The organism is Desulfobulbus elongatus DSM 2908 (assembly GCF_000621145.1).
GTDB classification, from domain to species: Bacteria; Desulfobacterota; Desulfobulbia; order Desulfobulbales; family Desulfobulbaceae; genus Desulfobulbus; species Desulfobulbus elongatus.
On sequence record NZ_JHZB01000031.1, the window covers coordinates 1 to 43,834 of the forward strand.

Genomic DNA, 43,834 nt, shown 5'->3' on the forward strand with positions numbered 1-43,834 from the left:
CAAGGCGTTCCAGATGATTCCTGTCCTCAGGACGTACACTATTGCGGAGAAAAAGAGTCGGTTCGAATACTTCGGCTTTCGGCCGCCGCCCGGCTTACGAGTATATTCTTTTCCGGCTTCTCGCAGATCTGTGGGGATCAACGGTTCAACGATCGCCCAGAATGCATCCGAAATTTCCCAGGTTTTGATGCGTGCCATTTCTCCCCCCGTTGCTTGGTTTCAACGGATATTAGCTGGTGGCAGGAAAATTGCGAGCAATTTATTTGTGGATAATCACTTATTCACAACGCACCAGCCGACTGTTGAACCTGAGCCTGTCCGGCGAATTCGTCGATCCCCTGCTGGGCGGCGGCATGAACGCCTTCAACCTGACCCGCTCCTGGGGCCGGCTGCGTTTCAAGGATGCCGGGGAACAGGCGCTCGACGAGGCCACCACCCGAAAAGGCGGCGGTTTCTGCAAAACGGTGCTCAGTTATCAGCGGCAACAGTTTGTGACGAAAAACCTCATCTGCAACTTCAACTTCATCGGCCAACTGGCCGATAAAAACCTCGATGCGTCGGAAAAACTCTCCCTCGGCGGCGCCGACGGCGTGCGGGCCTTCCCGCAAGGGGAGCCTCCGGCGACGAAGGCTACAAGCTGACCGCCGAACTCAGCTGGCGGCTGCCGGGATTGTCGGACGACAGCAACGAGCGTGCCCTGAGCGTCTTTTACGATAACGGCAGCGTCCTCTTGTCCAAACGACCGTCCGACGGCCCGGATTCCAACCGGCGCAGCCTGAGCGGGGCGGGCTTCGGGGTGTCGTGGAGCAGAACGAAATCGTTCGTCGTCCGTCTGGACCATGCCGTGAAGGTCGGTTCGGGGCCGGAGGGCGTGGACAACGGCTTCACCTGGCTCCGGATGATCAAGTATTTTAAAAACCGTATCGCAGCAAAACGAGAAAGGAGAAGAGATCATGAACAAACCGTGTCTGGCGGCCGTCGGCCTGCTGGCGCTGTCGGCCGTCGCCGCATCCGCCGCCGAAGATGCCGCCGTCGCCGCCACCAGGGCTGTCGCCCGCACCCAGATATGGAAGGCCATGACCGCCGGCCGGGCCGGCAGCGCCGCGGTGGCCGTCATGGAGAACGGCGCCATCGTCTACGCCGAGGGTTTCGGCATGGCCGACCGGGAAAAAGGTGAGCCGGTCGGCCAGGACACCGTTTTCAACATCGCCTCGATCAGCAAGCTCTACGCCGCCACCGCCATCATGCTGCTGGTCGACGACGGCAAGGTCAAACTCGACGATCCGGTCACGACCCACCTGCCCGAGTTCACCATGTCGGACGAACGCTTCAAGGCCATCACCATCCGCATGCTCCTCAACCACGCCTCCGGCCTGCCCGGCACCGTCGGCTTCGACACCAGCGGCTTCAAGCACAATGCCGGCTACAACCGAGATACGCTGGACATCCTCGCCCGGTCCCGCCTCAAGCACCGGCCGGGCGAAGCAAACCTCTACTGCAACGACGGCTTCACCCTCGCCGAGATGATCGTGGCCAAGGTCTCGAAAATGAGCTACATGGACTTCCTCGGGCAGCGGATTTTTACGCCGCTGGCCCTGAAGCACACCGGCATGAGCGTGGGCGCGCAGCCGGAAAAGGATGCGGATGTCGCCCGGGTCTACACCCCTGAAGGCAGGGTCCTGCCGTTTGAGGCGGTATCGCCGCTCGGCGCGGGCGGCCTGTCGGCCACCGCCGCGGACCTCTGCCGCTTCGCCGACAGCTTCACGTCCGGCGGCCGCCACATCCTCTCGGACGCTTCGCTGGCCGAAATGAGAAAGGTGCAGCCCGCCGACATCAGCGGCAGGTTGAAAAACCCGCTGTTCCCGTACGGCTTGGGTTCGGATTTCGCCGAAATCCACGAGTTGAAAGCCCAGGGCATCGATGTTATCGGCAAAAGCGGCGGCAGCAGCGGCTACAACTCGATGCTGTTCGTCGCCCCCGACCAGAGGATTGCGGTGGCTGTCGTCCAGACCGGCGGCACCGGCAACTCGATGGAAATCGCCTACAAACTGCTCAAGATCCACCTGGCCGCGAAGGGCCTGATAACGGATGTCCCGGCCCCTGTCGCCGCGCCGCCCAAACCCGAACCGATCCCCGCCGGACTGGCGCCTCACGAAGGGTACTACACCGACGGCCAAAAGCTGCTGCGCCTCAGCATCGACCTGCCGGCGGAGAAACTGACCGTTTACGGCGTCGTCGCCGGCCGGGAAACCAAGGCCTTCGAGGCCACATACAGCGGCGGTTATTTTTACGGCACCGGCGGCCAGTACTCCTTCACCGCCGTCAACGGCAAAAGCTACTTCGTCCGGTATCTCCCCTTCTTCAATATCGATTCGATCCTCTACGGGAAGATCGAGCCGGACCCGGCGCCGCACAAGCTCGCCCCCGACATCGACGGCCGCCGGTGGCTGCGCCGCAACTTCAGCGCATACACCATGCCGGGCAAGGAGGTCAATCCCGACTCCGGCCTGCTCCCGTCCCTGCTTGACTCCCGCCAGATTCCCGGCCTGCCCGGTTCCATCTTTTTCGGCGGCGTCCTGAAAATCATCGGACCGACCACCGCCGGCTATCCCGCCGCCTTCCTGCGCGATCTTTCGGAACTCAGCCTCAGCGAGCGGGACGGCGTTGCCAGGGCCTGGTATTCCGGCCTGCTGTTCAGCGACGCCGCCGCGGTCAACGTGCTCGCCGGCGACGCGGCCAGCCTGCATATCGGCAAGGAGGCTTACAACGAATGGCTGAAAATCGGCCGGGACGCCGTCCTCGGCTTCACCAGGCCCGCCCAAGGACGCATCCTCGTCTTCGACCCGGCCGGCGAAGTCACGTATGACAGCGTCCTCGACAGCGGCGAGGTCTTCGTGCCCGCCGGCGGCCTCGTGGCCGTGGCCGGCGACCCGGGCGACGACTTTACCGTGCGGGCGCGCTGATCTTTTCGGCCATCGCCGTACCCGTTCATTCAAGAGCAATGCTCCATCAAGAACAGGGAGGAGACATTATGAGTAAACTGCATCTGGCGACAGCCATCGGCCTGGTGCTGGGGCTGATGGCATTTTCACCCCAAACGGCCTGCGGCGCCGCTGCACGCGCGGACCTCGGCGTGACCAGGGCCTTTGCCCGCACCGAGGCGTGGAAGGCCGTCACCTCGGGCCACACCGGCAGCGCCACCGTGGCCATCATGGACAATGGCACCACGGTCTACGCCGAAGGCTTCGGCATGGCCGACCGGGAAAAGGGCCTGCCGGTGGACAAGGACACCCTCTTCAACATGGGCTCGATCAGCAAGGTTTATGTCGCCACCGCCATCATGCTGCTGGTCGACGACGGCAAGGTGAGGCTCGATGCCCCGGCGGTCGAGTACCTGCCCGATTTCACCATGGCGGACGAACGCTACAAGGCCATCACCGTCCGCATGCTCCTCAACCACGCCTCCGGCCTGCCCGGCACGATCGGCCCCAGCAGTTTCGGCTTCAAGTACAACAAGGATTTCTACCGGGACGTTCTCGCCATTCTCGCCCGGTCCCACTTGAAACACCGGCCGGGCGAGTTCAACCCGTACTGTAATGATGGCTTCACCCTCGCCGAGATGATCGTCGTCAAGGTCTCGGGCATGAGCTACCTCGACTTTCTCCGGCAACGGATCTTCGTGCCGCTGGACCTGAAATACACCGGCACCGGCGTGGGCGAACGGCCGGAGAAGGATCTGGTCGTTGCCAGAGACTACACCCCGGCCGGCAAGGCCCTGCCGCTCGAAGTGCTGTCGCTGCTCGGTTCGGGCGGGCTGTCGGCCACCGCCGAGGACATCTGCCGCTTCGCCGACAGCTTCGCCCCCGCTGGCCGCCACATCCTTTCGCCGGCTTCCCTGGCCGAAATGGGCAAGGTCCAGCCGGCCGAGATCAACGGCAAACTCAGCGGCGACCTCTTCAGTTACGGCCTGGGGTGGGACTTCGCCGAACTTCCCGACTTCAAAGCCCAAGGCATGCATGTTCTTGGCAAGAGCGGCGGCACCGGCGAATACAACTCGATGCTGTTCACCGTCCCCGACAAGAGGATCTCGGTGGCCGTCATCCAGACCGGCAGCTCAGGCAACGCCATGACCTTCGCCCTGGACCTGCTCAAAACCTACCTGACGGAAAAAGGTCTTCTGGCCAACGCCCCGGCGACGGTGACCGCGCCGCCCAAAGGCGAACCCATCCCGCCCGAACTGGCAGCCTATACAGGATACTACGCCAGGAACACCGGCCCGATCCGCGTCGGTTTCGATGCCGCCGCGAACGCCCTTGTCGTCTCCAGCCTGAGCGACGGCCAGGAGAGCAGGGTTTTCTCCGCCGTGTTCAGCAAAGGCCGTTTTCACGAGCCCCACAGCACCTACTCCTTTGCCACCGTCGATGGCCATCGCTCTCTGCTGGGGCATCATCCCACCCTCAACGTGGATTCGGTTTACGCCGAAAAGATCGAGCCGCTGGCGGCTCCGCAAGAACTGGCCGTCACCGTCGACGGTCGTCACTGGCTGCGCCGCAACGCCAAGGCCTTCGAAGGGCCGGCCATCGACACCTTCCTCCTCGCTTCCCGCACGAACGCCAGCCTGCCCGGCTACGTCGATTTCAGCGGCATGATCATGAAGGTCACCGGTCCGACCACCGCCGGCTATCCCGTAAGCAACACCCGCGACCTCATCGAACTCAGCCTCGACGAGCAAGACGGCGTCACCTGGGCCTGGCTTTCCGGCATGCTGTTCACGCCCGCCGACGCGGCCCGGACGCTGTCCGGCGGCACGGCCAGCCTGAGCATCGGGAGCGCGGGATACAACGAATGGCTGAAGGTCGGCACGGATGCCATCCTCAGCTTCACCGCGCCGGCCTCCGGCCGGATCGTCGTCATCAATCCGGACTCCGGCCCCATGTACGACAGCGTCACCGACAGCGGCGAAGTTTTTGTGCCGGCCGGCTGCTTTGTCGCCGTGGCCGGCGAACCGGGCGACACCTTCGGCGTGCACGCCCGCTGACCGGTACCGGGCCGGGTTCTCCCGGTATTTTTTCACGAACGGAACGGCCGAACATCGGCCCCTCGGCCGTTCCGTCCGACGAGTGGCCCTCCCCCCTCTGTTCATAGGAAGAAACCGATGCGCGCCTGATGCGCATCTGGCCTCCCGCGCCCCTGTATTTTTCAGTTTCACCGGACGATGCGGGCTAACGAATCCAGGAAAGTAGACAGGAAATGGTCCAACAAATTGGATTTCCTCCCTCCCCTGGTTTCCCTGTTGTTCCCCAACCATTCCGCCTCGACGGCAACTCCGTGAAAAATCCCTGCATTTGGCGCAGGTCGTGATCCGGGCTGCTTCTGGCATGTTTCGTGCTCTGGAATCCTTCGGGCACCATGGCCGAAAATTGTCAACAAAGACGGATGGTTCGTGAAAAAACTGTTTCTGTACGCGGCCCGCGATTCCGCCGCGTTTCGTCATCTCGAATCCTTTCTGCATCGGCTGTCCTTTGGTTTCCGGCTGGTCACCCTGCCGCCGGGGACCCGGTTCACCTCGCCTCTCAGCCTGGAGCTGCGAAGCAGCGATCCCCTCGTTCTCTATGCCGGCAACGACGAAGACCTGGACGACCTGCTCCGGCTGCGCGACGAATACGACAGTTTCAGGGTTCTGCTGGTCATGCGCAGTTGCGACCAGGCCAACGATACCAGGCACCGGCTCCTGACGCCGCGCATGGTCTTTTTTCTCGATACCAATCTGCGCAGTCTTCCCCACTATCTGCGCAACCTGTTCAGGCAGGCGGCGTGCGAAGGGACGGCGCCTGCGGAGGGACAACCGGGGACCGCTGCGGCCGCATCGCCACGGTTCGACTTTTCCTGCCATCCACACTTCCATCCAGACCACAAGGAGTAACGATATGTTGAACAATCTCAAGATCGGAATGCGGTTAAGCCTCGGATTCGGCGTCCTCCTGGCGCTCATGCTGGCGGTGGGTGTCTACGGGCTCACCGCCATCAAATCGCTGCATCGCGACATCAACCTGCTGGTTGAGGACCGGATGGTCAAGGTCGACCAGGCCAACACGATCATGCACAATGTCAATATCGTGGCCCGCGCCCTGCGCAACCTCATCATCGACGAGGACCAGCGGCACCAGGCCGACGAACTCCGGCGGATCGACGAGGCCCGCGCGAAGATCACCGAACTGTTCGACAAACTGGCCGGCACCATCAAAAGCGACAAGGGCGTGGCGCTGATCAAGAAATGCACGGAGTACAGATCGGCCTATGTCCGTTCGATCGAGACCTACATGAGCCTGATCGCCGCCGGCCAGATCGACCAGGCGAAAAAGACACTGCTCGCCGAGGTCAGGCAAACGCAGCGCGATTACCTGCAGGGCATTGGCGAAATCATCGATTTTCAGACGGAACAGGCCAAGCTGTCGGGGCAAAAGGCCGAAACCGCCGCGCAGAACGCCACCGTCTCCATTGCGGGCCTGCTGACGGCCGCCCTGGTCCTGAGCGTGATCCTGGCCTTTGTCATCGTCCGCTCGATCACCGCGCCGGTGCACAAGGCCTCGGCCCTGGCCGACACCATGGCCAAGGGCGATTTCACCGCGCATCTGAACATCCGCCAGAAGGATGAAATCGGCCACATGGCCCGGTCACTCAACCTCATGGTCGACCAACTGGGCACCACGATCCGGGAAATCGTGGCCGGCATCGGCAGCCTGACCGCGTCTTCCAACGACCTGGCCGCCGTTTCCAGGCAGCTGTCCTCGGCGGCCAAGGACACGGCCGACAAATCGGGGTCCGTCGCCGTGGCGGCCGAGGAGATGAGCACCAACTTCCAGTCGGTCTCCGCCGCCATGGAACAGTCGACCAGCAACGTCAACATGATCGCCTCCTCCACCGAGGAGATGACGGCAACGGTCAAAGAAATAGCGGAAAGCGCCGAAAAGGCCCGCACCATCACCGACGCCGCGGTCAAGCAGTCCCGGGCCACCACGGCCAAGATGACCGAACTGGGCGAATCGGCCCAGAAAATCGGGCGGGTCACCGAAACGATCACCGAAATCTCGGAACAGACCAACCTGTTGGCGCTCAACGCCACCATCGAGGCGGCCCGGGCCGGCGAGGCCGGCAAGGGGTTTGCGGTGGTCGCCAACGAAATCAAGGAGCTGGCCCGGCAGACCGCGGAGGCCACCGTTGACATCAAGAACCAGATCGATGAAATGCAGACGACCACCAATGCCACCGTCGGCGACATCGCGCAGATCTCCGAGGTGATCATCGAGATCAACGGCGTGATCAACGCCATCGCCACGGCGGTGGAGGAACAGTCGGCGGCGACCGGGGAGATTGCCGGCAACATCGCCCAGGCGTCCATGGGCATTGCCGAGGTCAATGAAAACGTTGCCCAGAGTTCGGTGGTGGTGACCGATATCACCCGCGATGTCAGCGAGATCAGCCGCCAGTCGAACCAGGTGGGCGACGGTTCCCATCAGGTACAGACCAGCGCGAACAGTCTTGCCGCGCTGGCCAATCAACTGGAAACGCTCGTCAAACAATTCAAGATCGCGCCGGTCTGACAACCGCTCGACCGCACTGCCGGGTTCGAGCCGCCGCGAACGTTGTTCCGACTGCCCGCACCCGGCGGCAACCGCCCGACAAAAACGCCATGCCCATCGCCCCCCATCTTCTGCCCGCCGCTGACACGCCACCCCGGCGAACGTTCTTTGCCCGTACCATCCCGGTCGTGCTCTGCCTGGTCCTGATCGCGCTCGTTGCATGCGGATATGGCCTGTACCGGCAGCAGGAGCGGACGATCCTGCGGGAACACGGCGAAACCCTGCATTCCATCGCCCAATTGAAAATCAACCAGATCCAGACCTGGCGCCAGGAGCGGCTGGCCGATGCGCGGATGAATTCCTCGGGCATGGTCCGGATGCTCGCCCAGGAGTGGCGGCATTCCCCAAGCCCCGTCCTGATGGAGGAAATCCGGCAGCGCTTGCAGTTTTTCCAGGAAAACGAAGGCTACGACAACATGGTGCTGACCGATACCAGCGGGCGCATCCTTCTCTCCCTCGTTCCCCGGATCACTGAACTGGAGCCGCCGGAGCAGGGCCTGGTCAGCCAGGTCGCTGCGTCAAAACAGGCCGTGCTCGGCGATTTTTTCCATTGCCGCAGTTGCGACCGGCCCCATCTGGAAGTGGCGGCCCCGGTTTTCGACGGGGAACGGGTGATCATGGTGCTCCTTCTGGTGGCCGATCCGCACCGCGACTTCTATCCCATGATCCAGTCGTGGCCGACGGCGAACAGCAAGGCCGAAACGCTGCTCATCCGCAAGGACGGGAGCGACGTGCTCGTGCTCAACCCGCTCCGCCATCGGGACCATCCCCCCCTGTCTTTCCGGCAGCCCCTGTCCATGGTGGATACGCCCGTTGTTCAGGCCGTCCAGGGCGCGACCGGAATGGTGCGGGGGATCGATTACCGGGGCGTCGAGGTGCTGGCCGATCTGAACAGGGTGCCGGAAACCGGGTGGTTCCTGATCACCAAAACCGATACCCGTGACATCCTGGCGGAAGCACGCTACCGGGCCGGGGCGATTCTGCTCCTGGTGGCCATGGCCACGGTCCTTGCCGGCATTCTGGTGCAGTTGGCGAACCTGGCCCGAAGCAAGGCGCTGTTCGAGGCACTTCTCCGGGAGGAACGGGAGCACCGGCACACCAGGGGCGAGATCCGCGCCACCCTGTACAGCATCGGCGAGGGGGTCATCGCCACCGACGCCGAGGGGCGCGTCACCCGCATGAATCCCCCGGCCGAGGCGCTCACTGGCTGGAAGGAGGAAGATGCGCTCGGCAGCCCCCTGGCCCTCGTGTACCAAGGGGTGAACGAGGACAGCGACCAGCCGGTGGAACTGCCGGTCGACCGGGTGCTGCGCGACGGCATGACGGCCGGCATGAGCAACCATACCCTGCTGATCGCCAGGGACGGCAGCCGCCGTCCCATCGCCGACAGCGCGGCCCCCATCCGCAACGAATCGGGCCGGATCACCGGGGTGGTCCTGGTGTTCCGCGATCAGTCCAGGCGGCGGGCCATGGAAAAGGCTCGGGCCGAAAGCGCCCGGCGTTACACCGATCTGGTCGAAAGCGTCAGCGATTTCATCTGGGAAACCGGACCGGGCCACCGCTATTCCTTTGCCAACGGGCGATCGCTGGACCTGCTGGGATATTGTCCGGAAGAGTTTGTCGGCAAATCCTGGCTCGATATTCTGAACAGGGAAATCGAATCCCCTGAAAGCATCGAACGCTTTCAAAAGGTGCTCGCCGACCATCAGCCCTACACCCAGCTCTGCCGCGCCTTTGTACGCAAGGACGGCGAGACGGTGATCCTGGAATCGAGCGCCACTCCGGTTTTTGACCAGCAGGGCGCCTTTCTCGGCTATCGGGGGGTGAGCCGCGACATCACCGAGCGGAAACGGGCCGAGGAGGAGCAAAGGAAACTGGAGGCGCAACTGCTCCAGTCGCAGAAAATGGAGGTGATGGGACGGCTGGCCGGCGGAGTGGCCCATGATTTCAACAACATGCTGACCATCATCAGCAGCTATGTCGAGATGGCCCTCAACGAGTTGAGCGAGGATCACCGGCTCCACAAACGGTTGCGGGAGGTGCACCACGCCGCCATGCATTCGGCGGATCTGACCCGGCAGCTGCTGGCGTTCGCCCGCAAGCAGGAGGTTTCCCCGCGCCTGCTCGACATCAACGAAACCATCGCCGGAACCCTGAAAATGCTGCACCGGCTGATCGGCGAAAACATCGAACTGGCCTGGAAGCCCTCGCCGGAGCCGGAACAGGTGATGATCGACCCGACCCAGCTGGGCCAGATTCTGGCGAATCTGGCGGTCAACGCCCGCGACGCCATCACCGGCGCCGGCCGCCTGGTGATCGCGACCAGCACGGTCCGGATCGCGCGCGACAGCCGTCTGGGGCTGGACCTGGCTCCGGGCATGTACGTGCGGATCACCGTCAGCGACGACGGCTGCGGCATGGACGAAACCACCATGGCGCGGATTTTCGAGCCGTTCTTCACCACCAAGGAGGAAGGCCGGGGCACCGGCCTCGGGCTGGCCACGGTGTACGGCATTGTCAAGCAGAACATGGGCACGGTCACGGTCGCCAGTCAGCCGGGCCGGGGGACGACCTTCAGCCTCTACCTGCCCCAGGCGCCTTCCCCCGGTCGGGACACCGGGAAAAACGGGACTGCCCTCCAGGCCCTCGGGACCGAAACCATCCTGCTGGTCGAGGACGAGACCGCCATTCTCGAACTCGGCGTCTATATCCTCGAACAACGGGGCTACACCGTGCTGGCGGCCTCCACGCCGACCAAGGCCCTGTCACTGGCCAGGGAATACCCGCAGGCCATCGATTTGCTGGTGACCGACGTGGTCATGCCGGAAATGAACGGCCAGGAACTGGCGCAGGCGATCCAACTGATCCGTCCCGCCATCGCGGTGCTGTTCATATCGGGGTATACCGACGACATCATCTCCCGGCACGGTGTCCTTCGGGACGGGCTGCATTTTCTCGAGAAACCCTTTTCCGCCCGCACCCTGAGCAAGAAGATCCGGGAGGTGATCGAGCGGGGATGAGCGGTCTTTGCCGAATCGTCCCGTTGAGTCCGCGCAAAAATATACCACGTTATATTTTTTGCTTTTATTCGTCATGGCAATGACGAGGTCCACTGCCTGTGCCTTTCAGCCGGACGACCGGTGAACACCGGGCAGCGAGGGTCGGCCCGTGGTCCGTTCCGACTCCCGGGTTTTATCTGCAAATAAATCCTGGCCAACACCATAACATGGTGATATTTTTTACCAAAAAAGTTAACGAGAAGGTCCCGTGGCACGAATGAAAACCTGGGGGATTTCCGACGAGTTTTGGGCACTGGTTGAGCCCTTGATCCCAACGTCGACACGCATGGAAGGAAAAAACTACCAGCGCAAACCAGGAGGAGGAAGAAAACCCAGGTATTCGAACAGGGTCTATTTTGCCGCCATCGTGTATGTGCTGCGCACCGGTATCATCTGGAACGCCTTGCCACGGGAGAAGTTTGAAGGCCTGGGGTCAGCGGCCGCCCATCGCAAGTTCAAGCAATGGACACGAGCGGGTTTTTTGGGTCATCTGTGGCTGCGGGGCTTGGCCGAGCACGATGAAATGGCAGGGATCGCCTGGATCTGGGAACCCGTCGATGGTTCGAAGAGTCGGGACACCCTGCTCCACGAATCCGTTGACCTCGATCCGGCACGATGGCACCGGCGGGTAAAAACCGGTGGTCGACGAGGGTGGCGTCCTTTCGTCGCCTGTCGCCAGCGGGGCCGATCGGCATGACGGCGTTGCCCTGGAGTTGCTGGCGGGAAAGAACGCGGCCGTCGGGCGTGTCCATGCCCGGTTCAATCGTTTCCGCAACCCGGTACCGCGACGCGAGCGAGCAGATGTAGTGGCATGGTGGCAGCGGCGATGAGCATTCCGCACACCATGATGACGAGTAGAGATCATTCATGATTGAACCGCGATGGCGTACGGCTCGGGGGTGACCGCTGCATGGGCTTTCAGGATACCCGGGGGAACATGCTCCCCCCGCCTTCCGGCCGTGCTCGCGGCCCGCGTGCGCTCCTCCGCCGACACACCGTGCTGGTTCTCGTCCTTGCCCTGTCCGGCCTGCCTGCGGCCGGTGCGCCACCGGTCCTCGTGGTCCAGAACGAAGCCCACCTGCAGCATGCCCGCGCCCTGGTCGGGGCGGCCCTGGAAATCGGCGGCATGTCGGCGGTCTTCGTCGATGCCCCCAAGGGCAACGAGCGCCGCAACCTGCACATGATCAGCGCGGGGCATACCCACATCGACATGATGCCCGCGACCCCGGCGCGGCTCCGACTGGTGCGCGCAGGCCGGCTGCGCATGATTCCGGTGCCGCTGGACCGAGGCCTGCTCGGCTACCGCGTCAACCTGCTGCTGGCGAGCCAGCGCGACAAGCTCGCCCGCGTCAGGACCGCCAGCGACCTCAGGGGCTTCAACATGGGACAGAACATCGGCTGGATGGATGTGGAAATATACCGCCATGCCGGCATCCCGACCAAGGAAATCAAGGACTGGGCCGACGGCGAATTCGCCCTGCAAATGGAGGCCGGCCTGCTCGATCTGTTTCCCCTGGGCCTGGAGGAGACGCTGACCCATTTCCTGCCGCACTTCCGCAAGACGTACCCCCAATTGACGGTGGATCCGCACCTGATCGTGCGCTACCCCTGGTTCCGTTTCGTCTGGGTCTCGCCCAAGGCCGATGCCGACGAGGTCCATGCGGCCCTGCGGCGCGGCTTCGACAGGCTGATCGCCAGCGGCGAATTTTTGCGCATCTGGAGTCGGTATCGCCGCCCGCCGGCTGCGGACGTGCTGCGCGACCGCGTCATCATCGACATCGACAACCCCTTTTACGGCCCCGGATTGGTGCCGTCGGCCTGGCGCCACCTGCTGTTTCGCCCGGAGGTCCGATGACTGTCGTTGCCGACAGGCCGCCGTTGCCGCGCCGGTCGCTTTACCAGCAGTTCGTGCGGCAATTGCTGGTTCCGTTGCTGCTCGCCTTTGCGCTCGCCACGACCGGCACGGTGCTGATCGGCTACCACGCCGAACAGAGCAAGGGGGCCACTGAACGCCGGAAGACCGTCGACACCTTTGCCCAGTCCCTCGTCAAGCCGCTCTGGGATTGCGACAATGCCACCGCCCAGGGCATTGTCGACGCCCTGGCGCATCTGCCCGCCGTGGCCGCCGCGCGGCTGACAGAACGCTGTCAGGAACAACGGCTTGCCAGCGGCACGCAGATGCTCGAAAGCGGGGATGCGCCCCGCTACCGCACGGCCATCGTCTATCGCGACGAACGATCCCGCCAATTCGACGTCGGCGAACTCGAGGTCCAGTTCCATCCGACCTCCATCATCACCGCCGCCCTGGAAGTCCTCTGGCGTTACCTGGTTCTGTTCTTCGCGCTGCTCGGCGTCATGTTGGCCGGCACCTTGATCGTCTTCAGGCGTACCATCAGCGAGCCGCTCGACCGTTTCCGGGCGGCGATCCGCACCGGCATCGAACCCGACCGTAGCGGCACGTCCCCACTTGAACAGGAAATCCGTCGCCACAACGACGAACTGGGTGATGTCATGCAGGCCTACGACGAGTTGATGCTCGAACTGACCAAGGTGATCGGCCAATTGCGCGAGAACGAACAGGCGCTGATGCAAACCGTCCGTCGCGATCCGCTGACCGGCCTGGGCAACCGGCTGGTGCTGGAAGAGGAGTTGGAACGTGCCCTCAGGCGCGCTCAGCGCCATCGGAAGCCGGGGTGCGTGCTGCTGATCGACCTCAACGGCTTCAAGCCCATCAACGACACGCACGGCCACGCGGCCGGCGACCGCATCTTGCAAGAAACCGCCCGCCGCCTGCAGGCCGGCGTGCGGCACAGCGATACCGTGGTGCGCCTGGGCGGAGACGAGTTCGTCGTCATCGTCGAAAACCTGCACGGCGACAACACCCTGCAGGCACTGATCGACAAACTCGGCGAGGCCATCGCCCAGCCGCAGGAGTACGCCGGCCATATCCTGAGCGTCGGCGCCAGCATAGGCGCGGCCCGCTTCCCGGACGACGGCACCACCAGCGCCGCCCTGCTGGTGCATGCCGACCGAGCCATGTACGCCCGCAAGAGCCGCCGCTGATCTTGGCGTTCCGGCGCCGGATGCCTGTTCCTTGACGGACTCCTGCCTCGGGTTCTCGTTCGACGGCCGACGGACTCTGTCGCCAACCACCTGGACGCCGAGATCCAAAAAGAGCGGTCGGCCGCGGTTCGGGCGGAATGGCAACACCCTCTCAGGCTTCCGTGCCGTACCGTTCCCCGCCCCGCTCCTGCATGGCCACGATGAACCGGCGCAGGGTGTGCTTCTCGGCCAGCCAGGCGGGGTAATCCCAGGCCCGCAACAGGGTGCCGTAGAAGGCCAGGCAGTTGTCCAGCCCCACCACCTCGCCGACGATGTCGGCCGGGAACCGCCCGTCCAGTTCGGCGGGACGCGGCTCCTGCTGATAGAAGGCCAACCGGCCGAAGTACAGCGCCAGTTCCTCCAGCAGGTCCCAGTAGCCCTCCCGCCAGGCAGCCAGGGTCGCGGCCCGCTGCGCCGCCGCCAGGGCAGCCCTGATGCCCTCGTCCGGAAAACTGGTCTGGGCGAACCGATAGCGGCCGTCGGCGGGCGCCTCCTCGCCGTTGACCTCATGCCAGGACACGAGGGCGTGGACACGGGTGGCGATCTTCATCGCCAGGAACTTGGACCAGAGAAGAAATTCGTAGTAGTGGTCGGCAATGGCCTGCCCGGGTTCCAGGCGGTACACGTTGCCATGGTCGGCGTTGTAGCGGCTGAGGTTGCCCAGGTGCACCAGCTCGGTCGCCAGGCTGTGGATGTAGGAGAGACCGGCAATCCCCTCCCTGTTCACCAGGATTGTGTGGTCGCCCTCCCTGGCGGTGTTGAACACCAGGCGGGCACCGGCGCTTTCCAGGCCGAGATGGGGATAGTAACGGGCCAGTTGCCGGCATTCGTCTTCGAAATTCCCGGTTTTGACCACCACGGTCCGACCGGACAGACGGTCGAGGTCGACCTCCCGCGTGTTGATGAAGGTCAGGGCCCGGTTGATCCGCCCGATCTCGGCGGCGGAAAAATTGAAGAACTCCATGCAACTCCTCGTCCGATAAAAAAGGCAGTCGTGCGACTGCCCCGTCCTTCGGCACCGCGGCAGGCCGCCGGCGCTTGGTTGTTATTTGTCCTGTTTCTGCTCGGTCTGCTTGGCGGCCAGCCAATCGGCCTCCTGTTCCAGCAGCTCCCCCAGGGTCCTGGCGGTCTCGCCGACCACGGTGATGCAGTGCTGGCGCCGGCTGTCGGGATTGCCGTAAAAATCCTTGACCTGGTCGCGGTCCATCCAGTCGACCCGGGCGATCTGGCCGCAGTCGATGCCGCCGTACTGCGCGGTCAGTTCCTCGAACCGGCGCATCACCGTCTTGGTGGCGGCCCATATCCGTGGATTTTCCTTTTCCTCCAGGCTGGAGCGGCTGTAGAGGGTGCCGATCACCGAGGCCGCGCCCACCAGGGCGCCGCAGATATGCCCGGTGCCGCCGATACCGCCGCCAAAGGAGCCCAGGGCCTTGATCACCGAGGGATCGTTCACTCCCAGCTTTTCCAACCCGACCATGGCCAGGACCTGGCTACAGTGCATCCGTTGCTTGAACAGCTCAATCGCTCTCTCCCGCATTTCATCCGGCCGCATCATTTCCTCCATGCATTGAGTGGGAAGGTGGATTAGAGTAACAGCGGTTGACTGTACCCGATTCGCCCCTGATGCGCACACCGATTTTTGTGACAGAGTGGTACCTGGAATCGATCCGAATTCTTCAGCCGAGCCCTGTGGCCATGCCAGAATCCGCCGTCATCGTCCTTGATTTCGAAACCACCGGCCACTCCCCCGCCTTCGGCGACCGACCGATCGAGGTGGGCGCGGTGCGGATCGAGGACGGCATGATGGTCGACCGCTTCCAGGCGCTGATGAACCCCGGTTTCGCCATCAGCTGGTTCATCGAATCCCTCACCGGGATCAGCAACGAACTGGTGGCCGCGGCGCCGGACTGCGAGGAGGTCATGACCCGGTTCGCCGATTGGATCGGCGACACCCCGCTGGCGGCGCACAACGCCCGGTTCGACGGCACCTTTCTCGACGCCGAGCTGGCCCGCATCGGCAGGGAGCGGATCAATCCCATGGCCTGCACCGTGCTGGCCTCGCGGCGGTTGTTCCCCGGCTCGCCCAACCACAAGCTCGCCACCCTGGTCCGCCACCTGGGCATCCGCACCGACGGCACCTTTCACCGCGCCCTGGCCGACGCCGAGATGACCGGCCAGCTGTGGATCGCCATGACCGACCTGCTGCGCGGCCGCTACCACCTGGAAGAGGTGCCCTTTGCCCTGATCCAGGCCCTCACCCGGATCGCCCGGTCCAAGGTGGATCGCTTCATCCGCGCCCACATCGACGCGCAGCGGGTGCTGCAACCGGTCGCGACCGGGGCATGGACCGCCTGAACGACACCGGCGGGGCTTCCATCCGCCGCCGGATCATTCAATTGCTGAACACCGGCCCCCTGGGCGCGCGCGAACTCTCCCGGGAACTGCGCCAATCGGAAAAGGAGATCCACGCCCATCTCGCGCACGTCGGCCGCAGCCTCAAGGCCGGGGGCCGACGGCTCGTCATCGAGCCGCCGGTCTGCCTGAACTGCGGCTTTATTTTCCGGGATCGCAGCCGGCCGCAGCCGCCGGGGCAGTGTCCCCGCTGCCGGAAAACCCGCATCCGCCGGCCCCGCTATGCGATCGGTTGAAACGGCCGTGCGCGGGGCGCGGCACCGGCAGGGAGATCCGTTGCGCCCGGCGCGTCTCCTGCCGCCCTGCCGGCAAGCCCGCATGGGGAATATCCCCGTAGCCCCGGAAAGGCTGGCCGACCGTCGCCCCGGCCCACCATTTTCCGCCTTCATCCCAGGGACGATGCCGTCATGATCCTGCTCGACGCCCTTTTCCCGGTCCTGGCGCTGATCCTGTTCGGGGCGGCGGCCAAGCACCGGCGACTCATCGACGGGGCTTTTCTCCGGACCTCGGATCGACTGGTCTACTTCGTCTTCTTTCCCCTGATGCTCTTCTGGAAGATCGGCTCGGCCCCGCTGCATGTCGACGACGGCTGGCGCTCTCTTTCGGCCTCGATCCTGGCGGTGGCGGCGATCTGCGGCCTCAGCCTGCTCTATATCCGCTGGCGGCCGGTGGCCCCGTTCCAGGCCGGCTCCTTCAACCAGGGCTGCTACCGTTTCAACACCTACATCGGCATGGCGGTGCTGATCAACGCCTTCGGCGAGGCCGGGGTACAGTTGTACGGCATCCTCATCGGCCTGATCATCCCGGTCGTCAACGTGCTCTGCGTCGCGGTGCTGATCTGGTACGACACCGGCGACGGCACCGGCAACCGCCTTTCGACCACCGTCAAAAACCTGGTGGCCAATCCGCTGATCCTGGCCTGCGTCGGCGGCATCGTCTACGCCCGGACGGTCGGCTCCTTTCCCACGCCGGTGGACAACACCCTCAAGCTGATGTCCCAGGTCACCCTGCCCCTGGCCCTGTTCTCCGTCGGCGGCAGCCTCACCTTCGCCAGTCTCCGGAACAACATGGGCCTGGCTCTCGCCGCGGCCGGCTTCAAGCTGGCGGTGCTGCCGCTGCTGGGCCTGATCTGCCTCTGGCTGTTCGGGGTCACCGGCCTGGCCTGGAAGGTGAGCATGCTCTTCTTTGCCCTGCCCACCTCCACCGCCATCTACATCCTCTCCTCCCAGTTGCACTCCGACACCGAGCTGGCCTCGGCGGTGATCGTCGTGTCGACCCTGTTCTCCTTCGGTTCCATGGCCCTGGTGCTCCTGATGGCGGCATGATGGCGGCCGGCGACCCGGCGGAGGTTCAGCGTTCCAGAACCTCGACCAGGGTCACGGCGGTGAACAGCCACTGGCCGTCGATCCTGGCCATTTCGACCCGGACTTCCTGGACATCGGCCACGGGGTCTCCCGTGCCCTGCCCGCTCAGGCGGAGGGTGCCGTGCAGCGCGGCGGTCCCGTTGTCGATGCGGTCGATGACGATGTCGTGCAGCGACACCCGCACCCGGGCGAACGAGGTGCGCACCAGGACGATGCGATCCTGGATCTGTTTGCGGGAAAAGGAACCGGCGTGGCGTGTCGATTCCACCGTCAGTTGGCAGGGATCGTCAAACAGGGCGGCAAGCTGTGCTGCCCTGACCAGGCCGTCCATCGGCTGTTCGGCCTCGTCCTTCGACCCCATCTCCTCGACCAGGGCCAGTTGCCCGCGGATCGCGCGCTCATCACCCGGCCAGAAGCGGTAGGCCGCCACGGCCGCGACGAACGCAACCACGACAGCGACGACGATCGTTCTGCCATTCACCACAGCACCCCTCCCGCGATCCGCGCGCGCTCCACCTGCCCCATCTGATGCCGTTCCAGCGGAACGGCACGGTTGTCGCCCACCACGTAGACCTTGCCCGGCTCCACCCGGCGCGGGGCCAGGTTCCAGTCCGAGGGCGACCGGATATACGGCTCCCGCACCATGGCGTTGTTGACGAACAGGGCGCCGTTGCGGAATTCGACCGTATCGCCGGCCAGCCCGACGATCCGCTTGAGCAGCATCACCCGCTGGCCGGCAAAACGGATCGCCACCACATCGCCCCGGCCTGGTTCGGCAAACAGGTAGCGGCCGCGCCAGCAGAACGCGAACCCGCCGTCCCGGTAGGTCGGCTCCATGCTTTTCCCCTCGATGCGGAGGGGAATCAGGACCTGGGTGAACACCGCCGTGGCCGCCAGGGCCACCAGGAGCAGGCGCAGCAGAAAGCGCCGGTTCAGCTCCGGGAACAGAAAACGGCGCAACGGTGCCACTGTCATGGGATGGTACGCCTGTCCCGGACGGCGACCTGAACCGAACGGTTCCCGGCCGCCACGGCCGTGGCGGCCCTGCCGGTTCCGGGAAAAAACGCGGGTGAAGGCGGCATGCCGCCCTGGATGTACATCAGCCTTCTCCTTTGGTCAACGGGCAGCGCCCTTGTATCCGCGGCCAGGCCGCCTGCTCCTGCCGCCCGATGGTGCCGCATGGTAGCACACCTTCCCCCGGAAATCCGCAAAAAGGCGCACAGGGGACGGCCGCGCCAGGCCGGCAGCACGCACCCGCAACACGATCGGCGGGCTGCCGGCCATGAGCCGGACCCCGATGGAATCGTCATAAAAAAACGCCACGGGAATCTCCTCGCCATTTCCTCCGCCTCTGGTATATTCCATCGAAACCATTTCCCGCCCATTACCCGGGCACATCCTTGTACTTTTTTGTTTTTTCCCGAGCCGGCGCCATGGGCATCACCACCGACATCATTCTTCTGGTCCTCACCGCTTTTTTCTGCGGCCTCCTCATGCAGCGGCTGCACCAGCCGCTTATTCTCGGCTACATTCTCGCCGGGGTGATTCTCGGCCCGCACACCGGCGGCATGACCATCCAGGAGGTCCATGAGATCGAACTGCTGGCCGAAATCGGCGTCGGTCTGCTGCTCTTTGCCCTGGGGCTGGAATTCTCGCACAACGACCTGAAACCGGTCAAATGGATCGCCCTGTTCGGCACCACGCTCCAACTGGCGTGCACCATGGGGCTCGGCATCGGCATCGGCCGGCTGATGGGGTGGGACGGCAAGACCTGCGTCTGGTTCGGCGCCCTCATCTCCCTGTCGTCGACCATGGTGATCCTCAAGACGCTGATGAACCAGGGCTGGCTCGGCACCCTGTCCAGCAAGGTGATGATCGGCATGCTGATCGTGCAGGACCTGGCGGTGGTGCCGATGATGATCATCCTGCCGCTGATGAACGATCCGGCCGCGGGCCTGGTTTCGCTCGGCCAAGCCGCGGTCAAGGCCACCCTGTTTCTGACCTGCATGTTCGTGCTCGGCATCAAGCTGCTGCCCTGGCTGATGCGGCAGATCGCCAAACTCGGCTCCCGTGAGCTGTTTCTCCTGGCCATCATCACCATCGGCCTGGGCATCGGCTACGCCACCTACCTGGTCGGCCTGTCCTTTGCCTTCGGCGCCTTCATCGCCGGCATGGTGCTCAACGAGTCCGACTACGGCCACCAGGCCCTAAGCGACATCATTCCCCTGCGCGACGTCTTCGGCCTGCTCTTCTTCGCCTCGGTGGGCATGCTGCTCGACCCCAGGTTCCTTTTCCACCATTTCGGCACCATCCTGCTGCTGGTCATCCTGGTCAGCCTGGGCAAGGGATGCATTTTCGCCGCGGTCTCATGGCTGTTCCGCTATGGCAACGTCATCCCCATCGCCGTGGGCCTGGGCCTGTTCCAGATCGGCGAATTTTCCTTTGTCCTGGCCCGGATCGGGTTGGCGACCGGCTCCATCAGCACGGACCTGTACAACATGGTCCTGACCACCGCCGTGCTCACCATGATCCTGACCCCGGTGGTCTCGGGGCAGACTTCCAGGTTGTATGCCCTGAAAAAGAAGTGGTTCCAGAAGGAGCCGCTGGAATCGATCAATTTTCCCGAACAGGGCTTCGAAAAACACGTGGTGATCGCCGGCGGCGGCCGGGTGGGGCTGCAGATCGCGACGACCCTGCATCGCCTGAGCATCCCCTTCGTGATCATTGAACTGGATCAGCGGCGGATCGAGCAGGCCAAACAGGCCGGATACGCCGTGGTCTACGGCGACGCCAGCCACGAGATCGTCCTCAATGCGGCGTCGCTGGCCACGGCCTCCCTGCTGGTGGTCACCATTCCCGGCATGGTCGAATCGCAGGGAATTGTCGCCCATGCCCGTGAGTTCAACAGCGCGATCCCCATGGTGGCCCGGCTCTCCGACCCCGATTTCCTCGATGTTTTCAACGAACTCAAGGTGACCGACCTGGTCTACCCCGAGCTGGAGGCCGGCCTGGAAATGACCCGGCAGGCCCTGCTCGCCCTGCATGTGCCGGTGACCGAAATCCACCGTCAGACGGAAACGCTGCGGCGCGAGTATTATTCCACCAAGGTGCGCCAGGACAACCCCTACCAGACCCTCACCCAATTCCGCGCGGCCGAGCAGCAGTTCGACCTTGAATGGCTGACGGTTCCGCCGGGCAGTTCCCTGCACGACAAAACCATCGGCGAATCCGAGATCCGCAAGAAGACCGGGGCCTCGGTGGTCGGCGTGCTCCGCGACGGCCACCTGGAGCCCAATCCCGGCCCGCAGTACCGCTTCCAGGAAAAGGATCAGGTGGCTCTCATCGGCTCCGGCAAGGCCAGGGACGCCTTTCGCGCCAACTTCCTCGTCCCGGAAGTCGCCTTCGCTCCCCAGCCCGCGGAAGAAGCGGGGCATATCGCGTTCGATACCGCCGCGTGAGGCGGGGAGAGCCCCGCCGCATCCCGTGTCCGCCGCCGAACACCACCGCGCGAAGTATTTGCAGGGATCGCTGCGGTGTGGTACGAAAGAATTCCTTGTTGCGTTTCCCATGCCAATCTCTTCGACGTCTCTGCAGCGCTTTTTTCCCGACAGCGGCCACCAATCCGGCGATTTTCCCGTCAGCCCCGACCCCGCTGACCGCGGTCCTGCCGCCGTCTTCGGGCATCCGTATCCGTTCCCATCAGGCAAACCCGTATGCATTCCATCAACTATCGCGAAATTCCGTATAATTTCACCTCGGCCGACGACCGGCTGATCATCAACCACCTCTTCGGCCCCGCGGTCTGGGACGACCTGGAGGAGCTGCGCAGCCAACGGGTCACCGGCCGTTCGGCCCGGCTGGTCATGCGCTGCATCGGCGATCTCTTCATCCTCCGGCGCAACCCCTTTCTCCACCAGGAACTGATCGATTCGCCGCGCCGCCGCCGGTCGTTCTTCCGCACCATGAAGCAGGACCTCGATCTCATCGAGGAAACGGCGAAAAAAGTCAAGGTGGACGAGCGCCGGACCGGCCAGGTGGTCAACCTGGTCCATCTCTGCCGCGAACGGATGCGGCACCTGCACCGGGAGATCGGCGGCGCGCCGCGGACCAGGGCAACGATCCGCAAACGGCTCGGCGCCATCATCGGGGCCGATAACGTCTGCTTCGACCCCTTCAGCCTGATCAGCCACGCCACCGACGCCACCGACTGGCGGCTGCATCTGCCGGTGGCGGTGGCGCGGCCCGACCGGGAGGAACAGGTTCCCGCCCTGCTGGCCGCCATCGCCGAGCTGGGCCTGCACGTCATCCCGCGGGGCGGCGGCACCGGCCTCACCGGTGGGGCCGTGCCGGTCAGCACCGGCTGCGTCATGATCAACACCGAGAAGCTCAACCGCATCCACGGGATCAACCGTCGCCCTTTCCAGCGCGATGACGGCACCAGCGCAGAGATGGCGGTGCTCCGCCTCGAGGCCGGAGTCATCACCCAGGACGCGATGCAGTACGCCGAGCAGCGCGGGCTCGTCTTCGCCACCGATCCGACCAGCGCCTGGGCCTCGACCATCGGCGGCAACATCTCGGAGAATGCCGGCGGCAAGACCGCGGTCCTCTGGGGCACGGCCATCGACAATCTCCTGGCCTACACCATCGCCATGCCCGGCGCCGGCCTGGTGACCGTGCGGCGCGCCCATCATCCCATGCGGAAGATCATGCCCGCCGACCGAGTGGTGTTCGAGGTCTTCGACGCCGGCAATACGCTTCTGCGGCGCGTGGAGTTGCGCGGCGACGAGATCCGCAAGAAAGGGCTGTGGAAGGACATCACCAACAAGGCCCTGGGCGGGCTGCCCGGCGTGCAGAAGGAGGGCACCGACGGGGTGATCACCTCCGCCGAGTTCATCCTCTACCCCGCCTACGAAAAGAAGCTGACCTTCTGCCTCGAATTTTTCGGCCCGGACATGGACGAGGCCAGCAGGGTCATCGTCGAGATCTCGGAGCAGTTCGTCAACCGGGGCGAGGAGGCCCTGATGGCGCTCGAGCATTTCGACGAGGAGTACATCCGGGCGATCAACTACAAGGTCAAGGCGGCGCGGAGCGAAGCGCCCAAGGCGGTGCTGCTCGTCGATATGGTCGGCCACACCACCGAGCAGGTCCTGCGGGGCAAGGCCGCCCTGCTCCGGCTTTTGGAGCGCTACGCCAACACGGAAATCTTCGTGGCCAGCGACGCCGACGAGGCCGGCCGCTTCTGGCGCGACCGCAAGCGGCTCGGCGCCATCGCCGCCCGCACCAACGCCTTCAAGCTGAACGAGGACATTGTCCTGCCGCTGCCCACCCTGGCCGAATTCGCCCGTTTCGTCGACGCCACCAATGTCGAGGAGGACCGCTACAACCAGGAAACCGTGGTGCGCGACCTCCTGGCCTACCTGCAGATCGCCGAGCCGGTCGAGGATCCCGACTGGCTGGAGGCCAAGATCCCCAAGGCGGCGGAACTGTGCGGCGCCGCCCTGACCGGCCTGGCCACCGGCACCGTCGAGGCGCTGCGCGGCGAGACCCACCTCAAGGCGCTGACCGCCGGCCTTCTGGAACTGTTCCGCGGCTACCCCCGGATCAGCGCCAACATCCGCCGCATCGCCGAGGAGGTCCGGCAGCGGCGGATCATCATCGCCACCCACATGCACGCCGGCGACGGCAACGTCCATGTCAACATCCCGGTCTTTTCCAACGACCGGGCCATGATGCGGCGCGCGGCCGAAACCGCCGACGCGGTCATGGCCAAGGCCGTGGCCCTGGGCGGCGTGGTCAGCGGCGAGCACGGCATCGGCATCACCAAGATGAAATTCCTCGACCAACACCTGGTCGACCGCCTCGCCGCCTACCGCAGCCAGGTCGATCCGGCCGGGGTGATGAATCCCGGCAAGCTGGTCGACGCCGACATCATCGACCGGGTCTTCACCCCGTCCTTCAACCTGCTGGAACTGGAGGCGCGCATTCTCCAGCACGGCTCCCTCGAAACCCTGGCCAGCCGGATCTCGCAGTGCATCCGTTGCGGCAAGTGCAAAGCCGACTGCTGCGTGTTCTATCCGGGCAGCACCATATTCTTCCATCCCCGCAACAAGAACCTGGCCATCGGCTCGCTGATCGAGGCCCTGCTCTACGACATGCAGCGCTCGCACTTTCCGCGCTTCGACCAGTTGAAAAATCTCGAAGAGATCGCCGACCACTGTACCCTGTGCGGCAAATGCCTCAAGCCCTGCCCGGTGGACATCGACACGGCCCGGGTCTCCATCCTCGAACGCGAAATTTTAAGCGAGCGCGGCTACAAGCACACGCCCCTGCCCACCCGGCTGTCGCTGCACTACCTCAAGACCAGGAACCGGGTGTACAACCTGGTGTTCCGCAAGACCGTGGTCGAATGGGGCGCGAGCCTGCAACGGCTCGGCGCCGAGCTACTGCACCAGGCGCCCGCGGCGATGCGGGCCAAGCCCTGGCGGCTGGTCAGCCTGCTCAAGGCGCCGATGATGCCACCTTCGAAGAAAACGCTGCGCGACCTGCTGCCCCCGACCTCGCTTAACCAGGCCCTGGTGCTCGCCCCGCGGGAGCCGGTCGGCAAGACCGTCTTTTATTTCCCCGGCTGCGGGTCGGAACGGTTGTACGGCACCATCGCCGAAGCGGCCATCTACAGCCTGCTCGCCACCGGCGTCCGGGTGGTCCTGCCGCCGGCCCATCTGTGCTGCGGTTTTCCGGCCAGGGCCAATGCCAAGGCCAGAATGTACAGCGACGTGACCCTGCGCGACACCATCGTGCTCAGCCAGATCCGGGAGATGCTCGGCTATATCAGTTTCGACGGAGTGGTCGTCAGCTGCGGCACCTGCCGGGAGGCCCTGCACGACCTGGGCGCCGAGGCGATATTCGGCGGTGCCCTGGCCGACGTCTCGTACTTCGTGCTCGAACTGGCGCCGGAACGGTTCGCCGCAACCGGTGCGCCATCGTATCTCTACCATGCCCCCTGCCACGATTCCCTTCAGGGCGAAGGGACGCTGATGCTCCGGCGGCTCGGGGCCAAGGCGGTTGCCGTCGCCGGCTGCTGTTCCGAGGCCGGCACCCTGGCCCTGTCCCGGCCGGACATCGCCGGGGCCATGCTCAGGCGCAAACGCGACCATCTCCGGGCAGCGACCGAAGGCCATCCGGGCCCGCACACCATTGTCACCAATTGTCCGTCGTGCATTTCCGGGTTGGGCCGCAACCGCGACCTCGCCGTCGAACCGCAGCATCTGGCCGTGCTGCTGGCCGAATCGCTCGGCGGCGCCACCTGGCGGCAGGAGTTGATCGGGCTGGTGCGGAACGCCGAGGTGATCACGTTCTGACCGTCCGTCCCGTGCCGCGGGCACTTCCCCGGCACGGGACGGACGCATGCCCGGTTTCAATAGAGGATCGTGTCGAGAACCGACGGGCTGGGAGGCAGCACCGGATTGATGGGATCATCGCCGGTGCCGTGCTTGAACTTGAGGCCGAGCAGGCGCAGGTTGTTGTCGTCCAGATAGAGCTTGTCTTCATAGACCGCCCTGATCGCCTGATTGCGGGGCGAAACCAGGCGGACGGAAAGATACATGACCCTGTTGGCCAGGGTATAGGTGCCGACCACCACGGCCTGGGCCCGCTGGGTGGCGGCCGCCAGTTCCTGGATATCCCTGGTCAGCATGAGTTCCCCTTTGTACATCTGCACCAGCAGTTCGCGCCGCAGCTTGATCTCCCGGACGGCATACCCCCGCTTGACGAAGCCGGCGGTGATGTTGTTCTGAAAACTGCGGCCGAAATTCGAGGTGTCGTTGAGGTCGTCGTTGTTGACCAGGGTGGCGACCAGGATCGGCTGGTCGGGCTGCTGCGGGATCAACGGCGGCACCGGCCGACTGACGAGCGTCTCCGCCACCCGGTCACCCAGGGCGACGAGATCGATGTCGCCACCGAGGACCGGCTCCAGCCGGGTACCGTTGAACCGGCTGCATCCGCAGAGAACGAGCAGCGCCGCCAGCAGGAAACCGGGGAGCAGAACATGTCGGCCCATGCGCGTCATAGGGAGGTCTTCGTGGTTGGAACGGGACGAGGCGCCGCGTTCGTGCCGGTCAGCCGGATCTCCGCCGCCGGCCCGTCCTGATGATAGTGCCAGTAATCGGCGCCGTTGATGCAATAGATGTCCGAAGAACGCATCACATACCGTTTCCCGTCGAGGATCGAGGTGGTGATGATCACTTCGTACTGTCCGCTGGGCTGGTCGTTGGCGCGAACGACATCCACCGCCGCGGCGCCGGCGATCAATTCCCAGGGGGCATCCTCGATGACGACGATGCCGGCGGCCAGGACGGTCAGCACCCCCGGTTCGGGCCAGTCCCACCGGCGGCGGTCCGGGGGATGATACACGGCCTGCACCTTGTACTCCACGGTCAGGTCGGCGTTTTCAGGCGAGGTCACGATGTTGACGCCGAAATTGACCAACTGCGTGGTCAACAGGTCGTTGAAGCCCTCGTCAAAGGGAAAGGTCCCGTCGGCACCGCACCTGCCCGGCGTGCCGCAACTGTGGCGGACATGCACCGAGGCGTGGACATACTGCTGCCGCATCAGTTCCTTGTTGATTCGGTCGGCGACGTGGTTGGCCAGCACGTTCCATTGCGCGACCGATTCGATTTCCTCCTGGCCGGAAAAGAAGGCGCCGTGCCCGCGCGTGCATCCTCCGGCCGCACATCCGACGGCGATCAGGAACAGCCACACCCATCCGTTTCGCATCATTCCCCCGCATGGTGAACAGTTGTACGATCCGCTGGTCTTCTCTTCGGATGCATCTTGCCGGAACAATAGAAAAATGATCCCCGGCGCGGCGAAATCATGGCATGCGGTTGCCGGTGCCGGCCAATCGGTGGCGAGCGGGTCAACGCCTGCCGACATTGCAGGAGAGCACCTGCGCCATGATCGCCTCCAGGTTCCGGAAAAAGGCCTCGGCAGCCGGATCGTCCGGACAGTGCTGCCGGCGCTGCTCGAAACGACTGAACAGATGGGCCAGCACCTGGGTGGCCTGATCGTCATCGAGCGAACCGAGCGCATCCCAGAGGTCGCCGGTACGCATGTCAGTCCCCTTCCTCCGGCGCGTTCGCGGCCGGGCCGGGCCCGGTCTCCGGTTCCTCGTCGGGGACAGAGCCCACGCCGCAGCAGGCGGGGCATTCCTCCCGGGTGATGAAGAAGCGGCTTTCCCCTTGGAAATAGCCGATCTCGCCGCTGCCGCCGCAGGTGTCGCAGACCTTCTTCTTCGGTTCGCTCATGGCGTGCCGGAAAATCAGAGCAGTCCCGCCGCCTGCTTGGCGGCCTGGAGGGTGTTCTGCATCAGCATGGTGATGGTCATCGGACCGACGCCGCCGGGCACCGGCGTGATAGCCCCGGCCTTGGCGAGCACATCGTCGAAATCGACGTCGCCGGCCAGGATGGCCTTGCCGCTTGCGGTCTGACCGATGCGGTTGACCCCGACATCGATGACGACCGCGCCTTCCTTGATCTGATCCGCCCTGATCATTTTGGCCACGCCGGCAGCCACGATCAGGATGTCGGCGCGGCGCGTATGGGCGACCATGTCGCGGGTGCGGGTGTGGCAGACGGTCACCGTGGCATCGCCGCCCGGCCGTTTCTGCAGCAACAGGTTGGCGATGGGCTTGCCGACGATATTAGACCGTCCGACCACCACCACCTCGGCTCCCGCGGTCTCGATCCCCGCCCGCAGCAACAGCTCGACAATGCCGTTCGGCGTGCAGGGGAGAAAACAGCGCTGACCGAGCATCATCTTGCCGGCGTTGACCGGATGGAATCCGTCGACGTCCTTGGCCGGATCGATGGCGAACAGCACCTTGGCCTCGTCGATGTGCCTCGGCAGGGGCAGCTGCACCAGGATGCCGTGGATGGCCGGGTTGCCGTTGCATTGCCCGACAAGCCGCAGCAACTCCTCCTCGCTGGTCGCCGCCGGCAGGGTGATCTGTTCGGAATGGATGCCGAGGGCATGGGCGGTCCTGTTTTTCGCCGCCACGTAGGACTGGGAGGCCGGATCTTCGCCGACCAGGATGGTGGCCAGGCCGGGAACGAGGCCGTGTCGCTCCTTGAGCGCGGCCACTTCGGCGGCGATTTCCTGGCGGATGGCTGTGGCGACGGCAACGCCGCTGATGATGGTTGCTGGCATGGGGCTGCGTTCACATAAAAAGGGGGACAAAAAAGTCTGATCGATCAGGAGGGGGGTAGCCTAGCATACCGGCTGTTTTTTTCAAGCCGAGACTGCGGCGTCGCCCCGGCGCGCCGCATTTTGCCGCGCCGGTGGGCATCGCCGTTTCGTTTCGCCGGGCCGCCCCCTTTGCCCCTCTGCCGCCTGCGCGCCTAGTTGGCGATATACCGCTGCCCGTCTTTCTTGATGTAGTCGAGCAGGTACTGCACGCTTTCCGACGGCGCGCCCTTGGTGACCAGGGTGATGGGGCGGCTGATCTCCGGGGTCGCCGGACTGTGCACCAGATAGTCGACCTGGGAGAGGGTGCCCAGGCCGATGGCCCCGGGATTCCTGATGACGCGGCTTTTGACATCCTCGGCGGTGGTGCCCATCATGGCATCCTTGGTGAAGGCGGCGGTGCCCAGGACCTGTTTTTGAAACACCGAGAGCGTGCCGGGAATCTGGCTGCCCAGGACGACCACGATCGGCTTGTCGGGTCCGCCCACCTGCGACCAGTTCTTGGTCCTGCCGCTGAAGATGGCAAGCAACTGTTCCTTGGACAGCGCCGCCACCGGCACATCGGTGTTGGCCAGCACCTTGATCTTGTCCTCGCCGATGACCCAACTGCGGTACACGGACTGGTCGGCAATGGCATACCCGTCCTTTTTCATTATCTCCATCCAGTCGGCAAAGGCGACCCCGCCGACGGCGCAGTCGATTATGCCCGCATCGAGATCCTTCAGGGCCTGAACGGGGCCGCTGTCCGTGATGTTCAGCTTGATGCCCCGCGCCCGCTGCAGGGGATATTCGATCTTTTTGAAAATATTCTCCACCGCCGCAGCCCCGGACCCGATGGTCACTTCGGTCGCCCAGGAGGAGGCAACGCCCCCCATGAGCCAGGTGATCGCGAGCAGCACGCTTAGAAAATGCCTTGGTGTCATCATGTGTAACGCTCCACTGTTAGGGTTCAACGATGCAAGCCTCGGGCAAATTATACGACAGTGTGCGGGAAGACGGAAAAGATTTATTGATCCGAAAAGGACGGCGTGGCGCTGTCCGCATGAACGGGGCGGTCGATTGACCGCACAAGGGCGGGAAAAATCGGGCCCTGTCCAGGGGCGAGCGGCCGCCCGCCCCTGGACAGGGGAACTGAAAAATGATCAGAGCTTGCTGAGCACGCTCTGGGTTTCGGCGATTTCCTCGGCGGAAACGCTCCTTCGCAGTATCTCCATCCGCTGCATGGTCTCGGCGAAGCGGATGCCCTCGGCGGCGCTGATCCACTCCAGTTGCAGCCGTTCGGGCCGCAGGCCGATCTTCTCCATCTTTTTGCGGATGCGGTCGACCCGTTTCTGGGTCCAGTGGTTGGCGTCGATATAGTGGCAGTCGCCAATATGGCAGCCGCTCACCAGGATCACCGGCGCACCCTGGCGGAAGCCCTCCCAGATGAACTTTTCGTCCACCCGGCCCGAGCACATCACCCGGATGAGGTGCACGTTGGCCGGGTATTGCAACCGTGACACTCCGGCGTAGTCGGCGCCGGCATAGGAGCACCAGTTGCAGGCGAACGCCAGGATCTTCGTTTCCGGCGCAACGGCGAGCATGGTATCCACCTGGCCCAGAATCTGGGTGTCGGTGAAGTGGTTCATGCTGATGGCGTCGAAGTGGCATTCGGCCGAGCAGGTGCCGCAGCCGGCACAGGCGGCCGAGTTGACCACCGCCGGTTTCTTGGCCTTGACGTCCACCGTGATCGCGTTGTACGGGCACACCTCGGCGCACCTGCCGCAGGCCTTGCACTTCTCGGCGATGATGGTGGAGGTGATCGGCTCGGTGGTGATCTCGCCCTTGTGCATCAGGCGGATGGCGCGCATGGCCGCGGCCGAGGCCTGGGTCACCGATTCCTTAATGTCCTTGGGGCCCTCGGCGCAGCCGGCGTAGAAAATGCCGCGGGTGGCGGCATCCACCGGCTGGAGCTTGGGATGGGCCTCCAGGAAAAATCCGTCCGGAGTGAGCTGCAGTCCCATGATCTCCTGCAACCGCTGAGTGGACGGGGCCGGTTTCATGCCCTGGGCCAGGACCAGCATGTCGAGTTCGTGGAATTCGAGGGTGCCGGTGGCGCCGTTCTCCACGGCCACGCGCAGGCTGCCGTTGTCCATCTCCTCGACCGAGCCGGGCAGGCCCCGGATGTACTGGGCGCCCATGCGGCGGCTGCGGGCGTACAAATCCTCGAACCCCTTGCCGAAGGCGCGGATGTCGATATAGAACACCTTGACCTCGACATCGGGATAGTGCTCCTTGATGATGAAGGTCGACTTGACGGTGTTCATGCAGCAGATGTTGGAGCAGTAATGGCCGCCCCTGGTGGCCGAGCGCGAGCCCACGCACTGGATGAAGCCCACCGATTTCGGATGAGCGCGGTCCGAGGGCCGGATCAGCGTCCCCTTGGTCGGACCGCTGGCGTTGACCAGCCGCTCGAATTCCAGGCTGGTGAGCACGTTGTCGAACCGGGTGTAGCCGTACTCGTCCATTTCGGTCGGGTCGTAGGGCTGCAGGCCGGTGGCCACGATGATGGTGCCCACCTCCTCGATAATTTCCTCGTCCGACATGTGGAAATTGATGCACCCCTTGGCGCAGACCTCGACGCACTTGGAGCAGACCGCCGGGTTGTGCCCCAGGCATTCCTTGGCGTTGATCAGGTACGACGACGGCACCGCTTGGGGAAAGGGGCTGTAGATCGCCTTGCGCGAGCCCAGGCCCATGTTGAATTCGTCGGGCCGCACCACCGGGCAGACCTTGGCGCAGTCACCGCAGGCCGTGCAGCTCGTCTCGTCGACATAGCGGGCCTTCTTGATGATTTTCACTTTGAAGTTGCCGACATACCCCTTCACATCGACCACTTCGCTTAAACACAACAGCTTTATCCGTGGATGTCGACCGACATCCGTCATCTTAGGACCTAAGATTCAAATCGAACAGTCCATGGTCGGAAAGGTCTTGTCGATCTGGGCCATGACGCCGCCGATGGAAGGGTTCTTTTCCACCAGGGTGACGTCATAGCCGCTGTCGGCCAGGTCGAGCGCCGCCTGGATGCCGGCCACGCCGCCGCCGATGACCAGCGTTCTCGGGGTGAGCGGCAGAGTCTCCTCGGTAAGCGGTTCGAGATGGCGCACCCGGCTGATGGCCATGTTGACCAGGGTTTCCGCCTTGGCGGTGGCGTTTTCCCGGTCGTTCATGTGCACCCAGGAGCACTGCTCGCGCAGGTTGGCCATGTCGAGCATGTAGGGGTTGAGCCCCACCGAGTCGATCATCTTCTTGAAGGTCGATTCGTGCAGGCGGGGCGAACAGGAGGCGATCACCACCCGGTCGAGGCCGTTGTCGACGATATCCTGCTTGATCTGCTGCTGGCCGGGTTCGGAGCAGGCGTAGACGATGTCCTTCGCCACGACCACGCCGTCGGCATCGGCCACTTCAGTGGCCACCTTGGCGCAGTCGACGGACTGGGCGATGTTGAGCCCGCAATGACAGACATAGACCCCGATGCGGGGCTCCTGCTCAACTGGTTTGACAGAGGGAGTTTTTGACATGCTCATTCTCCGCTGAAGCTGATTCGCTGTTGTACGTACGTGCGTACGTTTTGGTGTTTTTTTATTTTGTATCCGTGCTGGCCGCTCAGGCCGCCCCCTACCCTTCCCAGTGGATGGTCTGGGCGATCACGCTGGTCAGGTCCATCAGTTCGATCTGCAACTGCTCGCGCCGGAACGGGTCTTCCATGGCGCATTTGAGATGGATCTGGCATTTGGGGCAGGCGGTGACCAGCAGATCGCTGCCGGTGGCGTGGGCCTGTTCGAGCCGCTTGACCTGCAGGGCCTTGCTGTAGCTGTCGCAACCGGTCCAGGCGCAGTTGCCGCAGCAGATCGAGGCCCCGGCCGCCTCCTTCATCTCCACAAACCTGACCGGTTTGAGCCGCCTGAGCAGCTTGCGCGGCAACTCGGCCCGGCCTTCCAGCCGGCCCAGCCGGCAGGAATCCTGGAAGGTGATGGCGCGGTTCAGCGGCTTGAAACCCACCGCCCCCTTGTCGATCTGTTCCTCCAGAAAATCGTAGAGATGCACCACGCGGAACCGGGGCGTCAGCCCCTGCTCGCCGTAAGTGGTGTGCAGGGTCATGTAGCATTCGGGACAGGTGGTGATCACCGTCTCGATGCCGAGATCGTTCAACTGCTCGACGTTGAGCCGCGCAATCCTGAGAAAATTTTCCCTGTCGCCGGACCAGAGCAGGTCGTGGCCGCAGCAGCGCTCGTCGGGCAGCAGCCGGGGCGCCACATCGAAGAAGTTGAGCAGGCGCAGGCTGTCGAGCAGGATGCGGTTGGTCTGGCTGTCGTTATGCTTGCCGAAAAAGATGTCGTAGTACGGGGCGCAGCCGCCGAAGAATAACGTGGTGCTCGCCGGATCGACGCGGATCTCCTCGGGCAGCGCGGCCCACCGCTTCGGGGTCACGGCCGGCGAACTCATGGAGCGCATCAGCGAGTGGAAAAACCCGCCGTGCACCTCCCGTCCGGGCAGGTCGGTCTGGCGGTAGAGATGGCGCAGCTCCTTGATAAAGGCCGGGAAATTGACCGCCGACGGGCACCGGTCGTAGCACAGGCCGCAGGTGAGGCAGGACCAGGCATTCTCCCGCACACCGGGGGCGTGGATGCCGCCGGTGATCACCGCCGAGGCGATGGCCCTGGGCGAAAACGGTTTGCCGATCAGGGCCAGAGGGCAGGCCGACGAGCACTTGCCGCAGTCCTGGCAGGCATGGATATCGTAGTCGGCGACCAACTGACGCAGGGCCTGTTTGTGCTCGGCCATGTCCGTGGGCGGGATCACCGGGACAGCCTCGATGCCGGCCGGGCCGAGCGCCCGGATATCGGCGGTGAATGCCTGCAGAAAGGCGAGCAGTTCCTCGGACTGTTCCGGCAGAAAAGCGGCGAAACGCAGCCGCTCGCCGCCCAGGCCCATGATGTCGAGCACCTGCTGGACGTCCTGGGTGTTGCGCTGGGAGGTGGCGGTGCCGGAGCCGTAGCGGCAGGTCCCCGGTTCGCAGCCCACCAGGGCCACGCCGTCGGCTCCCTTGGCAAAGGCCTTGAGCATCATGGCCCGGTCGATGCGGCCGGTGCAGGGGGTCCGCACCATGCGCACCTCGTCCGGGATCGGCCGCCGCTGATCCTGGAGGGTGAGGAAGGCGGTATGCGCCCCCCAGTTGCACAGAAACAAAAGAATATTCAATGGGTTGTTGGTGTGATCATTCATGGACGGTGTCCTTGCACAGCAATTCCTCGAGGGCCTGTTCGAGATAGGCGCGGTTGCGGTAGGGGCTGTCGGCGGCGCCGGTGGGGCAGACCGACAGGCAGTTGCCGCAGCCCTTGCACAGGGCCTCGTCGACATACGCGTGCCAACCGCCGACGCTGTTGGCCTGGAGGGTGACCGCATGGTAGAGGCAGACCGTGGCGCAGCGGCCGCAGCCCCGGCAGAGGGTCCGGTCGATGGTGGCGGTGAATCCCTTCGATTGCCGCGGCCCGCGCGGCATGGCCGCGGCCACCATCACCGCCGCCGCCGTCCCCTTCTTCAGCTTGGAGACATTGATGCCCGGCGGCTCGGCCAGGTAGAGGCCGGGCACCGAGGTGGCGCAGGGATAGGCAAAAGGGATGTTCGTGACCCCGCGCTGCTGCACCAGGGGTTCCACCGTGCAGCTCGGCAGCCCTTCCTGATGGGTATAGGCGATCCGCCGCCGCGCCTTTTCCCCAAGGATGACCGTGCCGGCCCGGAGGGTCTGGCTGCGGCCCTCGGATTCGATCAGGATCTGGAAATCGCCCAGGGTGCCGCTGATGCCCTTGACGTTCCAGTCCGGGAAGTTGTGGATGTTGGGGTGTTCGACCGGGTCCTTGAGCGGTTGCTCGGCGGTGCCGAAGCGGAACACCTCGTGGTCGCTGCCGGCCAGGGTCAGGGCGCTGGTGATGGTGGCCTGGGAATTGCCGATCACCGCGGCGGCGAAATTGTAGTTCCGGTCCACCGCCGGCAGTGGCTTCAGGGTCCGGGTCCGCTTGATCGACCGGCCGAGCAAGCCCTTGAACCGCTCCAAGGCCAGCTCCGGCTTGGCTTCGACCAGCCGCAGGATCTCGCCGCGCAGGTTGCAGGTCTCGACCATGGAGCGGCTGATGCCGGTGCCGTGGAACAGGTTGTTCTTCAGGCGGCTGCGCTGGTCGGTGCAGGCGCTGCACACGAAGTTGAGCGGGCAGCAGACGCAGGAGCCGAGCACGAGCCGGGTGATGCCCTTCTCCCGCACCGCCCGGATGATCGCCTGCGATCCTGCCGGCACGCAGGCCGCGGTCAGCATCTCGGTATGGACGATATCCGGGATGGCGGCGGCCAGATGGGCGAGGTGCTCGCTCATGCCGTCCAGCCAGCCGAAGGAATCGTTGCAGCGGCAGACGAAGACGCCGATGCGCACCTCCGGCGACAGGCCCGCGTCCGGAACGGAGAGCGACAGACCGTGACCCTTGGTCGTTTTCGCGGCCCCGCCCAAGAGCTGCATAGCCCTGGCGGCGGCGTCGAAGCCGCGCACGATCATGTCGTTGACATCGGGCCGGGCCGCCTTGGGACCGTAGGCGCGAATGATGTCGTCGCCCTTGATGTTGGGGGCGACGGCCGGGTCGGCGACGATCACCGCGCCACACTGCTCGACGACCTCTTCCCTGGCCTGGCTATGGTCGATGGCCTTGAGCGCGCCGCAGGCGGCCACGCATTGCAAACACTCGGAACAGACCCCGCACTGGAGGCAGCGGCTCGCCTCGGCGATCAACTGGATGGTATTGAACCCCAGAGCCACCTCTTTGAAATCGCTTTTGCGCAGGTTCGCCTGCCGCTCGGGCATGGCCGTCCGCTGCCGCTTGGGCAAATCCTCGGGGATGCAGGAAAAATCCCCGGTACCGGGACAGGTCTGCGGACCTTCCTCCCCGATGCCGGTCAGATCGAAATGGATCGCGCGGGCGGCCAGGCGGCCCGAGGCCATGGCCCGGACCACCGAGGAGGGCCCGGAAACCGTGTCGCCGGCGGCATAGACACCGGGGCATGAGGTGCGGGTTTCCCCGTCGGTTTCGATGAAGCCCCGGTCGTTGACCGCGACCCTGCCGCCGAAACTGCCGGCGTCGAACCCGCCCATCTGGCCGACGGCGACAAAGGCCCGGTCAAAGGCCAGGATGAAAGGCTGCTCCCCGGCAACCACCTCGGGCCAGGCGATGCCGCGGGCGTCCGGCTGGCCGGGCCGGGTGCGCATACACTCCAGATGGGTGAATTTCGGGGCGCCATCGTCGTTTCCTTTCTTGTTTTCGCCCCGGAAGGCCGCCACTTGGGTGGCGTCGACGATGGTGACGCCCTCCTCCATCGCCTCGCGCACCTCGTCCGGGTCGGCCGGGATAGAGTCGGCGCCGAACCAGGAGACGATGCTCACCTGGGCGCCCATGCGGGCCAGGGTGCGGGCCAGGTCAAAGGCCGAGTTGCCGTCGCCGATCACCGCCACCCGTTCCGGCAGGCGGGCGAGGTCGTCCCGCTGTCGCCGGACGAGAAAGGCGAGGCAGCCCTCGACGCCATCCAGATCCTCGCCCTCGACGCCGAGCCGCCGATCGCGCCAGGTGCCGGTGCCGAGGATCACGGCCTGATATTCCTTGGCGAACCGGTCGAGATCGCCGGCAAGGTCGACGGCCTGGCCGGTGGCGAAGACAACGCCCATCCGCTCGATCAACCGGATCTCCCGGTCGAGGATGGGCCGCGGCAGGCGGTGGGCACCGATGCCGTAGCGGAGCAGGCCGCCCACCTCTTTCTCCTTTTCGAAGACCGTCACCCCGTAGCCCTTGCGCGCCAAGTCGGCGGCAGCGGCAATCCCGGCCGGGCCGGACCCGATGACGGCAATCTTCTCGGGCCGCGTCGGCTCCACCCTGGCCGCCTCCGTCGTACCGGCCGCCTCTTGCCCGGCCTCGTCTGTTCCTTCGTAATCGGCCAGAAACCGCTTGATCGCCCGGATGGCCACCGGATCGTCCACGCCGCCCCGCCGGCAGGCATCCTCGCAGGGATGGGCGCAGATCCGGCCGCAGATGCCGGGCAGGACGTTGTCGCGGCGGATCAGGGCCAGGGCCTCCTCGTACTTGCCCTGGGCCGCCAGGGCGATATAGCCCTGGGCATTGACCCCCAGGGGGCAATTTTCCCGGCACAGGGGTTGCCGGCGCTTGTCGATGGTGGGCCGGCCCGGCAGGCTGGAACGCGCGTGGTAGCGCAGGGCCCGGCCGGTATCCGGATGCTCCACCGGGCAGACGGCGACGCACTTGCCGCACAGGGTGCACCGGTCGGGATCGATGAAGGTCTGTTCCTGATCGATGCGGACGCTGAACCCCTGGGCGGTGTGCTTGATCGACGTGATCCTGGCCGGCAGCAGGCTCCGGATCGAGTTGTTGCGCATGATCCGGATCAGGCCGGGCCGGTGGGCGTGGTTGAAGGTCAGGCCCGAGGGCAGCCGGTATTCCTCGGCGGCCAGCTTCCGGTCGAGATCGGCATCGGCCTCGACCAGGGTGACCGGAATGCCGAGTTCGCCCAGCTTGTTGGCGGCGGCAATGCCCTCCGGCGTGGCGCCGGCGACGATGACCCGATAGAGTCGCTCTTTCTGTCGTTTCATTGCAGCACGGCCCCTGCCTGGCCGGCGGCCCGTTTTTCCCGCCCCTTGAGGGTGGACAGGCCGTAATCAAATCCCTTGGTGAAGGCCTCGATGTTGCGTTCCTCGGTCCCCTTGGGCACCGAGCGGGCGATGGTCGCCTGGGCCGCCTCGCTGGACACCGCCCTGGTGATGGCGGTGCAGAAGCCGAGCATGATGATGTTGGCCATCATCTTGTTGCCCAGATTCTCGGCCATGCGGGTGGCGGGAATGGCGTAATGGTCGCAGGCCGCGTTCTCCGGATCGACCAGGTCCTGATCGACCAGGAGGACCGAGTCCGGCGCCAGGGCCGGGCCGAACTTGTCGTAGCCGGCCTGGGACATGGCCACCAGGATTTTGGGCGTGTTGACGTACGGATAGTGGATGGGGCGATCCGAGATGATCACCTGGGCGTTGCAGGCGCCGCCCCGTGATTCCGGACCGTAGGCCTGCACCAGGGTGGACTCCTTCTTGTCGCCGAGCGAGGCCGACATGCCGAGGATGCGGCCGGCGAGGATGATGCCCTGGCCGCCGAAACCGGTGACGATGATCTCGGTCTGGCTGGATTGCGCTTTTTTGCTCATGGTCGTAGTTGCTGCCGGTGATGGGGAGGTGCGGAATCAGTCGTCGCTGCAGGGGCGATGAATCTCGCAGTAGCGGTCGTCGCAGGTGGAGCGGTCAATGTCGATGAAGGTGCCGAGGACCACGCCCTTGCCGAAGTCGATGTCCGCCTTGACCGGATCGGCGCCGTTCTTGATGATGGTCCGGTCCTGGTAGAGCCTGAGGGTATCGATGGGTTTTTCCTTGTTGCGGCGGCCGTAGTTGACCGGGCACGGCGACAGGACCTCGATGAACGAAAACCCCTTGCGCAGGATGGCCTCGTTGATTGCGGTGGTCAGGTCGCGGGTGTGGAGAATGGTCCAGCGGGCCACGTAGGTGGCGCCGGCGGCGTAGGCCAGCAGCGGCAGATTGAAGGGCGCGTCCGGATTGCCCAGCGGCGTGGTGGTCGATTTGGCCATGTTGGGCGTGGTCGCCGCCACCTGGCCGCCGGTCATGCCGTAGGTCAGGTTGTTGACGCAGATCACGGTCAAATCCATGTTGCGCCGGGCCGCATGGATGAAATGGTTGCCGCCGATGGCGAACAGGTCGCCGTCGCCGGAAAAGACGATCACCTTCAGGTCGGGTCGGGCCATCTTGATACCGCTGGCAAAGGGGATGGCCCGGCCGTGGGTGGTGTGGAAGGAGTCGAGTTTGATGTAGCCGGCGCCGCGGGCCGAGCAGCCGATGCCCGAGACCATGGTGAAGCGATTGTACGGCAGGCCGGTGGCCTTGATGGCGCTCAGGCAGGAGGAAAACGCCGTGCCGATGCCGCAGCCCGGACACCAGATATGGGGAATGCGGTCGGTGCGGATCAGGTCGTCCAGCGGGTGTTCCGGCTGCCTGGCCGGTTTTTTCGGATTGGTGGTCATGGGCGTGCAAACTCCTTCTCGATGCATTCCAGCACCTTGTCCGGATGGATGATCCTGCCGCCGGCATGGCCGACGAGATGGGCCGCGGCCAGGCCGCCGGCGCAGCGTTCGACCTCGTGGTGCACCTGGCCGAGGTTGATCTCCACGGTGATGAATCCCTTGACGCGGCCGGCGATTTCGCGGATCAACGCCTCCGGAAAGGGCCAGACCGTGACCAGTTGCAGCAGGCCGGCCCGGTAGCCCAGCGCCCGCGCCCGGTCGACCGCGGCCAGGCCGGTGCGCACCGAGATGCCGTAGGACACGATCACAATGTCGGCATCCTCCAGGCGGTAGCTCTCGGTGGTGATGATATCGTCCAGGTTGTCGCGGATCTTGTTCTTGATGCGGGCGAGCATCTGCTCCTGGGCCTCGACGGTCATCGACGGATAGCCGCGCTCGTCGTGGGTGAGGCCGGTGACGTGGATGTTGTAGCCGTCGCCGATGGCCGGCATCGGCGCCACGCCGTTCGGGCCGGGCTCGTAGAGTTTGAAGCGGTCCTTGCGGCCGGTGGGTTTGGGCCGGTTGACCAGCTTGATCCTGCCGGGTTCGGGAATGACCACCTTCTCGCTCATGTGGCCGACAATCTCGTCGGCCATGATCAGCACCGGCACCCGGTACTTTTCGCTCAGGTTGAAGGCGCGGATGGTCTGGTAGAAGCAGTCCTGCGGCGAGGACGGCGCCAGAGCGATCAGCTCGTAGTCGCCGTGCGAGCCCCAGCGGGCCTGCATCATGTCGGCCTGCCCGGTCATGGTGGGCAGGCCGGTGGAGGGACCGGTCCGCTGCACATCGACGATGACGCAGGGGGTCTCGGTGCAGACGGCCAGGCCGAGGTTTTCCATCATCAGGCTGAAGCCCGGCCCGGAGGTGGCGGTCATGGTCTTGGCCCCGGTCCAGGCGGCGCCGAGGATCGAGGCGATGGCCGCGATCTCGTCCTCCATCTGGAGGAAGGTGCCGCCGACATCGGGCAATCGTTCGGCCATGTGCTCGGCGATCTCGGTGGCCGGGGTGATGGGGTAGCCGCCGAAGAAGGTGCAGCCGGCGGCGATGGCACCCTCGGCGCAGGCGACGTCGCCGGTGATGTAGTGTTCACCGGTCAGAACAGCGGGTTTCATACACGGCTCTCGGAAAAGGGAGAATTATTTCAGGGCGGTCGCGGGGTGCACTTCCACCGAATAGATGGCGAATTCGGGGCAGATGATTTCGCAGTAATGGCAATTGACGCACTCGCCGGGCCTGGCGACCACCGGCGGGTGGTAGCCCTTGCGGTTGAAGCGGTCGGAGAATTGCAGAATGTCCTTGGGGCAGAATTCGATGCAGTAGCCGCAGCCCTTGCACCGGTCGTCGATGATGTGCACCTCGCCCCGGGTGATCTGGATCTCCTGGGCGTCGAGGGGAACTCGCCAAAATGCCATGTTGCCCGCCTTGTCAGAGGGTACGATTCGATGACGCGAGCACAGATCCGAAGGCGCCCGCCATGGGATAAGGGCTGAAATAACCTGAAAAAAGAGCAGAAGTCAAGTGGCAATCACGGTACGCTTCCAAAAAATGGAGACACCGCCACAGTTTTCCGGACAGTGTCTCGTTTTTGCTCGAATGCTTTTCAAGAAGGTTCCATCGACAACGGTAGCGCCCGCCTCGCAGGGCACACGGGACCATACCGCCAGCCGGGTCCAAGCAGACAGAGAGGCAGTTGGGCTTGTGCCTGTCAATAGTCTCCAGCTTCCCATGAATCCGCTGTTCTTTTGAGACACTGCCATCTATTCCCTGTTGACAAGCAGTGGATCACTCTCTATATTGACACGAAAATAAAAAACATCGTGTCTATTAGACACTGCCGTTCAGGTCAGAGGAGGCGCGCCATGCTCTTTCCCATCTCCGGTATCACCGTTGACCCCTGGATTCCGCCGCTGGTTGCCTTTGTTCTCTCCTTCTTTACCTCCATGGGCGGCATTTCGGGCGCTTTTCTCCTGCTGCCCTTCCAGATGTCCGTGCTCGGCTATATCCATCCCTCGGTCAGTTCCACCAATCAGTTATACAACATCGTTGCCATCCCGTCCGGGGTCTACCGCTACTGCAAGGAAGGACGGATGGTCTGGCCGCTGACCTGGGCGGTGGTCCTGGGCACCCTGCCCGGTGTCCTCATCGGCGCCTTCGTCCGGGTGACCGGGCTGCGCGACCCCCGCAACTTCAAACTCTTCGCCGCGGCGGTCATTCTCTACATCGCCGTCAAGATGATTAAGGATCTGTACAAACAACGGGCTGCCGCCAAAAGCGGACAACAGGGCGGCGACGGCAAAGGCGGACCGCTGGCCGCATCCTTCGGCAATCCGGCGGCCACGGTCACGGTCATCCGGCGCGGTTCCAGGCGGATCGCCTATACCTTCCAGGGTGAAACCTACGACGTCTCCGGCGCGAGCATTTTCATCCTCTGCTTCGTCGTCGGCATCATCGGTGGGATTTACGGGATTGGCGGCGGGGCGATCATCGCCCCTTTCCTGGTCACCTTTTTCGGTTTACCGGTCTATACCGTGGCCGGGGCGGCCCTGATGGGCACCTTTGTCACCTCGGTGGCCGGCGTGGCCTTCTACACGGCCCTGGCCCCCTTCTTTCCGCAGGTGTCGGTGGCGCCGGACTGGCTTTTGGGCGTGCTCTTCGGCCTGGGAGGCATGGCGGGGATGTACCTGGGCGCCCGATGTCAGAAGTTTGTGCCCGCCAGGGTGATCAAGTGGATGCTGGTGGCCATCATGCTCGGCACCGCTCTCAAGTACATCGTCGAATTCTTCCGGTAAGCGGCGGACAAAAAAACAGCCTGTCAGGCTGCTGATTCCCGACAGGCTGCATCGCCCGCACCCTGTTGCACGCATCCGCCGCGCCTCGGGCTGTCCGCTTCCGGGCAGATCCGCGGCAACGGTGGCAACGGACCCTTCTTCCTCTATTCCTCGCCGTCGTCGATATCGTCAAGGAACCGGTACATGACGTATACATCGACCAAGCCCAGTTCCCGATGGCGAAAGGCCTGCGGCAGCGTGCCGACGACGACAAAGCCGAGGGAACGCCACAAGGCGACCGCCGCCCCATTGGTGCTGATCACGAAGTTGAACTGCATGGCTCGGAACCCCGCGCGTTTCGCCTCGCGCAGGCAGTGGCGGCCCATGCTGCGGCCGATGCCCCGGCCACTGCAGGCGGGATCGACCATGAAGGAGGCGTTGGCCACATGGGAGCCGAGGTCGCGCTGATTGGCGACCAGCTTGTACATGCCGATAATCCGGTCGTCCTCCACCGCGACAAACGAGGTGACGCCCGGCGCGAACCAATAGGCCCGCCCTCCCTCGATGCCGGTGTCCGGCGCGAACACATAGGTCGTGCCGGTGGCGACCACGGCCTGGAAAATGGGCCACATGCCCGTAAAATCGGAGGGAACGGCGCGGCGAATGTTCATGGACGGCCTCGGAAGCGCAGGGCGCTGGACCTGAAGTTTTTTTGCATTCCCCTGGTCAGGGTTCGGCAAACAGAGTGCCGATGGTTGCCGGAATGGCCCCCTTCGGGGTCAGGGTGTGATCTTTTGTCACGCTGTACACACCAAACCACTGTTCGGGATCGTCCGCATCCTGGCGCAGGGCCTCCTCCGGCCCCTTGGCGCTCTTCCACCACTCGTCCTGCAGTTCGAAAAAGACCAGGCCGCTGTATTTCTCCCGGCCCTTGGCGGTGCGGATATCCCGCCAGACCGATTTGAAGGTCGCCGGCACCTCCTCGATTGCATGGCCGCCGAATCCGGGAATCCAGGGTTTGGGGGCGATGGGCGAGGTCGACAGGCCGACCTGGGTCACCAGGATCGGCTGTTTCGTTTCGGCAGCCAACTGCTCGAGATAGCCCTGATAGGCGGTGCCGGTGACCGAGCCCGGCGGCGAGGTTCGCACGCCGTTGGCATAGGTGTAGACGTTGAGGCAGATCAGATCGCCCATGTCCGGCACCAGCACGCTTTCCCGGCTGACTTCGATATCCGGACGGTCGCCGATCGGGCCGACATGGGTCCAACTGGTGTGGCAGTAGAGATGGCGGCGGCCGTAGCGGGTCAGTTCATAGTCCATCGCCCCGTCGACCAGTTTGGCCAGCGCCACCTCGGTGGGAGTACGGTTGGTGACCGTGATGTGCCTGCCCCGGTAGTCGCGGACCTCGGGATGGCGGGCGTCGGTGGAGGCGATGCACTTGGCCTGCAACTCGTCGCCGATGGAAAAGAGGACCAGCCGGTCGGGTCGGCCGACCTGGTAGGTGTGGTCGATCACCTCCTTGATGTCGTTCAGGGTTTTTTCCTGAAACGCCGGGGCGAGGAAATCGTCCTCATAGGCCCACACCCAGACATCCTGGCTGTAGACCAGGTCGGTCTTGTCCAGGGCCTCGAAAAACCTGGGCGGCATCAGGCGCGGAAAAACGTGGATGTAGTTGGCGTTCATGGCCCGGATCAGGCGCAGATGCGTCTCGTAGCGGCCGTCGTTCCCCGGCGCCATGCCGCGCACCGGTGTCTCGCCGGGAAGAAAGGGCGAGTAGCCCATGCCCCGGAAAAAAACCGGCTGTGCCGGGGCGCGCAAATCGATCAGCGCGGTGCCCCGGACGACGAAACGCTCGGGCTGGGGCGTGGCCGGGTTCATGGTCATGGTTTTGCCTGACGGCGCGGCTTGGGCTGCGGCGGACAGGACAATGAACACGAGTATGGTCAGCCGAAAAAGCGAAAATTTTACAATCATAATCAGAAGGCTGGAGGGTTCACAATGGGTGATGGTTGCGCGCCTGACTGCCGAAAGGGCTCGCGGGACGGATTTCCGCACAAACAAATCCGCACCATATACCAGTCGGGCGGCAAGAGAAAGCAATTCGAGATTGATTGTGTTACGACAAGGCCTGTAAACGGCTTTTTTGCCTAGGGTAAAAAAGAGAGCCAGCTTGAGTATACCCATGTTGGCCGGGGTGTCATGAGCGACAATTTCAAAGGCGCGTATCTATCTGCGCGTCAGCACCGACGAATAAGACCTGACCCGCCCGGCGGCCATCGTGAAAAATGCGAAATCCTCCGGCCATCATATTGCCGGCGTCTACCGGGAAAAGGCATCGGGTGCCCATGCGGATCGCCCGAAGCTGAACGCCAGGTGGCCTCGATCCGCGCCAAGGGTACCCGCCTGGCAATTCCTGGCGTGGTCGATCTGTCCGACTTTGCGGCCAAGGCAAAAAGAGCGGCAAAGATAGTCCTGGAGTCGGTTCAGCATTTACTGTTGAAGCTCGCCCTACAGATGGCCCGCGACAATTACGGGGATCATGTTCACCGCCATGAGTAAGCCATACCCCTCAAAAATCCAGTGGGCTCTTGGCCTCTTTCAGGGTTTGACTGCGAACTGTGTGAGTATAGATCATCGTAGTCCTCACATTTGAATGGCCCAGCAATTCCTGGATGGTGCGGATGTCATAATTGGCCTGTAAGAGGTGACTGGCAAAGCTGTGCCGGAAGGTGTGAGCTGTAACTCTTTTTGGTATTTTGGTTTTTTGCACTGCCGTGCGAATCGCCTTTTGCACCAGGGAAGGGTGGATATGATAACGCCTCAATTCCTGGCTATCTTTGACCTGCGTTAAATTTTGGGCCGGAAACATCCATTGCCAGATCAGCTCCTTGGCCGCTTTTTTATACTTAACCTAGTTCAGTGAAAAAACATCTACAAAATCAACGCAAAGTTAAAATCAACATATTGAAATTTCAGTAAAAATATTGCAATATCCGCCTGTCCTAAAAACTCACTTGGCAGGTGAAATTATGAAGCGGTTTATCCT

At 64.1% G+C, this 43,834-nt stretch carries 35 protein-coding genes and 2 pseudogenes; 16 read left to right on the forward strand and 21 right to left on the reverse strand.

Going from position 1 to position 43,834, the window contains the following annotated elements; all coding sequences use genetic code 11:
* A partial coding sequence (locus Q362_RS0113765; protein ID WP_028319167.1) for a transposase occupies positions 1-198 on the reverse strand: 198 nt, incomplete at its 3' end.
* 104 nt (positions 199-302) lie between these two features.
* Here Q362_RS0113765 and Q362_RS22345 point away from each other — a divergent pair.
* The 9 genes from Q362_RS22345 (at position 303) to Q362_RS0113805 (ending at position 13,762) form a co-directional block, all read left to right on the forward strand.
* Positions 303-641 (forward strand): hypothetical protein, encoded by a 339-nt coding sequence (locus Q362_RS22345; RefSeq protein ID WP_028319168.1) that lies wholly within the window; start codon positions 303-305, stop codon positions 639-641.
* A gap of 312 nt (positions 642-953) precedes the next feature.
* Positions 954-2,963: a serine hydrolase domain-containing protein gene (locus Q362_RS0113775; RefSeq protein WP_035216818.1), complete on the forward strand. Its 2,010-nt coding sequence runs from the start codon at positions 954-956 to the stop codon at positions 2,961-2,963.
* A 68-nt stretch (positions 2,964-3,031) separates the two neighbouring features.
* Positions 3,032-5,038: a serine hydrolase domain-containing protein gene (locus Q362_RS0113780; protein WP_028319170.1), complete on the forward strand. Its 2,007-nt coding sequence runs from the start codon at positions 3,032-3,034 to the stop codon at positions 5,036-5,038.
* A gap of 405 nt (positions 5,039-5,443) precedes the next feature.
* Positions 5,444-5,923 (forward strand): hypothetical protein, encoded by a 480-nt coding sequence (locus Q362_RS0113785; protein ID WP_028319171.1) that lies wholly within the window; start codon positions 5,444-5,446, stop codon positions 5,921-5,923.
* A 4-nt stretch (positions 5,924-5,927) separates the two neighbouring features.
* The gene (locus Q362_RS20720; RefSeq protein ID WP_051554336.1) at positions 5,928-7,601 is read left to right on the forward strand and encodes a methyl-accepting chemotaxis protein; all 1,674 of its coding nucleotides are present in this window, start codon (positions 5,928-5,930) and stop codon (positions 7,599-7,601) included.
* 89 nt (positions 7,602-7,690) lie between these two features.
* Positions 7,691-10,660 carry a PAS domain S-box protein gene (locus Q362_RS22350; protein ID WP_051554337.1) on the forward strand — a complete coding sequence of 990 codons (2,970 nt, stop codon included), beginning with the start codon at positions 7,691-7,693 and terminating at the stop codon, positions 10,658-10,660.
* A 256-nt stretch (positions 10,661-10,916) separates the two neighbouring features.
* Positions 10,917-11,396, forward strand: coding sequence for a transposase (locus Q362_RS20730; protein WP_035216820.1), 480 nt, complete (start codon positions 10,917-10,919; stop codon positions 11,394-11,396).
* A 300-nt stretch (positions 11,397-11,696) separates the two neighbouring features.
* A complete protein-coding gene (locus Q362_RS0113800; protein WP_028319172.1) occupies positions 11,697-12,554 on the forward strand; it encodes a hypothetical protein in 858 nt (285 codons plus the stop codon).
* A complete protein-coding gene (locus Q362_RS0113805; RefSeq protein WP_028319173.1) occupies positions 12,551-13,762 on the forward strand; it encodes a GGDEF domain-containing protein in 1,212 nt (403 codons plus the stop codon). The genes Q362_RS0113800 and Q362_RS0113805 overlap by 4 nt, the downstream gene beginning before the upstream one ends.
* Before the next feature lie 151 nt (positions 13,763-13,913).
* On the opposite strand, the gene Q362_RS0113810 is transcribed toward Q362_RS0113805, so the two are convergent.
* Both Q362_RS0113810 and Q362_RS0113815 read right to left on the reverse strand, forming a co-directional pair.
* Positions 13,914-14,765 carry a hypothetical protein gene (locus Q362_RS0113810; RefSeq protein WP_028319174.1) on the reverse strand — a complete coding sequence of 284 codons (852 nt, stop codon included), beginning with the start codon at positions 14,763-14,765 and terminating at the stop codon, positions 13,914-13,916.
* A gap of 81 nt (positions 14,766-14,846) precedes the next feature.
* Positions 14,847-15,356, reverse strand: coding sequence for a C-GCAxxG-C-C family protein (locus Q362_RS0113815; protein WP_245590233.1), 510 nt, complete (start codon positions 15,354-15,356; stop codon positions 14,847-14,849).
* A gap of 140 nt (positions 15,357-15,496) precedes the next feature.
* Between Q362_RS0113815 and Q362_RS20735 the strand changes: the two genes are divergently transcribed.
* The 3 genes from Q362_RS20735 to Q362_RS0113830 all read left to right on the forward strand — a co-directional run bounded on the left by Q362_RS20735 (position 15,497) and on the right by Q362_RS0113830 (position 17,538).
* Entirely contained in the window at positions 15,497-16,156 is a 660-nt protein-coding gene (locus Q362_RS20735) for a 3'-5' exonuclease (RefSeq protein WP_051554338.1), read from the forward strand.
* Positions 16,144-16,449 carry a transcriptional regulator gene (locus Q362_RS0113825; protein ID WP_028319176.1) on the forward strand — a complete coding sequence of 102 codons (306 nt, stop codon included), beginning with the start codon at positions 16,144-16,146 and terminating at the stop codon, positions 16,447-16,449. Before Q362_RS20735 ends, Q362_RS0113825 begins: the two co-directional genes overlap by 13 nt.
* 171 nt (positions 16,450-16,620) lie before the next feature.
* On the forward strand, positions 16,621-17,538 hold the full coding sequence (locus Q362_RS0113830; protein ID WP_035216822.1) for an AEC family transporter: 918 nt from the start codon (positions 16,621-16,623) through the stop codon (positions 17,536-17,538).
* A 25-nt stretch (positions 17,539-17,563) separates the two neighbouring features.
* Here the strand turns inward: Q362_RS0113830 and Q362_RS0113835 are convergent, their stop codons facing one another.
* Together Q362_RS0113835 and lepB are read right to left on the reverse strand one after the other, a co-directional pair.
* Positions 17,564-18,058 carry a hypothetical protein gene (locus Q362_RS0113835; protein WP_157470143.1) on the reverse strand — a complete coding sequence of 165 codons (495 nt, stop codon included), beginning with the start codon at positions 18,056-18,058 and terminating at the stop codon, positions 17,564-17,566.
* On the reverse strand, positions 18,055-18,552 hold the full coding sequence (gene lepB / locus Q362_RS0113840; RefSeq protein ID WP_028319179.1) for a signal peptidase I: 498 nt from the start codon (positions 18,550-18,552) through the stop codon (positions 18,055-18,057). The genes Q362_RS0113835 and lepB overlap by 4 nt, the downstream gene beginning before the upstream one ends.
* 458 nt (positions 18,553-19,010) lie before the next feature.
* Here lepB and Q362_RS20740 point away from each other — a divergent pair, with 458 nt between their 5' ends.
* The gene (locus tag Q362_RS20740) at positions 19,011-21,035 is read left to right on the forward strand and encodes a monovalent cation:proton antiporter family protein (protein WP_051554339.1); all 2,025 of its coding nucleotides are present in this window, start codon (positions 19,011-19,013) and stop codon (positions 21,033-21,035) included.
* A gap of 255 nt (positions 21,036-21,290) precedes the next feature.
* Positions 21,291-24,935: a DUF3683 domain-containing protein gene (locus Q362_RS0113860; RefSeq protein WP_028319181.1), complete on the forward strand. Its 3,645-nt coding sequence runs from the start codon at positions 21,291-21,293 to the stop codon at positions 24,933-24,935.
* Between the two features lie 56 nt (positions 24,936-24,991).
* Here Q362_RS0113860 and Q362_RS22355 read toward each other — a convergent pair whose 3' ends face one another.
* The 13 genes from Q362_RS22355 to Q362_RS0113925 form a co-directional block, all read right to left on the reverse strand.
* Positions 24,992-25,633 (reverse strand): FlgO family outer membrane protein, encoded by a 642-nt coding sequence (locus Q362_RS22355; protein ID WP_157470145.1) that lies wholly within the window; start codon positions 25,631-25,633, stop codon positions 24,992-24,994.
* A gap of 5 nt (positions 25,634-25,638) precedes the next feature.
* Positions 25,639-26,352, reverse strand: coding sequence for a hypothetical protein (locus Q362_RS0113870; RefSeq protein ID WP_157470147.1), 714 nt, complete (start codon positions 26,350-26,352; stop codon positions 25,639-25,641).
* A gap of 139 nt (positions 26,353-26,491) precedes the next feature.
* Positions 26,492-26,686: a hypothetical protein gene (locus Q362_RS0113875; protein WP_028319183.1), complete on the reverse strand. Its 195-nt coding sequence runs from the start codon at positions 26,684-26,686 to the stop codon at positions 26,492-26,494.
* 1 nt (position 26,687) lies between these two features.
* On the reverse strand, positions 26,688-26,879 hold the full coding sequence (locus tag Q362_RS0113880) for a hypothetical protein (RefSeq protein WP_028319184.1): 192 nt from the start codon (positions 26,877-26,879) through the stop codon (positions 26,688-26,690).
* A 14-nt stretch (positions 26,880-26,893) separates the two neighbouring features.
* Positions 26,894-27,781, reverse strand: a complete 888-nt coding sequence (locus tag Q362_RS0113885) for a bifunctional 5,10-methylenetetrahydrofolate dehydrogenase/5,10-methenyltetrahydrofolate cyclohydrolase (protein WP_028319185.1) — start codon at positions 27,779-27,781, stop codon at positions 26,894-26,896.
* A gap of 191 nt (positions 27,782-27,972) precedes the next feature.
* Positions 27,973-28,743: a substrate-binding domain-containing protein gene (locus Q362_RS0113890; RefSeq protein ID WP_028319186.1), complete on the reverse strand. Its 771-nt coding sequence runs from the start codon at positions 28,741-28,743 to the stop codon at positions 27,973-27,975.
* 216 nt (positions 28,744-28,959) lie between these two features.
* Positions 28,960-31,380, reverse strand: a complete 2,421-nt coding sequence (gene hdrA2, locus Q362_RS20750; protein ID WP_084312741.1) for a CoB-CoM heterodisulfide reductase HdrA2 — start codon at positions 31,378-31,380, stop codon at positions 28,960-28,962.
* Positions 31,381-31,477: 97 nt separating this feature from the next.
* The gene (locus tag Q362_RS0113900; RefSeq protein WP_028319187.1) at positions 31,478-33,085 is read right to left on the reverse strand and encodes a hydrogenase iron-sulfur subunit; all 1,608 of its coding nucleotides are present in this window, start codon (positions 33,083-33,085) and stop codon (positions 31,478-31,480) included.
* Entirely contained in the window at positions 33,078-36,497 is a 3,420-nt protein-coding gene (locus tag Q362_RS0113905) for an FAD-dependent oxidoreductase (protein WP_028319188.1), read from the reverse strand. Before Q362_RS0113905 ends, Q362_RS0113900 begins: the two co-directional genes overlap by 8 nt.
* Positions 36,494-37,096 (reverse strand): 2-oxoacid:acceptor oxidoreductase family protein, encoded by a 603-nt coding sequence (locus Q362_RS0113910; protein WP_028319189.1) that lies wholly within the window; start codon positions 37,094-37,096, stop codon positions 36,494-36,496. Before Q362_RS0113910 ends, Q362_RS0113905 begins: the two co-directional genes overlap by 4 nt.
* A gap of 36 nt (positions 37,097-37,132) precedes the next feature.
* Positions 37,133-37,981: a 2-oxoacid:ferredoxin oxidoreductase subunit beta gene (locus Q362_RS0113915; protein ID WP_028319190.1), complete on the reverse strand. Its 849-nt coding sequence runs from the start codon at positions 37,979-37,981 to the stop codon at positions 37,133-37,135.
* Positions 37,978-39,132, reverse strand: coding sequence for a 2-oxoacid:acceptor oxidoreductase subunit alpha (locus tag Q362_RS0113920; protein WP_028319191.1), 1,155 nt, complete (start codon positions 39,130-39,132; stop codon positions 37,978-37,980). Before Q362_RS0113920 ends, Q362_RS0113915 begins: the two co-directional genes overlap by 4 nt.
* Positions 39,133-39,156: 24 nt before the next feature.
* On the reverse strand, positions 39,157-39,432 hold the full coding sequence (locus Q362_RS0113925; RefSeq protein WP_028319192.1) for a 4Fe-4S dicluster domain-containing protein: 276 nt from the start codon (positions 39,430-39,432) through the stop codon (positions 39,157-39,159).
* Between the two features lie 447 nt (positions 39,433-39,879).
* Between Q362_RS0113925 and Q362_RS0113930 the strand changes: the two genes are divergently transcribed.
* Complete coding sequence (locus Q362_RS0113930; RefSeq protein ID WP_028319193.1) at positions 39,880-40,809, forward strand: sulfite exporter TauE/SafE family protein; 930 nt, start codon at positions 39,880-39,882, stop codon at positions 40,807-40,809.
* Positions 40,810-40,952: 143 nt separating this feature from the next.
* Here the strand turns inward: Q362_RS0113930 and Q362_RS0113935 are convergent, their stop codons facing one another.
* Together Q362_RS0113935 and Q362_RS0113940 are read right to left on the reverse strand one after the other, a co-directional pair.
* The gene (locus tag Q362_RS0113935) at positions 40,953-41,459 is read right to left on the reverse strand and encodes a GNAT family N-acetyltransferase (protein WP_028319194.1); all 507 of its coding nucleotides are present in this window, start codon (positions 41,457-41,459) and stop codon (positions 40,953-40,955) included.
* Between the two features lie 55 nt (positions 41,460-41,514).
* Positions 41,515-42,672 (reverse strand): hypothetical protein, encoded by a 1,158-nt coding sequence (locus Q362_RS0113940; protein ID WP_245590234.1) that lies wholly within the window; start codon positions 42,670-42,672, stop codon positions 41,515-41,517.
* Between the two features lie 373 nt (positions 42,673-43,045).
* Between Q362_RS0113940 and Q362_RS22915 the strand changes: the two are divergent.
* A pseudogene (locus Q362_RS22915) lies at positions 43,046-43,338 on the forward strand (recombinase family protein); the annotation flags it as partial.
* Positions 43,339-43,357: 19 nt separating this feature from the next.
* On the opposite strand, the pseudogene Q362_RS0113950 reads toward Q362_RS22915, so the two are convergent.
* Positions 43,358-43,696: pseudogene (locus tag Q362_RS0113950) on the reverse strand (tyrosine-type recombinase/integrase); the annotation flags it as partial.
* Between the last annotated feature and the right edge of the window lie 138 nt (positions 43,697-43,834).

Excerpts from the sequence above, each read along its gene's own strand:
- Q362_RS22350 (WP_051554337.1), top strand. The coding sequence starts at position 7,691 with ATGCCCATCGCCCCCCATCTTCTGCCCGCCGCTGACACGCCACCCCGG.
- Q362_RS0113905 (WP_028319188.1), bottom strand. The coding sequence starts at position 36,497 with ATGAAACGACAGAAAGAGCGACTCTATCGGGTCATCGTCGCCGGCGCC.
- Q362_RS0113885 (WP_028319185.1), bottom strand. The coding sequence starts at position 27,781 with ATGCCAGCAACCATCATCAGCGGCGTTGCCGTCGCCACAGCCATCCGC.
- Q362_RS0113870 (WP_157470147.1), bottom strand. The coding sequence starts at position 26,352 with ATGATGCGAAACGGATGGGTGTGGCTGTTCCTGATCGCCGTCGGATGT.
- Q362_RS20735 (WP_051554338.1), top strand. The coding sequence starts at position 15,497 with ATGCCAGAATCCGCCGTCATCGTCCTTGATTTCGAAACCACCGGCCAC.
- Q362_RS0113940 (WP_245590234.1), bottom strand. The coding sequence starts at position 42,672 with ATGACCATGAACCCGGCCACGCCCCAGCCCGAGCGTTTCGTCGTCCGG.
- Q362_RS20720 (WP_051554336.1), top strand. The coding sequence starts at position 5,928 with ATGTTGAACAATCTCAAGATCGGAATGCGGTTAAGCCTCGGATTCGGC.
- Q362_RS0113930 (WP_028319193.1), top strand. The coding sequence starts at position 39,880 with ATGCTCTTTCCCATCTCCGGTATCACCGTTGACCCCTGGATTCCGCCG.
- lepB (WP_028319179.1), bottom strand. The coding sequence starts at position 18,552 with ATGACAGTGGCACCGTTGCGCCGTTTTCTGTTCCCGGAGCTGAACCGG.
- Q362_RS0113860 (WP_028319181.1), top strand. The coding sequence starts at position 21,291 with ATGCATTCCATCAACTATCGCGAAATTCCGTATAATTTCACCTCGGCC.
- Q362_RS0113875 (WP_028319183.1), bottom strand. The coding sequence starts at position 26,686 with ATGCGTACCGGCGACCTCTGGGATGCGCTCGGTTCGCTCGATGACGAT.
- Q362_RS0113935 (WP_028319194.1), bottom strand. The coding sequence starts at position 41,459 with ATGAACATTCGCCGCGCCGTTCCCTCCGATTTTACGGGCATGTGGCCC.
- Q362_RS0113805 (WP_028319173.1), top strand. The coding sequence starts at position 12,551 with ATGACTGTCGTTGCCGACAGGCCGCCGTTGCCGCGCCGGTCGCTTTAC.
- Q362_RS0113880 (WP_028319184.1), bottom strand. The coding sequence starts at position 26,879 with ATGAGCGAACCGAAGAAGAAGGTCTGCGACACCTGCGGCGGCAGCGGC.
- Q362_RS0113815 (WP_245590233.1), bottom strand. The coding sequence starts at position 15,356 with ATGATGCGGCCGGATGAAATGCGGGAGAGAGCGATTGAGCTGTTCAAG.
- Q362_RS0113910 (WP_028319189.1), bottom strand. The coding sequence starts at position 37,096 with ATGAGCAAAAAAGCGCAATCCAGCCAGACCGAGATCATCGTCACCGGT.
- Q362_RS0113825 (WP_028319176.1), top strand. The coding sequence starts at position 16,144 with ATGGACCGCCTGAACGACACCGGCGGGGCTTCCATCCGCCGCCGGATC.
- Q362_RS0113830 (WP_035216822.1), top strand. The coding sequence starts at position 16,621 with ATGATCCTGCTCGACGCCCTTTTCCCGGTCCTGGCGCTGATCCTGTTC.
- Q362_RS0113890 (WP_028319186.1), bottom strand. The coding sequence starts at position 28,743 with ATGATGACACCAAGGCATTTTCTAAGCGTGCTGCTCGCGATCACCTGG.
- Q362_RS22355 (WP_157470145.1), bottom strand. The coding sequence starts at position 25,633 with ATGGGCCGACATGTTCTGCTCCCCGGTTTCCTGCTGGCGGCGCTGCTC.
- Q362_RS20730 (WP_035216820.1), top strand. The coding sequence starts at position 10,917 with ATGAAAACCTGGGGGATTTCCGACGAGTTTTGGGCACTGGTTGAGCCC.
- Q362_RS0113775 (WP_035216818.1), top strand. The coding sequence starts at position 954 with ATGAACAAACCGTGTCTGGCGGCCGTCGGCCTGCTGGCGCTGTCGGCC.
- Q362_RS0113920 (WP_028319191.1), bottom strand. The coding sequence starts at position 39,132 with ATGAAACCCGCTGTTCTGACCGGTGAACACTACATCACCGGCGACGTC.
- Q362_RS0113925 (WP_028319192.1), bottom strand. The coding sequence starts at position 39,432 with ATGGCATTTTGGCGAGTTCCCCTCGACGCCCAGGAGATCCAGATCACC.
- Q362_RS20740 (WP_051554339.1), top strand. The coding sequence starts at position 19,011 with ATGGGCATCACCACCGACATCATTCTTCTGGTCCTCACCGCTTTTTTC.
- Q362_RS0113780 (WP_028319170.1), top strand. The coding sequence starts at position 3,032 with ATGAGTAAACTGCATCTGGCGACAGCCATCGGCCTGGTGCTGGGGCTG.
- Q362_RS0113915 (WP_028319190.1), bottom strand. The coding sequence starts at position 37,981 with ATGACCACCAATCCGAAAAAACCGGCCAGGCAGCCGGAACACCCGCTG.
- Q362_RS0113900 (WP_028319187.1), bottom strand. The coding sequence starts at position 33,085 with ATGAATGATCACACCAACAACCCATTGAATATTCTTTTGTTTCTGTGC.
- Q362_RS0113810 (WP_028319174.1), bottom strand. The coding sequence starts at position 14,765 with ATGGAGTTCTTCAATTTTTCCGCCGCCGAGATCGGGCGGATCAACCGG.